General features: G+C 58.1%; 49 protein-coding genes, 1 tRNA gene and 2 pseudogenes (1 of these 52 only partly in view). 36 read left to right on the top strand and 16 right to left on the bottom strand.

The genetic code is table 11. From position 1 onward, the window contains the following. The 4 genes in view from SERAS12_RS16555 to SERAS12_RS16540 are tightly spaced (at most 10 nt apart) and all read left to right on the top strand, a layout consistent with a single transcriptional unit that may run on beyond the window. Window positions 1–827, top strand: the 3' portion of a protein-coding gene (locus tag SERAS12_RS16555; protein ID WP_004946913.1) for a branched-chain amino acid ABC transporter permease. It extends 88 nt beyond the left edge of the window; only the last 827 of its 915 coding nucleotides appear in the window; the start codon falls outside the window, past its left edge; the stop codon is at window positions 825–827. Window positions 828–837: 10 nt separating this feature from the next. Further along, a complete protein-coding gene (gene livM, locus SERAS12_RS16550) occupies window positions 838–2124 on the top strand; it encodes a high-affinity branched-chain amino acid ABC transporter permease LivM (RefSeq protein WP_004946910.1) in 1287 nt (428 codons plus the stop codon). Further along, window positions 2121–2996, top strand: a complete 876-nt coding sequence (locus tag SERAS12_RS16545) for an ABC transporter ATP-binding protein (protein ID WP_006319836.1) — start codon at window positions 2121–2123, stop codon at window positions 2994–2996. The genes livM and SERAS12_RS16545 overlap by 4 nt, the downstream gene beginning before the upstream one ends. Next, the gene (locus SERAS12_RS16540; RefSeq protein ID WP_013813733.1) at window positions 2993–3709 is read left to right on the top strand and encodes an ABC transporter ATP-binding protein; all 717 of its coding nucleotides are present in this window, start codon (window positions 2993–2995) and stop codon (window positions 3707–3709) included. The genes SERAS12_RS16545 and SERAS12_RS16540 overlap by 4 nt, the downstream gene beginning before the upstream one ends. Before the next feature lie 39 nt (window positions 3710–3748). Here SERAS12_RS16540 and SERAS12_RS16535 read toward each other — a convergent pair whose 3' ends face one another. Next, complete coding sequence (locus tag SERAS12_RS16535; RefSeq protein WP_013813732.1) at window positions 3749–4435, bottom strand: aspartyl/asparaginyl beta-hydroxylase domain-containing protein; 687 nt, start codon at window positions 4433–4435, stop codon at window positions 3749–3751. A gap of 315 nt (window positions 4436–4750) precedes the next feature. Between SERAS12_RS16535 and SERAS12_RS16530 the strand changes: the two genes are divergently transcribed. After that, window positions 4751–5938, top strand: coding sequence for a sugar transporter (locus tag SERAS12_RS16530; protein WP_013813731.1), 1188 nt, complete (start codon window positions 4751–4753; stop codon window positions 5936–5938). A 10-nt stretch (window positions 5939–5948) separates the two neighbouring features. Here SERAS12_RS16530 and SERAS12_RS16525 read toward each other — a convergent pair whose 3' ends face one another. Beyond that, complete coding sequence (locus SERAS12_RS16525; protein WP_041416220.1) at window positions 5949–7484, bottom strand: MFS transporter; 1536 nt, start codon at window positions 7482–7484, stop codon at window positions 5949–5951. Between the two features lie 154 nt (window positions 7485–7638). Here SERAS12_RS16525 and SERAS12_RS16520 point away from each other — a divergent pair, with 154 nt between their 5' ends. Further along, the gene (locus SERAS12_RS16520; protein WP_013813729.1) at window positions 7639–8538 is read left to right on the top strand and encodes a LysR family transcriptional regulator; all 900 of its coding nucleotides are present in this window, start codon (window positions 7639–7641) and stop codon (window positions 8536–8538) included. 231 nt (window positions 8539–8769) lie between these two features. Here the strand turns inward: SERAS12_RS16520 and SERAS12_RS16515 are convergent, their stop codons facing one another. Both SERAS12_RS16515 and SERAS12_RS16510 read right to left on the bottom strand, forming a co-directional pair. Next, entirely contained in the window at window positions 8770–9147 is a 378-nt protein-coding gene (locus tag SERAS12_RS16515) for a hypothetical protein (RefSeq protein ID WP_041416217.1), read from the bottom strand. A 578-nt stretch (window positions 9148–9725) separates the two neighbouring features. Then, window positions 9726–10319 carry an NAD(P)H-dependent oxidoreductase gene (locus tag SERAS12_RS16510; RefSeq protein ID WP_013813728.1) on the bottom strand — a complete coding sequence of 198 codons (594 nt, stop codon included), beginning with the start codon at window positions 10317–10319 and terminating at the stop codon, window positions 9726–9728. A 197-nt stretch (window positions 10320–10516) separates the two neighbouring features. Between SERAS12_RS16510 and SERAS12_RS16505 the strand changes: the two genes are divergently transcribed. The 4 genes and pseudogenes from SERAS12_RS16505 (at window position 10517) to SERAS12_RS16490 (ending at window position 13777) form a co-directional block, all read left to right on the top strand. Next, window positions 10517–11416: an AraC family transcriptional regulator gene (locus SERAS12_RS16505; protein WP_013813727.1), complete on the top strand. Its 900-nt coding sequence runs from the start codon at window positions 10517–10519 to the stop codon at window positions 11414–11416. A 147-nt stretch (window positions 11417–11563) separates the two neighbouring features. Then, a pseudogene (locus tag SERAS12_RS16500) lies at window positions 11564–11821 on the top strand (hypothetical protein); the annotation flags it as partial. Between the two features lie 316 nt (window positions 11822–12137). Further along, a complete protein-coding gene (locus tag SERAS12_RS16495) occupies window positions 12138–12464 on the top strand; it encodes a helix-turn-helix transcriptional regulator (RefSeq protein WP_013813726.1) in 327 nt (108 codons plus the stop codon). Further along, on the top strand, window positions 12464–13777 hold the full coding sequence (locus SERAS12_RS16490; protein WP_239440943.1) for a type II toxin-antitoxin system HipA family toxin: 1314 nt from the start codon (window positions 12464–12466) through the stop codon (window positions 13775–13777). Before SERAS12_RS16495 ends, SERAS12_RS16490 begins: the two co-directional genes overlap by 1 nt. A 166-nt stretch (window positions 13778–13943) precedes the next feature. Here SERAS12_RS16490 and katG read toward each other — a convergent pair whose 3' ends face one another. Continuing rightward, a complete protein-coding gene (katG, locus tag SERAS12_RS16485) occupies window positions 13944–16142 on the bottom strand; it encodes a catalase/peroxidase HPI (RefSeq protein WP_013813724.1) in 2199 nt (732 codons plus the stop codon). 404 nt (window positions 16143–16546) lie between these two features. Here katG and SERAS12_RS16480 point away from each other — a divergent pair, with 404 nt between their 5' ends. Beyond that, complete coding sequence (locus tag SERAS12_RS16480) at window positions 16547–17110, top strand: DUF1440 domain-containing protein (RefSeq protein WP_013813723.1); 564 nt, start codon at window positions 16547–16549, stop codon at window positions 17108–17110. A gap of 105 nt (window positions 17111–17215) precedes the next feature. On the opposite strand, the gene SERAS12_RS16475 is transcribed toward SERAS12_RS16480, so the two are convergent. Then, on the bottom strand, window positions 17216–19975 hold the full coding sequence (locus tag SERAS12_RS16475) for a LuxR C-terminal-related transcriptional regulator (protein WP_013813722.1): 2760 nt from the start codon (window positions 19973–19975) through the stop codon (window positions 17216–17218). A 252-nt stretch (window positions 19976–20227) separates the two neighbouring features. Here SERAS12_RS16475 and SERAS12_RS16470 point away from each other — a divergent pair, with 252 nt between their 5' ends. From SERAS12_RS16470 to SERAS12_RS16450, 5 genes are all read left to right on the top strand, one after another. Then, window positions 20228–21190, top strand: coding sequence for a thiamine pyrophosphate-dependent dehydrogenase E1 component subunit alpha (locus tag SERAS12_RS16470; RefSeq protein ID WP_013813721.1), 963 nt, complete (start codon window positions 20228–20230; stop codon window positions 21188–21190). 11 nt (window positions 21191–21201) lie between these two features. Further along, on the top strand, window positions 21202–22221 hold the full coding sequence (locus tag SERAS12_RS16465; RefSeq protein WP_004946867.1) for an alpha-ketoacid dehydrogenase subunit beta: 1020 nt from the start codon (window positions 21202–21204) through the stop codon (window positions 22219–22221). 3 nt (window positions 22222–22224) lie between these two features. Then, window positions 22225–23739 (top strand): 2-oxo acid dehydrogenase subunit E2, encoded by a 1515-nt coding sequence (locus tag SERAS12_RS16460; RefSeq protein ID WP_013813720.1) that lies wholly within the window; start codon window positions 22225–22227, stop codon window positions 23737–23739. 10 nt (window positions 23740–23749) lie between these two features. Continuing rightward, window positions 23750–25147: a dihydrolipoyl dehydrogenase gene (gene lpdA, locus SERAS12_RS16455; RefSeq protein WP_013813719.1), complete on the top strand. Its 1398-nt coding sequence runs from the start codon at window positions 23750–23752 to the stop codon at window positions 25145–25147. A 106-nt stretch (window positions 25148–25253) separates the two neighbouring features. Further along, the gene (locus SERAS12_RS16450; RefSeq protein WP_013813718.1) at window positions 25254–26039 is read left to right on the top strand and encodes an acetoin reductase; all 786 of its coding nucleotides are present in this window, start codon (window positions 25254–25256) and stop codon (window positions 26037–26039) included. Between the two features lie 238 nt (window positions 26040–26277). Here SERAS12_RS16450 and SERAS12_RS16445 read toward each other — a convergent pair whose 3' ends face one another. From SERAS12_RS16445 to dpiA, 4 genes are all read right to left on the bottom strand, one after another. Continuing rightward, window positions 26278–26754 (bottom strand): SRPBCC family protein, encoded by a 477-nt coding sequence (locus SERAS12_RS16445; protein ID WP_013813717.1) that lies wholly within the window; start codon window positions 26752–26754, stop codon window positions 26278–26280. Window positions 26755–26769: 15 nt separating this feature from the next. Next, window positions 26770–27447: a membrane protein gene (locus tag SERAS12_RS16440; RefSeq protein ID WP_013813716.1), complete on the bottom strand. Its 678-nt coding sequence runs from the start codon at window positions 27445–27447 to the stop codon at window positions 26770–26772. A 468-nt stretch (window positions 27448–27915) separates the two neighbouring features. After that, window positions 27916–27991, bottom strand: a tRNA-Asn gene (locus SERAS12_RS16435). A 222-nt stretch (window positions 27992–28213) separates the two neighbouring features. Beyond that, window positions 28214–28900: a two-component response regulator DpiA gene (dpiA, locus tag SERAS12_RS16430; protein WP_013813715.1), complete on the bottom strand. Its 687-nt coding sequence runs from the start codon at window positions 28898–28900 to the stop codon at window positions 28214–28216. 307 nt (window positions 28901–29207) lie between these two features. Here dpiA and citC point away from each other — a divergent pair, with 307 nt between their 5' ends. The 9 genes from citC to SERAS12_RS16385 all read left to right on the top strand — a co-directional run bounded on the left by citC (window position 29208) and on the right by SERAS12_RS16385 (window position 38332). Then, window positions 29208–30305 (top strand): [citrate (pro-3S)-lyase] ligase, encoded by a 1098-nt coding sequence (gene citC / locus SERAS12_RS16425; RefSeq protein WP_013813714.1) that lies wholly within the window; start codon window positions 29208–29210, stop codon window positions 30303–30305. 177 nt (window positions 30306–30482) lie between these two features. Further along, window positions 30483–30791, top strand: a complete 309-nt coding sequence (gene citD, locus SERAS12_RS16420) for a citrate lyase acyl carrier protein (RefSeq protein WP_013813713.1) — start codon at window positions 30483–30485, stop codon at window positions 30789–30791. Beyond that, a complete protein-coding gene (gene citE / locus SERAS12_RS16415; RefSeq protein ID WP_013813712.1) occupies window positions 30775–31695 on the top strand; it encodes a citrate (pro-3S)-lyase subunit beta in 921 nt (306 codons plus the stop codon). The genes citD and citE overlap by 17 nt, the downstream gene beginning before the upstream one ends. Then, window positions 31695–33200 (top strand): citrate lyase subunit alpha, encoded by a 1506-nt coding sequence (gene citF, locus SERAS12_RS16410; protein ID WP_013813711.1) that lies wholly within the window; start codon window positions 31695–31697, stop codon window positions 33198–33200. The genes citE and citF overlap by 1 nt, the downstream gene beginning before the upstream one ends. A gap of 4 nt (window positions 33201–33204) precedes the next feature. Beyond that, window positions 33205–33753 carry a citrate lyase holo-[acyl-carrier protein] synthase gene (gene citX, locus SERAS12_RS16405; protein ID WP_013813710.1) on the top strand — a complete coding sequence of 183 codons (549 nt, stop codon included), beginning with the start codon at window positions 33205–33207 and terminating at the stop codon, window positions 33751–33753. Further along, the gene (gene citG / locus SERAS12_RS16400) at window positions 33734–34648 is read left to right on the top strand and encodes a triphosphoribosyl-dephospho-CoA synthase CitG (protein ID WP_041416616.1); all 915 of its coding nucleotides are present in this window, start codon (window positions 33734–33736) and stop codon (window positions 34646–34648) included. Before citX ends, citG begins: the two co-directional genes overlap by 20 nt. A 48-nt stretch (window positions 34649–34696) precedes the next feature. Continuing rightward, entirely contained in the window at window positions 34697–36160 is a 1464-nt protein-coding gene (locus SERAS12_RS16395; RefSeq protein WP_013813708.1) for an anion permease, read from the top strand. Window positions 36161–36302: 142 nt separating this feature from the next. Further along, complete coding sequence (gene agp, locus SERAS12_RS16390; protein ID WP_013813707.1) at window positions 36303–37532, top strand: bifunctional glucose-1-phosphatase/inositol phosphatase; 1230 nt, start codon at window positions 36303–36305, stop codon at window positions 37530–37532. Between the two features lie 44 nt (window positions 37533–37576). Then, window positions 37577–38332 (top strand): 4'-phosphopantetheinyl transferase, encoded by a 756-nt coding sequence (locus SERAS12_RS16385; protein WP_013813706.1) that lies wholly within the window; start codon window positions 37577–37579, stop codon window positions 38330–38332. A 27-nt stretch (window positions 38333–38359) separates the two neighbouring features. On the opposite strand, the gene rarD is transcribed toward SERAS12_RS16385, so the two are convergent. After that, window positions 38360–39244 carry an EamA family transporter RarD gene (gene rarD, locus SERAS12_RS16380; RefSeq protein WP_013813705.1) on the bottom strand — a complete coding sequence of 295 codons (885 nt, stop codon included), beginning with the start codon at window positions 39242–39244 and terminating at the stop codon, window positions 38360–38362. Between the two features lie 139 nt (window positions 39245–39383). On the opposite strand from rarD, the gene alkB reads away from it, so the two are divergent. After that, window positions 39384–40031, top strand: a complete 648-nt coding sequence (gene alkB, locus SERAS12_RS16375) for a DNA oxidative demethylase AlkB (RefSeq protein WP_013813704.1) — start codon at window positions 39384–39386, stop codon at window positions 40029–40031. On the opposite strand, the gene SERAS12_RS16370 is transcribed toward alkB, so the two are convergent. After that, entirely contained in the window at window positions 40014–40949 is a 936-nt protein-coding gene (locus SERAS12_RS16370; RefSeq protein WP_204248507.1) for a LysR family transcriptional regulator, read from the bottom strand. The genes alkB and SERAS12_RS16370 overlap by 18 nt on opposite strands. Window positions 40950–41037: 88 nt before the next feature. On the opposite strand from SERAS12_RS16370, the gene SERAS12_RS16365 reads away from it, so the two are divergent. Next, complete coding sequence (locus SERAS12_RS16365) at window positions 41038–41667, top strand: hypothetical protein (protein ID WP_013813702.1); 630 nt, start codon at window positions 41038–41040, stop codon at window positions 41665–41667. 17 nt (window positions 41668–41684) lie between these two features. Here SERAS12_RS16365 and SERAS12_RS16360 read toward each other — a convergent pair whose 3' ends face one another. Further along, window positions 41685–41933, bottom strand: a complete 249-nt coding sequence (locus SERAS12_RS16360) for a hypothetical protein (RefSeq protein ID WP_013813701.1) — start codon at window positions 41931–41933, stop codon at window positions 41685–41687. A 236-nt stretch (window positions 41934–42169) separates the two neighbouring features. On the opposite strand from SERAS12_RS16360, the gene SERAS12_RS16355 reads away from it, so the two are divergent. From SERAS12_RS16355 to SERAS12_RS16330, 6 genes are read left to right on the top strand one after another with little or no spacing between them, the layout of a single operon-like run. Beyond that, complete coding sequence (locus SERAS12_RS16355; RefSeq protein ID WP_013813700.1) at window positions 42170–43795, top strand: TIGR04028 family ABC transporter substrate-binding protein; 1626 nt, start codon at window positions 42170–42172, stop codon at window positions 43793–43795. Between the two features lie 10 nt (window positions 43796–43805). Then, window positions 43806–44750 carry an ABC transporter permease gene (locus SERAS12_RS16350; RefSeq protein WP_013813699.1) on the top strand — a complete coding sequence of 315 codons (945 nt, stop codon included), beginning with the start codon at window positions 43806–43808 and terminating at the stop codon, window positions 44748–44750. Further along, window positions 44747–45637, top strand: coding sequence for an ABC transporter permease (locus tag SERAS12_RS16345; protein ID WP_013813698.1), 891 nt, complete (start codon window positions 44747–44749; stop codon window positions 45635–45637). The genes SERAS12_RS16350 and SERAS12_RS16345 overlap by 4 nt, the downstream gene beginning before the upstream one ends. Further along, window positions 45637–47310 (top strand): ABC transporter ATP-binding protein, encoded by a 1674-nt coding sequence (locus tag SERAS12_RS16340; RefSeq protein WP_013813697.1) that lies wholly within the window; start codon window positions 45637–45639, stop codon window positions 47308–47310. The genes SERAS12_RS16345 and SERAS12_RS16340 overlap by 1 nt, the downstream gene beginning before the upstream one ends. Beyond that, window positions 47300–48346: a putative FMN-dependent luciferase-like monooxygenase gene (locus tag SERAS12_RS16335; RefSeq protein ID WP_013813696.1), complete on the top strand. Its 1047-nt coding sequence runs from the start codon at window positions 47300–47302 to the stop codon at window positions 48344–48346. The genes SERAS12_RS16340 and SERAS12_RS16335 overlap by 11 nt, the downstream gene beginning before the upstream one ends. Then, window positions 48343–49455, top strand: a complete 1113-nt coding sequence (locus SERAS12_RS16330) for an alkylhydroperoxidase domain protein (RefSeq protein WP_013813695.1) — start codon at window positions 48343–48345, stop codon at window positions 49453–49455. The genes SERAS12_RS16335 and SERAS12_RS16330 overlap by 4 nt, the downstream gene beginning before the upstream one ends. Before the next feature lie 14 nt (window positions 49456–49469). Here SERAS12_RS16330 and SERAS12_RS16325 read toward each other — a convergent pair whose 3' ends face one another. After that, window positions 49470–51383, bottom strand: coding sequence for a sigma-54-dependent Fis family transcriptional regulator (locus tag SERAS12_RS16325; protein ID WP_013813694.1), 1914 nt, complete (start codon window positions 51381–51383; stop codon window positions 49470–49472). Between the two features lie 283 nt (window positions 51384–51666). Between SERAS12_RS16325 and ssuD the strand changes: the two genes are divergently transcribed. From ssuD to SERAS12_RS16310, 3 genes are all read left to right on the top strand, one after another. Next, a complete protein-coding gene (gene ssuD, locus SERAS12_RS16320) occupies window positions 51667–52821 on the top strand; it encodes an FMNH2-dependent alkanesulfonate monooxygenase (RefSeq protein WP_013813693.1) in 1155 nt (384 codons plus the stop codon). Window positions 52822–53131: 310 nt separating this feature from the next. Next, the gene (locus tag SERAS12_RS16315; protein WP_041416207.1) at window positions 53132–54040 is read left to right on the top strand and encodes a sugar glycosyltransferase; all 909 of its coding nucleotides are present in this window, start codon (window positions 53132–53134) and stop codon (window positions 54038–54040) included. Further along, complete coding sequence (locus SERAS12_RS16310) at window positions 54018–55184, top strand: O-antigen ligase (RefSeq protein WP_013813691.1); 1167 nt, start codon at window positions 54018–54020, stop codon at window positions 55182–55184. The genes SERAS12_RS16315 and SERAS12_RS16310 overlap by 23 nt, the downstream gene beginning before the upstream one ends. On the opposite strand, the gene SERAS12_RS16305 is transcribed toward SERAS12_RS16310, so the two are convergent. Next, a complete protein-coding gene (locus SERAS12_RS16305) occupies window positions 55181–56290 on the bottom strand; it encodes a glycosyltransferase family 9 protein (protein WP_013813690.1) in 1110 nt (369 codons plus the stop codon). The genes SERAS12_RS16310 and SERAS12_RS16305 overlap by 4 nt on opposite strands. Window positions 56291–56434: 144 nt before the next feature. Continuing rightward, window positions 56435–57071: pseudogene (locus SERAS12_RS16300) on the bottom strand (flavodoxin family protein). Window positions 57072–57164: the final 93 nt, after the last annotated feature.

Genomic DNA, 57164 nt, shown 5'->3' with positions numbered 1-57164 from the left:
ACGGCATTATCGGCATGATCAACTTCGCCCACGGCGAGGTGTATATGATCTCCGCCTATCTGTGCGCCATCGGGCTGGCGCTGCTGTCATTCTTCGGTTTGCACTCGTTCCCGCTGCTGATCCTCGGCACGCTGGTGTTTACTATCGTGATCACCGGCGTGTACGGTTGGGTGATCGAGCGCATCGCCTACAAACCGCTGCGCAATTCCACCCGCCTGGCGCCATTGATCTCCGCCATCGGCATGTCACTGATCCTGCAAAACTACGCGCAAATCAGCCAGGGGCCACGGCAACAAGGGATCCCGACGCTGCTGGATGGCGTGTTCCGCATCGGTTTTGACGGCGGGGTAATCCAGATTACCTACACCAAAGTGTTTATTCTGGTCGCGTCCCTGCTGGGTATGGCCATTCTTACCTACGTGATCCAGCACACCCGGCTGGGGCGCATCTGCCGCGCTACTCAGCAAGACCGCAAGATGGCGTCGATTCTCGGCATCAACACCGATCGGGTGATATCCCTGGTGTTCGTGATTGGCGCCGCGATGGCCGGGCTGGCGGGGGTGTTGATCACCATGAACTACGGCACCTTCGATTTCTACGTCGGCTTTATCATCGGCATCAAAGCCTTTACCGCTGCGGTGCTGGGCGGCATCGGCTCGTTGCCCGGCGCAATGTTGGGCGGCCTGCTGTTGGGCGTGGCGGAGGCGCAGTTCGCCGGTATGGTGAACTCGGATTACAAAGACGTTTTCTCCTTCGGGCTGCTGGTGGTGATCCTGATTTTCCGCCCTCAGGGCCTGCTCGGACGGCCAATGGTCGCTAAGGTTTGAGGGGTAAACTATGTCGCAAACAGTGGTTCACCAAGGGCTGAACGTGAAACGCAGCCTGCTGGACGCCGTGCTGGCCGGATTGATCGCCCTGATCGTGTTCGGGCCGATCGTCGGCATCGTACTGAACGGCTACAGTTTTAACTTTGAGCCGCGCCGGCTGGTGTGGATTATTGCCGCGGTGATGGCCGGGCGGCTGCTACTGAGCCTGTTCCTGCAAACGGCACCGGGGCGCAAGGTACTGGCGCGGTTCGACGGCGGCAATGACGGGGTGTATGTCCGGCCGATAGGGGCCAAGACCAGCCTGCGCTGGATAATCCCGCTGATGGCGGTGATTGCGTTGTTGTTCCCGTTCGTCGCCACCAAATATCTGTTGACGGTGGCGATACTGGGGCTGATTTACGTGCTGCTTGGGCTGGGGCTGAACATCGTGGTTGGGCTGGCCGGGCTGCTGGATTTGGGCTACGTGGCGTTTTACGCCATCGGCGCCTACGGGCTGGCGCTGGGCTACCAGTATCTCGGGCTGGGGTTCTGGGCGATGCTGCCGCTGGGGGCGCTGATGGCGGCGCTGGCAGGGGCGTTGCTGGGGTTCCCGGTGTTGCGCATGCACGGCGACTATCTGGCGATCGTCACGCTGGGGTTCGGTGAAATCATCCGGCTGGTGCTGAATAACTGGATGTCGCTGACCGGCGGGCCGAACGGCATTTCGGTTCCGGCCCCGACTCTCTTCGGCCTGGAGTTTGGTCGGCGGGCTAAGGACGGCGGCGTGCCGATCCACGAATTCCTCGGTATTGCCTACAACCCCAACCTGAAGTTTATTTTTATCTATGCGGTGCTGTTCCTGGTGGTGCTGCTGGTGCTGTACATCAAACACCGGCTGACGCGTATGCCGATTGGCCGCGCCTGGGAGGCGTTGCGCGAGGATGAAATCGCCTGCCGTTCGCTTGGCCTGAACCACGTGCTGGTGAAGCTGTCGGCCTTTATGATGGGCGCTTCTACCGCCGGGCTCGCCGGGGTGTTTTTCGCCACCTACCAGGGATTTGTCAATCCCACGTCGTTCACCTTCTTTGAGTCGGCGTTGATCCTGGCGATCGTGGTACTGGGCGGCATGGGGTCGACCATCGGCGTGGTGCTGGCGGCGTTTGTGCTCACGGTGGCGCCGGAGCTGCTGCGCAGCTTTGCCGAATACCGGGTGCTGCTGTTCGGTGTGCTGATGGTGGCGATGATGATCTGGCGGCCGCGCGGGCTGGTCCGTATCAGCCGCACCAGCTTTGCGCCGCGCAAGGGGGTGGCGCCATGAGCGACGCTATCCTGCGGGTTGAGCATCTGATGATGCATTTTGGCGGCATCAAGGCGCTGAACGACGTGAATCTGTCGGTTGAACGCGGTTCCATCACCGCATTGATTGGCCCTAACGGTGCCGGGAAAACCACGGTGTTCAACTGCCTGACCGGCTTCTACCGCGCCACCGGTGGCGCGATCCTGCTCAACACCCATAAGCGGCCGACCGACGTTATCCAGGTGTTGGGGCAGAAATTCCGCGCCGGCGACTGGGTTAACCCAAAGCGGCTCGGTTCGCGCGTCTACTATAAAATGTTCGGCGGCACCCATCTGGTCAATCGTGCCGGGCTGGCGCGCACCTTCCAGAATATCCGGCTGTTCCGCGAAATGTCGGTGGTGGAGAATCTGCTGGTGGCCCAGCACATGCTGAGCAACCGCAATTTGATCGCCGGCGTGCTCAATACACCCGGTTATCGCCGGGCGGAAAACGACGCGCTGAACCGCGCTTTCTACTGGCTGGAGGTGGTGGAGCTGACGGATTGCGCCAACCGGCTGGCGGGGGAGATGTCCTACGGCCAGCAGCGGCGGCTGGAGATCGCCCGCGCCATGTGCACCACGCCGGAGATGATTTGTCTCGACGAACCGGCCGCCGGCCTGAACCCGGTGGAGACGGCGACGCTGAGCCGCATTATCCGTTTTCTGCGCCAGCATCACGGCATTACGGTGCTGTTGATCGAACACGATATGGGCATGGTGATGGAGATCTCCGATCGGGTGATCGTGCTCGATCACGGCGACGTGATCGCCGAAGGCACGCCGAAAGAAATTCAGCATAACGACACGGTGATCGCCGCTTACCTTGGCGCAGACGAAGAGGAGCTGGCGGGATGAGCAATGCGATGTTGGAGTTTCGCGACGTAGACGTGTTTTATGGCCCGATCCAGGCGTTGCAGCAGGTGTCGCTGCAGGTGAACGAAGGGGAAACGGTCGCGCTGATCGGCGCTAACGGCGCGGGGAAATCCACGCTGTTGATGTCAATCTTCGGTCAGCCGCGTATCAGCGGCGGGCAGATTCTGTTTCGCGGCGAGGATATCAGCCGGCGTTCCACCCACTACGTTGCCAGCAGCGGCATCGCCCAGGCCCCCGAGGGACGGCGTATTTTCCCGGATATGAGCGTGGAGGAAAATCTGCTGATGGGCACCATTACCCTGGGTAACCGCTATGTGGATGAAGATTTGCAGCGCATGTTCGATCTGTTCCCGCGTCTGAAGGAGCGGCGCAACCAGCGGGCGATGACCATGTCCGGCGGCGAGCAGCAAATGTTGGCCATCGCCCGTGCGCTGATGAGCCGGCCGAAGCTGCTGTTGCTGGATGAGCCGAGCCTGGGCCTGGCGCCGATTATCGTCAAACAGATCTTCAGTATTCTGCGCGAGCTGACCCGTGGCGGCATGACGCTGTTTCTGGTGGAACAAAATGCCAACCATGCGCTGAAACTGTCCGATCGCGGCTATGTGATGGTCAACGGCCAAATTCGTCTGACCGGCAGCGGTGCGGAGTTGTTGAGCAATCAGGAGGTGAGGAAAGCCTATCTGGGCGGGATTTGAACCGTCACGCCGGGGGCCAGGAGGCTCCCGGCCATCGATTCAGAACTGGCGTTGGATCCAGCGTACGTTCAGCCGCACCAGCGCGATGATGCCGCTGGACAACAAACGCAGGCCGGCGGGCAAATCGCGGCGGCGAATATCCAGCAGCAGCACGGTGCGCACTTCCTCGCTGTCGTTCCACACTTCGTGTTCGAAGGTATCGTCCCACAGCATAAATTCCCCCTCGTTCAACCGGTATTCGCGCCCATCGACTTTCAGCACCGCAGCGGGAACGCCGTCGGCCCGTTTGGGCATCGACAGCACCAGATAACCGCGCAAAATACCGCGAAACGGGCCACGGTGCGCCGGTACCTGTTTGCCGGGCGCCAGGAAAGACAGTGAAGCGGAAAGCACATCCGGCGAGGTGGCGATCAATTCGGCAAGCGTCGGGCAGCGTTCAAGATTGCGGGTTATCGGCTGGCCATAGGCCTGCATGATAAACATCCGCCAGTCGCGCGCGTCGTTGGCGGAGATTGACGCCTGCTCGCTCATGATCTCGTGAAAACGCGGGATATTGCGCAGATCCTGGGCAACGCTCAGTGCCTCGTCACGTATCTGCGGCCAGGCTGCGGTAAAACGTTGTGCGTCAGGGAACAGGCGATCGCTGTCGAGCACCGGCGCGCCGGAGATGCGGCGATCGTAAATACCGCGTAACCGCAGCACTGCCCAATCATAGATAAATGACATGGTGTCCTCGTTAAATAAGGTGCGACTGCCGGGCGATCAAATACTGTGAGAAAAAAGGTATGAGTTCAACAGATTAGCACAGCATTTCGCCATGCGGGAGTGGTAGCGGCCTGTGCTGAGACAGGCAGGGTGAAGTGGGGGAGCGGTCCGGCAGATTTACCGACAATGGGTGTTCCTGTTCGGCAGCAAACCAGGTGCCGGCCTGAGCATGTTGTCGAAAAATACAGCACAATAAAAATGTGACGCATATCGCATTTTAACCGGCGGTTGGTTAAAATATCGCTACTGCTCGCCTCTGTCCGGACCCCGTTAAATATGGAACACACCCACGTCTCGCGCTCGACCGCCTGGTTGCGCGTGGTTGTCCTCGCCATTTCGGCCTTTATCTTCAATACCACCGAGTTTATTCCGGTCGGGTTATTGAGCGATATCGCCCAAAGCTTCTCGATGCAAACCGAGCAGGTTGGCCTGATCATCACGATTTACGCCTGGATCGTCGCTGCCGCCTCACTGGTGTGCATGCTGCTGACCAGCAAGATTGAACGCCGTAAACTGCTGATCGGGGTGTTTGTTCTGTTTATCGCCAGCCATGTGTTGACCGCCGTGGCGTGGAACTTCACCACGCTGGTGATTTCCCGCGCCGGGGTCGCGCTGGCTCACTCGGTATTCTGGTCGATCACCGCCTCGCTGGCGATTCGCGTGGCGCCGGCGGGCAAGAAAGCGCACGCGTTAAGCATGCTGGCGGGCGGCACCGCACTGGCGATGGTGCTTGGCTTGCCGTTGGGGCGCATCGTCGGCCAACTGCTGGGGTGGCGCATGACCTTTATCGGCATCGCGGTCTGCGCCACTTTCGCGCTGGCGCTGCTGTGGCGTCTGCTACCGGTACTGAAAAGCGAGCATTCCGGTTCACTGGCCAGCGTGCCGGTCCTGTTTAAGCGCCCCGCGCTGGTTCGCCTGTATATGCTGACCATTATCGTGGTGACGGCGCATTTTACCGCCTATAGCTATATCGAACCCTTTATCCAGACCGTGGCCGGGCTGTCGGAAAACTTCACCACCTTGATGCTGTTGCTGTTCGGGGCCGCCGGCATTTTCGGCAGCCTGTTGTTCAGCCGTTTCAGCGAACGTTTCCCGTCGGGCTTTTTCATCGGTGCCATCGCATTGTTGATGGTGAGCCTGTTGCTGCTGCTGCCAGCCTCCGGTGACGAAACCCACCTGACGCTGTTGTTTGCGGTATGGGGCGTGGCGATCATGGCGATTGGCCTGTCGATGCAGGCCAAGGTGTTGAACCTGGCGCCAGATGCCACCGACGTCGCGATGTCTATCTACTCCGGGTTGTACAATTTCGGTATCGGCGCGGGTGCGCTGTTGGGCAATCAGGTTAGCCTGCACCTGGGCATGGGCAATATCGGCTTTGTCGGCGCACCGTTGGCGCTGATTGCTCTGGGCTGGTGCTTGTTCAGCTTCTATCGCAGCGAGCGTTTATCGCAGCACCGGGCCTGACGGCTGGCGTTTACCTTTCTTGTGCCGCGCCGTCATGCGCATGTAAACGGCCCAATAGCATAAACACCAGCAATGCGGTGCCAGCCGCGCCGGCTGCCAGCAGATAAAGCAGGGTGCGGAACGCCTGATCATAGATCTGCAGCGTTAGCCGGCGTTGGCCGGGCAGCAATGCGGCGGCGTGGTCGAGATCGCCCAGCGCCGCGCGGTTGGCCGCCTCGGTGATGGAGTGCGTACCGACAGCGCCGGACAGTGCGTCAAGCAGGCCGCCCTGAATCAGCAAGGCGAGCACCGCGCCGGCAATCGCGATGGCGATGCCATCGGCTGAGACACGTACCGCGTTGAAAATACCGGTAGCCATACCCGCCCGCTCTTTTTCCACCACGCTGACCGCCATCGCATCCATCAATCCCCAGGGCAGGCCGATACCGGTACCGATCAACAGCATCGGTACTATCAGGCCGTTACCGCTATTTTCCGTTAACCCATGACCGAGCCAGGCCAATCCTGCGGCGGTCAACAGCAACCCGACGCCGGAGAGCAGGCCAGAGGTAAAGCGCCGCGCCAACAGTGCCGCGATAAAGGGCACTATCAGCAACGGTGCCGCCAGGGCAATCATGGTTTTGCCGGCCTCGAATGCGCTCTGCCCGTCAATGCCGATAAAGCGCCCCGGCAGCATGACGATCAGCACCACAAAAAAGAATGCCGGTGAGGCGGCCAGTACCTGAACCCCAATAAAGCGGGGGCTGCGGAACAAGGTCAAATCGAGCATGGGCCGCGCCACCCGCCGTTCAATCAGCACGAAGCCAATAAACACCGCCAGGGATAACAATAATGAACCGGCTACCGACAGGCTGCGCCAGCCGTTTTCCGGCGCGAGCAGGATCGCGTAGGTGAATAATGTCAGTGCAGCGGTGAAACTGATCGCGCCGGGCCAATCCAACCCCGCCGCATGAGGATTGCGCGACTCGATGGCCGCGAACAGCACCAGTGCAAACCCCACAACGGCAATCAACGCGGTGGCGATAAACACCCATTGCCAGCCTGCCGTAACCACCAGCCAGCCGGATGCCAGCGGCCCGAAAGCCAGGCCAATGCCGAACGTGGTGCCCAGCAGGCTGAATACCCGGGTACGCACCGGCCCGTGGAAGGTCTGCGCCAGCGACGACATGGCTCCGGCGAACGCGGCCGCGCCGGCCAGACCTTGCGCCAGCCGCAGGATATCTATCCCCACTACCGAGGGGGTGTAAGGGATCATCAGGGTCAGGAGGGTGAACGCACCCAGCCCGATCAGCCAGACGCGCTTGCGTCCATAAATGTCGGTCAGGCTGCCGGCGGCCATCATCGCGCTGCCATAGGTGAGGATATAACCGTTAACCACCCAGCTCAGCTGTACGGCGGTGCCGCCCAGCGAGTGGCTGATGGAAGGCAGCACCACCGCCGGGCCGGTGAAGCTCAAAGGAATAAGAATGCCGGTCAGGCAGGCGGCCAGCAATTGCAGCCATACCCGAATCTCAATGCGGTCTGCGGTGGAGGTTATCTGCGTCATAGTTTTCATCTTGCACATAATGGAAAGGCCCATAAACGGGGCTGCGCAGCGTTATCACTGCATAGCCATCAACATAATCCCTCCCGTACTGAAGAAAAATAGGCTAAATTTCCATAGATATCGGACAAAAACGTCCAAAATAACAGAGGGCATCATGGACAGTCTCAGCGGTATTCTGGCGTTTGTTCAGGTCGCGGAAACGCGCAGTTTCTCTGATGCCGGTCGGCAATTGGGCGTATCGTCCTCTGCCGTGGGTAAAAGCGTGGCACGCATGGAGGAACGGTTGGAAGTGCGCTTGTTTCACCGCAGCACCCGCAGCGTGACGTTGACAGCCGAAGGCGCGTTGTTTCTTGAACGCTGCCGCCGCATTTTGGCGGAGATAGCCGCCGCCGAGCTTGAACTGGCGGATACCCGGGCCGCGCCGCGCGGCAAACTGCGCATCAGTCTGCCGCTGGTCAGCGGGCTGATGATGCCGGTGTTGACGGCTTTTATGCATCAGTATCCGGATATCGAGCTGGACGTGGATTTTTCCGACCGTCTGGTCGACATCGTTGAAGAAGGGTTTGACGCGGTGGTGCGCACCGGCGAACCGGTCGATTCACGGCTGGTATCCCGCCGGTTGGGCGTTTTCGAACTGGTGTTGGTGGCGTCGCCGGACTATTTAAAACGGCGCGGCGTGCCGGAGAAACCCGCGGATTTGCTCGGTCACGCCTGCCTGCAGCATAAATTTCCCACCACAGGGCGGTTTGAGCCCTGGCCGTTGCGGCCATTGCCGGGCGAAATCTTGCCGGAGTTGCCTGCCACGATGATCTGCAATACCACCGAGGCGCTGGTGCAGGTAGCACAGGCTGGGCTGGGCATCGCTTGCCTGCCGGATTTTATGGTGCAGGAGGCATTACGGCGCGGCGAGTTGAGAAGGGTACTGGAGAGCTGCACCGAGCATCAGGGGACGTTCCGGGTCATCTGGCCGTCCAGTAAATATCTGGCGCCTAAACTGCGTGTTTTTATCGATTTTCTTGGCGAACGGCTGCTCTCCTCTGTCATTCCTTTTTGATTGTATTTGACTGGAATGGCACTGAGTTTCTAACTCTCCTGGTAGGACATGGCCCAGCTATCCTTGTCTTTTTGAGAACCAATATGTGGGTGATGTATCTATAATATCCTTGTACAGTACAGATATTTTTCGATAGGTATATTATCAGTAGTTAACTGAGACAGTAATACGCTACAAGTTTATCTTGGTTTTACTTTAAAATAACGCCCCTAAAGAGGGGCGATGACTTAATTATTTCCTGTCTTCAAAAGTTTGGAATTGAAGTTTCCAACAGTCGTTAATTTTCATCCAACTTTCAATGAAGTTTATTTTTCGAATATCACCATTTCTTTCCATTATTTCGGCTGACCCAGTTATAGATGCTAACCCATCAAAGGTAATGGTATGAACATCAATTTCCTTTCGTTTGATACCATCCATCGATCTTGGATCTTTTGACTTTAAAAGAGACAGTTTTCTGAGTTGGTGCTTTTTATAAACTAACATTTCGCCGTTAGTCGAAAAAAACCATTCAGCTTCAAGATAGTCGAGCATATCAATATTTAGAGAAAAAAATGCGTTGTACCACTCTTTTCTCATTAACTCTAAATTCGATGCAATCTTGGTCAAATTATCCTCTTCAAATCAATTTGCTCTTGTATAACCTCACTTCCCTGATCCTGATGTTTCCCCTAGGTGTTATGCAAAATAGTTATAATTAAAAATTTTATTTTCTCGATGGAACTTAAAACTATCACTTGTAACTCATTGTTTCAATATTGTTGATTTGTTGTTACTTAATTCAATTTGTTATTTTTATATTTCAGTGTTTTTCGTTGGATAATTCTTTATTTTGGCTTTTTTATGGTAATAAAAAACGAATCATAGCTAATTATTTTATTATTAATTGACGAGAGTGATGGTTATTGGCGTAACATAATAATTTTTTAAATTTATTTTTATAATGATTCTTGTTTTATTATTCAGTAGGTAAAGAGATTGGAAATCGTTTATGACTACATTCTGTAACCTCGTTAAATTGAGAAAACTACACACTTGCTACAAATTCAGTTGAATAATTTCTTCGAAAAGTTTTATTGCAGTGAATGGTGCCGAGCAACAAAAAGCCCGCTTAAGTTGCCTTAAGCGGGGATTGCGGCAGAGATCGCCGGCGGTCGAAAATGATGAAGCGGGAAATGCGGCGCAGCTTAGCCGAACACGTTCGTCAGGTGCTGTTTCAGCCGTTCTATGTCATTGCTGATATCCGGTGATTTAATCACGTCGAAACACGAGAAGGCGGGAACGATATCGGCGCCGCAGAATTTATAATTGGCGGTATTGCTGACGAAGATGTCATCGACGGACTTGCCGGCGAAGAGCTGCTGGTTGTTATCGTCAAATGCCTGTTGCGGTGCGTTCCAGGTTAACGACAGCATGTATTTTTTGCCCTGCATTTTTCCGCCGCTGCCGTATTGCCGGTCCGGGTCCTGGCGGGTTCTGCCGTCATCAACCAGCATGCTTTGTTGCATCAACCCGGCGGTAAAGACCTCGTCGACATATTTTTTGTAGATCCAGGGCGTGCCGAACCAGTAGACCGGCGATTGCAGAATAATGATGTCGGCCCAGAGGTGCTTTCTCACCTCTTCAGCAATATCGTAACCTCGCGCGATGGCGGTCTGCTGCACTTTATGGCCGCGCGTTTCCATCTCGTCGCGGATCACGCCGAGCAGGGTCGTATTTAAGCCGCCTGACGAGATGCCTTCGTATAACTGGTGTGTATTGATTATCAGAACGTTTTTCATAATGGAACCTGTGTGATGGGGAAGGGCCAAGACGATGTCTCAATGGCGAACAGTATCGCCGTAGCAAGGTGCGGATCGCTTGTCGGATTCGATTCAATTTTTGCCTGATTCAACGGATTGGCATTGATATCTGCAATAAGAGGGTGACGAGGTGATAGACTTTTTGCTGACCCTTTTTAGTTGCGAGAGCGAACCCAATGCTGACCGACACCAGAGCGAACAACGTGACGCTGGCCAGTCTGGTGGCAGATATTGCCGCTGCTGATGGCGATTACCCTACCGCCATACCTGCACTGATGATTTACCGCAGAAATGCCGTCACGGCGCCGATGCCCTGTATCTACGGGCTGGGGTTGGGGCTAACCGTACAGGGGGGAAAGCGAGTCACGCTTGGCAATGAGATCTTCGACTATGGGCCTGGACAGTCGCTGATAACCTCGGTTGATCTGCCGGTGGTGTCTTATGTTACCCAGGCCAGCGTCGCCGAGCCCTACCTGGGGGTGCGCCTGGCGCTGGATGCCCGGCTTATCTCACAACTGGCGGCCGATCTGGATTTCGCCGCTGGGGCGAAAGTGTCCGGCGGCAGGGCCGTATCGGTGGTTGAACTGGACGATGGCCTTCTGGAAGCGGTAAGTCGCTTGGTTAGCCTGTTGGGTGAGCCGACGTTGATGGCATCGATTTACCCGCTGATCTTGCAGGAAATCACGATCCGGTTACTGAGCGGGCAACATGGTCCGACATTACGGAACTTGGTCGCGCAGGGATCGCCAAGCCAGCAAATCGCTCGGGTGTTGTCGTGGCTCAAACTCAACTTTACGCAGGATTTGTCGATGGAAGCCTTGGCCGCCAAAGCCTGCATGAGCCCATCGACATTCAGGCAGCACTTCCGCGCGCTGACCGGCATGAGCCCTCTGCAATATTTGAAGAGCCTGCGTTTGCAGGAGGCACGGCAGGTGATGATGAATGAAGGATTGGATGCCGGCAGCGCGGCGGTGCGGGTAGGCTATGAGAGCGCCTCGCAGTTCAGCCGTGAATATACCCGTCTGTTTGGCGCGCCTCCTCTACGCGATATCAAGCGAATACGCGAGGCCGGCTGAGCGTAATATAAATGCAAAAAGCCCGCCTGAGGGATCCCAGGCGGGCCGTTTTAACGATCTTTAAACGAAGTTTAAGCGATATCGAAGCGATCGAGGTTCATGACCTTGTTCCAGGCGGCGACAAAGTCCCGAACAAAACTCTCCTGGGCATCCGCACTGTCGATGCAGGCCAAGGTGTTGAACTTGGCGCCAGATGCCACCGATGTCGCGATATCTATCTACTCCGGGTTGTACAATTTCGGCATAGGTGCGGATGCGCTGCTGGGCAATCATGTCAGCCTGCACCTAGGCATGGGCAACATCGGCTTTGTCGGCGCACCGCTGGCGCTGATTGCTCTGGGCTGGCGCCTGTTTAACTTCTATTGCAGCGATATTGCAGCACCGGGCCTGACGGCTGGCGAATGATGGGGGGAGGTGCTCCCCCATAATCTCTTCGGGTTAGCCAAAAACGTCTTCCAAAATAATTCCGTTATCTCCCCCCTTTGCGCTATCAGGACAATTTCCAGCATAGGTTGTTGCAATCCGGCCTGAAACCGTTGCTGATGTGTAAAATTAACCACGCAACAGGTAGTGACCCTTTATGGGGTCTGTGATCTGTGTTTATATATTAATGACCCATTTTTGGGTTTTTGTTTTAGTATCTATTTTAATGTATACTGACCCAATTATGGTGTATTAATGTCCAATTAAAGAACTAGCAACCCCAAAAGGTATCATTACTATGATGGGTCAATCATCATCTTTGGCCATGGCTGAGGAACTCGGAAGACGGTTGAAGCAAGCAAGACTAAATGCCAACCTGACACAAGAGGCTGTAGCACAGATTGCGGGTGTAAATCGTAAAGCTATTGTTAATGCCGAAAAAGGTCGAGGATTGCTTGTTTCCTTTGTTTCTATTATGTCAGCGCTAAATTTAACCGGACATTTGGATTTATTCCTTCCCGAACAAGTTATCTCCCCATTGCAATTGGTTAAATTACAGGGCGAAAAACGTCAACGCGCTTCGGGGCAACGGACTGATAAAAAAGGAGAAACCACGGAATGGTAATGGAAGCTATCGCTATAAATTATGACAAGTATCGGGTGGGTGCAGTCAGTTTCGATACTGAAAAGGGAGTGGGTGCTTTTGAGTATGACCCTGCCTTTATTAAAAGCGGCATTGAACTATCACCAATAAAAATGCCATTAAATTCACGTATTTATTCTTTCCCTGAATTGGAACAACATACTTTCAAAGGGCTGCCAGGTATGGTCGCCGATTCTTTACCCGATGATTTTGGCAATGCGGTGCTTAACGCTTGGGTGGCTCGCCAGGGGAAGTCTCCCGATCAAATTACGCCTTTACAACGTTTACAGTATACCGGGACACGTGGCATGGGGGCTCTTGAGTACCACCCGGCAACGCAGATGCGTCATTTAAATGCTTTTCAACATGTTCAAATCAGCAGTTTGGTGGACATCGCACAAGAGATTTTGGATGAGCGTTCACATTTCTCTGTGTCATTAAATGCGAACGGTGAAGACGAACGCGAAGCAATGATGTCTCTATTGTCTGTTGGAATGAGTGCAGGTGGGGCTAGACCTAAAGCGGTATTAGCGTTTAATCGGGATTTCACTGAGGTACGTTCTGGTCAAAGTACGATTCCTGAAGGGTTCACCCATTATCTGATGAAGTTTGACGGTGTCAGTGAACACAATAAAAACAAGGAAACATTTGGTGATCCTCTTGGTTATGGTGCAATGGAGTACGTCTATTACTTGTTAGCAAAAAAGTGTGGTATCAAAATGATGTCGAGTCATTTACTGAACGAAGGGAATCGGCGCCACTTTATCACGCAACGGTTCGATCGTATTGGAACACAAAAAATTCATACCCAAACGCTAAATGGGCTTGCACATGTGAGCTACAAACAACCGGGCAGTTATTCCTACGAAGAATTGTTCGGTATTGCCCGACAGTTAAAATTGCCATTTGAGGATGCTGAACAATTGTTACGACGTATGATTTTTAACGTTGTGGCTAGAAATCATGATGATCACTCGAAGAACTTTGCTTTTATAATGAATCAACACCATCAGTGGCAATTGGCACCTGCCTATGATCTTGCTTACAGCTATAAACCAGGAAGTCGTTGGGTGAATAGCCATTGGATGACGATAAACGGAAAAAGAGATCATTTTATTCGTGATGATTTTTATGCTTTTGAGCAGGTAAGCCGTAGGTTTAATAAGGTGAGTATTGACGCTATTATTGATGAGACTCTTGAGCATGTTGCCACGTGGTCCGTAGTGGCAAATGATTATGACGTTCCCAAAATGCTGGCTAAAGAGATTGGAAACCATCTACGACTCATGCTGTAGTGTCGTTAGATTGAGTAAAACTACATGCTTGCTAATAAAGTCAGTTGAATAATCGCTACTGAAATCATTTCTTTGAAAAGTTCTATTGCAATGAATGGTGTTGATCAACAAAACGGCCCGCCTGAGTGATCCCAGGCGGGCCGTTTTAACGATCTTTAAACGATGCTTAAGCGATATCGAAGCGATCGAGGTTCATGACCTTGTTCCAGGCGGCGACAAAGTCCCGAACAAAGCTCTCCTGGGCATCCGCACTGCCATAAACTTCCGCCAACGCCCGCAGTTGCGCATGTGAACCGAAGATCAGATCGGCGCGGGTTGCCGTCCATTTCAGCGCACCGGTCTGGCGATCCTGGCCTTCAAACACGCCGTCCTCATCCGCCTTTTTCCAGGTTGTGCCCATATCCAGCAGGTTAACGAAGAAATCGTTGGTGAGCGTTTCAGGCCGCTGAGTCAACACGCCGTGCCGGCTTTGGCCGACGTTGGCGTTCAACACCCGCAACCCGCCCAACAGCACCGACATTTCCGGCGCGCTCAGGGTAAGCAACTGCGCCTTGTCCACCAGTAATGCCTCGGGGGAAATGCGGTAGCGGGTATCCAGGTAGTTGCGGAAACCGTCGCCCACCGGCTCCATGGCCGCGAACGATTCGACATCGGTTTGCTCTTGCGAAGCGTCCATGCGCCCCGGCGTGAAAGGAACGGTAACCGGGTGGCCGGCATTGCTCGCTGCCTGCTCAACGCCCGCACAGCCTGCCAACACGATCAGATCCGCCAGCGAGACCTTTTTGCCGTCGGTTTGCGCATCGTTGAAGGTGCGCTGAATGCCTTCCAGCGTGGCCAGCGTTTGCGCCAGTTGAGCGGGCTGATTCACTGCCCAGTCTTTCTGCGGCGCCAGGCGGATGCGGGCACCGTTGGCGCCGCCGCGTTTGTCGGAACCGCGGAAGGTGGAGGCCGAGGCCCAGGCGGTGGAGACCAGCTGTGAAATCGGCAGGCCGGCGGCCAGGATTTTGCCTTTGAGATCGGCGATATCCTGTTGGTCAATCAGCTTATGATTCACTGCCGGGATCGGATCTTGCCAAATCAGCTCTTCAGCCGGGACTTCCGGGCCGAGATAACGTGCGCGTGGGCCCATATCGCGGTGGGTCAGTTTGAACCAGGCGCGGGCGAAAGCGTCGGCGAACTCATCCGGGTTCTGGAAGAAACGGCGCGAAATTTGTTCGTACGCCGGATCGAAGCGCAGCGACAGGTCGGTGGTCAGCATGGTAGGGCGATGTTTCTTCGCCGGATCGAACGCGTCAGGAATGGTCTCACCGACGTCCTTGGCTACCCACTGGTGCGCACCGGCCGGGCTCTGCGACAGCTCCCACTCGTATTCGAACAGGTGTCGGAAGAAGTCATGGTTCCATTGGGTCGGGGTGGTGGTCCAGGTGACCTCAAGGCCACTGGTGATTGCATCTTTACCTTTGCCGGTACCGAAGGTGCTTTGCCAGCCGAGGCCCTGCTGTTCCAAACCTGCACTTTCCGGATCGGCGCCGACGTGCGAAGCGGGGCCTGCGCCGTGGGTTTTGCCGAAGGTATGGCCGCCGGCGATCAGCGCGACGGTTTCTTCGTCATTCATCGCCATTCTGGCGAAGGTCTCGCGGATGTCGCGTGCTGCGGCGATCGGATCGGGGTTGCCGTCCGGGCCTTCCGGATTCACGTAGATCAAACCCATTTGCACCGCCGCTAAAGGGTTCTCGAGATTGCGGTCGCCTGAATACCGGCTGTTCTCGCCGCCGCTCGGTTCCAGCCAAATCTTTTCCGCGCCCCAGTACACGTCGTCCGGCTCCCAAACGTCGGCGCGGCCGCCCGCATAACCAAAGGTTTTGAAGCCCATCGATTCCAGCGCCACATTGCCGGTCAGGATCAACAGGTCGGCCCAGGAAATTTTACGGCCGTACTTCTGTTTGATAGGCCACAGCAACCGGCGCGCCTTGTCGAGGCTCACGTTGTCGGGCCAGCTGTTGAGCGGGGCAAAACGCTGCTGGCCGGAGCCTGCGCCGCCGCGGCCGTCGCCGATGCGGTAGGTGCCGGCGCTGTGCCAGGCCATGCGGATGAACAGGCCGCCGTAGTGACCGAAGTCCGCCGGCCACCATTCCTGAGAGTCGGTCATCAGGGCATGCAAATCTTGTTTGACCGCCGCCAGATCCAGGCTGTTGAACGCGTCGGCGTAGTTGAAATCTTTGTCCATCGGGTCGGACAGGGAGGAGTGTTGGTGCAGGTGTTCCAGACTAAGTTGGTTTGGCCACCAGTCCTGGTTCGAATTACCACGCTGGGGAAGGGTCTTGTTGCTGCCACCCGAAAATGGGCATTTGCTTTCAGTTGTCATGATGCGCTCTCTGCTTGTGTCGGATGTTGCGCTAATGGGGGGAACCCCTGAGTCAATCTGATCGTTATTGGGTTTCGTCACCTGAGCCAACGGCGGGTAGAACGAAACTCAGTAGTAAGCTTAGACAGTGGTTGGCGAGAGATAAAATAGGAATGGTTGAATTCTGCAATAGTTTCGGACGATTGATTTTTTCTGTATTGATAGGCATGGCCAGAAAGGCGTATGGCGGCCAAAAAGCGTAAAAACGCTCAGGCTCCCGGTACCGATTTTTCTAAACCCGTTTCCCTTCCTTTGAAAATTTACGACCAAAGGTAACAAAAAGTGATCGTGATCAATATCACACTTTGGTGAAGATATAACCTGATTGGTGAACGATAAACACTAATGATTTTTAGGGGATGGATATGAAAATTAGGGATTTTTTTGTGCAAACGCCGCTGGAAAGACGCCGTTATGGCGTCGCGCTTTTTGTCGGCGTCATCGCCGGGCTGCTGTCTGCATTCGTTAAGTGGGGCGCAGAAGTTCCGCTTCCGCCAAGGACCATTCTGGATGGACGCGCGGAGTTTAATCCACCGTATCTTTTCCTGAGAGATTATTTGGGCATAGATCCCACGGCAACGGTTTACACCTTTTCGGAGCATGTGATCAATCCGGTTATGGTGACGCACATTATTTTCTCGTTGGTGTTTGCCATCGGTTACTGCGTGGTTGCCGAAGTCTTCCCGAAAGTAAAACTCTGGCAGGGCGTGCTCGCCGGCTTAATTGCCACGGTGTTCGTTCACGGCATCAGTTTCCCGCTGCTTGGCTTAACGCCGCCTTTATCCATGCTGCCTGTCGAAGAGTATGTTTCCGAAATACTGGGGCATGCATTCTGGTTCTGGGCGATCGAACTTGTTCGGCGTGACCTGCGCAACAGAATAACGCATCAGCCGGATGCGGAAGTTCCTCTCAACTCACCGTTCCGTTAAGTCAACGCGATAGGCATAAAAGCCCTGAATGCACAGGGCTTTTCCTTCTCGTTGATTATCGTCGTCATGAAGGGGTATTGCTCAGGGGTATTCGTTAATACCTTGTTAATCCAGAAGTTTCATTTCAAGTGCACGGCTCATGGCTTGGGTGCGGCTGTTGACGTTGAGCTTGGCGTAGGTGTTCTTGAGGTGCCATTTCACGGTCTGTGCAGAAATAGCCAGGGAGCGAGCGATGTCTTTGTTCGTCTGGCCCTCGGCGATCAGGCGTAATACCTGAAGTTCGCGTTCACTGAGCCCCCAATAAACGTCATGACTGCTCTGAAGCTGCCTTTCCCCGGTCTGTGAGCCCTTATCTACCAGGCGAAGCTGCGCACCTTGCTCGTTGCAGGCAGCAGGACCTTCGTGCATATGGAGAAGCAAAGGTTGCAAGGTGTCGCCGGCATCAAGAAAGCTGCGCATGAGATGCGGGTGTTCAGCCAATTGCAGAACCGGTTGCAGCGTAGTGCAGGCAGCCGCGTTTTTACCGGCTTTCCACAAGGCTAATGACCAGAGCGCACGCAGGCGCGCGGCGGTGAGCCAGTCGCGACGGTTTTCCTGTTCGGTAACCAGTTCGGCCAGCAGTTTGCAGGCTTGCGGCATCTGGCCGGAGGCCAGCAACAGGCGACTGCGGCTGAGTGCCGCATGCTGAGCGATCGCACGTTGACAAGGATGTTCAGCATCAATCCTGGCATGGTGCGCCAGCTGTTCCAGTTGTTGCTGCAACTGCTCTGCACCAGGGCGATCCGCACGCTGCAAGCGCACTCTTACTTGCTCGGCCAACAGCAGAGCCTGCAACCGGCGCCACCCGCGAGACACCGCCAGTTGCTGCGCATGTTCCAGCAGCCGTTCTGCCTCCTGCGGCATGCCGTCATGCAAGGCCTGCCGCGCAAGGTAGGTATAGCAACGGCTCAGCGCGTCGGGTGGGCTGAAACGGTCGATGAGCTCAAGCCTATCCGCCAGCAGATGATCGAGCGAGTCAAGGCTCTTGCGCTCGTAGGCGATTTCCGCCAGTAGCGGCGCGAGCGTCGCTCCGCTGGTCGACTGGGGGCCGGTATAACGCTCGGCCTGACGCAACGCATTGCCGGCGTACAGCCCGGCGTTCTCCAAATCGCCTTGGCAAAGATGGCATTGGGCGATGATAAAAGCGCGATAAACCGAGACGAACAGATTGTCCAGCGGGCTGTCCGGGCTGGGCATATGGCGTTGGACCGCCAGGGCCTCGGTATAGCGCTGGTTAACCACATGGCAGTAGCTGAGAATATTGCATATCAGGCCATCGACCCAGGTATCGCCGCAAGGCACTTCGGCCAGCAACGGCTCGACAATCGCCAGGCTTTCAGGGATGTTTTCGGCAAAGGCTTCGCAGATGGCGCGCACCACCCGCAGCTTGATCCAGGCGCTGCGGGCCATCCCGTCACGGTGGTCCGCCACCATTTGGTCGAGGTTGTCGAGCAACTGTCGCGATTCATCGAAGCGGAAATAGTGCGCCAGCGCCCAGGCCAGATTGATTTGAAGGTCAATGCGCGACGGATCAACGCTCGCCGGCAAGTGACGCATCCAGGAAACCAGAGTATCGATATCTCCCTCTTCAGCCAGGGATTGCGCGCTCGCACCATCCTGGCCGGGGCTATGAACCGGCTTGCCGGCGGCCAGCGCATGGCGTACCGCCTCAGCCCACAACAGCTGTTCGGCGAACCAATGACTGGCGCGGTCGTGCAACTGTTTAAGGTTGATATCGGCGCGATGGCGCAATGCCACGCCCAGGGTTTCCTGCAAGAGAGGATGATAGCGGAACCAATAGCCTTGTTCGTCAAGGGCCGACAGGAACAGGTTGTGCCGCTCAATCCATTCCAGCATCGCCTCGCTGTCGTCACGCCCGGTGACGGCGTTGCACAGTCCGGTATTGAAACGATTGAGAAACGCCGTTTGCATCAGGAAGTCGAGCACCTCCGCCGGCAGCGGGTCAAGCACCACTTCTTTCAGATAACGGGCGATGGATCGCGTCCCCCCGCGCAGATTGTGGATCAGGTGCCCAGGGTCTACACGCAATTCGGGGGACAATGAGGCGATCTTCATGCCCGCGATCCAGCCCTCCGTCGCGGACAGCAGCCGAAGGGCATCCTGATTGCTGAGCGGCACGGCGACCGTCTGGCTGAAATAGTTCCGGGTTTCTTCGAGCGTGAACTGCAGGTCCTGATCATAGATTTCCACCAACTGGTCCTGGGCCTGCAATCGGCTCAACGACAGACTCGGGTGGAACCGGCTGCCGACGATCAGATGCAGCGCCGCAGGCGCATGCCTGAGCAGGTAGCCCAGGGCTTCATGTACGCCGGCGTCATTGATCATATGGAAGTCGTCGACGATCAGATACAGGTCGTGCGGACAATAGTGCAATTGGTTAATCAGCCCAGCCAGCAACTGCAGAGAGCTTGAGGGCGCTTGCTCTTCCATGTTCTGCCAAAAATCGGCGTCCCAGTCGGCATAGAGCGGTCGCAAAGCATGCAGCAGATAAGGAATGAACTGCCAGACGTCATCGTCATCCTCATCAAGGCTGAGCCAGGCAACGCGTTCACCCTGGCCGATCAACTGCTGGTGCCATTGCGCCAACAGCGTAGTTTTGCCGAATCCTGCGCCCGCACAAACGACGGCCAGACGCCGCAGGCGCACTTGATCGAGGCGTTTGAGCAGGCGCGGGCGCGGTAGCAACAGGATAGAGGAGCGGGGCGGGACAAATTTGGTCAGGATCAGCGGCAAGCCTCTCGTCAGCCGCAAAGGCCCCGAGACCAACGATGTAGATTGGGAACCTGCAAAATCCGATTGCTTCATCCGTGGTTGCCTGCCCGTATTTTGTTTTTTCAATTGTACGTCAGAGCCCAGGATGAAACGGGGCCGTCGTTCTGGATAGATAAACAAAATTCATAAAGTTTGACCTCAAGCATGAAAACCCCCACTTACCCCCCCATTAGGGTGGCTTCGCAGCTTCCCGAAACACCCGTACATTTTTTGTATTGGTGTGGCTAGGGTGTTCTCACCCTGTCAAATAGCCCCGCCTGTCCGACCCTTATTGAGGAGAATCAGATGACGCTGAGCAAACAGGCTTTGCTGCAGGCTTACCGAAAGATGCGCGAGATCAGGACATTCGAGGAGCGCCTGCATCAGGAAAATACCAGCGGTGACATTCCGGGCTTCATTCACCTTTATACCGGTGAGGAGGCCATTGCGGTGGGGGTCTGCGAAAATTTGACCGACGCCGATTTCATTGGTTCTACGCACCGTGGGCATGGCCACTGTATTGCCAAAGGTTGTGATATTCACGGCATGATGGCCGAGATTTTCGGTAAGGACAGCGGTTTGTGTCGCGGCAAAGGCGGCTCTATGCACATCGCCGACCTGTCAAAAGGCATGCTGGGCGCGAACGCCATCGTTGGCGGAGCCCCTCCGTTGGCCATTGGCGCTGCGCTGACGGCCAAGACCCTGAAGACCGGCAACGTCGGCGTGTCTTTCACCGGCGATGGCGGTTCCAATCAGGGCCTGGTATTTGAAGCCATGAACATGGCCGTGGTGCTGCAATTGCCGGCCGTCTTCATTTTCGAGAACAACGGCTATGGCGAAGGGACCGGCCATGACTACGCCGTCGGCGGCCGTGATATCGCCAAACGTGCGGCCGGTTTCGGCCTCCCGGCGGTGACGGTCGACGGCACCGATTTCTTTGCCGTTTACGAAGCCGCTGCAGAGGCGGTCAAGCGTGCTCGCGCAGGGGGCGGCCCCAGCGTGATTGAGGCCAAGGCCTTCCGCTGGCACGGCCACTTCGAGGGCGATCCGGCGTTGTACCGCGCTGAGGGTGAGGTTCAACGCCTGCGTGAACAGCACGATCCGCTGAAGATCTTTACGGACAAGATCAAAAAACAGGTCACTCAGGAGGAACTGGCGGCGATCGACGCGGAAGTGGAAGCGCTGGTCGGGGATGCCGTAACGAAAGCCCGCGCAGCCGCCTATCCGGCTCCGGAAGACCTGCTGACCGACGTCTACGTTTCCTATTGAGGGTGATAACAATGGCTATAAAAACCTATCGTGAAGCGGTCAAGGAAGCGCTGGCCCAGGAAATGGAGCGTGACGAACGCGTGGTGCTGATCGGCGAAGACTTGCGTGGCGGCCACGGCGGCAATGCGCCGGAGGAGGCGAGGATAGAGGCCTTTGGCGGCGTGCTCGGGGTGACCAAAGGGTTGTGGACGCAGTTCGGCTCTGACCGCGTGATCGACACGCCCATTACCGAGTCGGCGATCATCGGCATGGCTGCCGGCGCTGCGGCGACCGGTCTGCGGCCGGTGGCCGAGCTGATGTTCATGGACTTTTTCGGCGTCTGCCACGATGCGCTGTACAACCAGGCCGCCAAGTTCCGCTACATGTTTGGCGGCAAGGCCAAGGCGCCGCTAGTGATGCGTGGCATGATCGGCGCCGGCTTCTCTGCGGCGGCCCAGCATTCGCAGTCGCCTTATAATATCTTCGCCACCACGCCGGGCCTCAAGGTGGTGGTGCCGTCTACCCCTTATGACGTCAAGGGCCTGCTGATCCAGTCGATCCGCGACGACGATCCGGTGGTGTTCTGCGAACATAAAATGCTTTACGACCTTAAGGGCGAGGTGCCGGAAGGCATTTATACCATCCCGCTGGGCGTGGCCAACTACACCCGCGAAGGGGAGGACGTCACCATCATCGCGTTGTCGGCGATGGTGCATAAAGCCAATGAAGTGGCCGACAAACTGGCCAAAGAGGGCATCTCGGTGGAGGTGGTCGATCCGCGTACGATTTCACCGCTGGACGAGGAAGGCATTCTGGAATCGGTGGCGTCCACGGGCCGTGTGGTGATCGTCGACGAGTCGGCGGCGCGTTTCGGTTTTGCCCATGATGTCGCGGCACTGATCGCTTCCCAGGCATTCCATTTCCTCAAAGCGCCGATTGTGCTGGTCACACCGCCGCACACCCCGGTGCCGTTCTCTCCCGCCCTCGAAAAGCTTTGGATCCCCAGCGTCGAGCGGATCGAGGCCGCTGTCCGCCAAGTGCTGGAGGATTGAGCCATGAGTGATATCAAAACGCTTGAAATGCCCAAGTGGGGTCTTTCGATGGAGGAAGGGGTGCTCGCGCAGTGGTCTATCCGGGAGGGCGACAGCTTCACCAAGGGACAGGAAATCTGCGAGATCGAGACCAGCAAAATCGTCAACGTGCTTGAGGCTCCCTTCGCCGGAACCCTGCGCCGGGTGTTGGCCCGGCAGGGCGATACCCTAAAGGTGGGGGCGGCGCTGGCGCTGGTGGCTGAGGCTTCGATCAGCGATGCCGAACTGGACGCCTTCACGGCCAGTCTGGCAACGGCGGAACCGGCCGCGTCTGTTGCGTCGCCTCCCGCGCGCCCTGTGGCAGCCCCGACACTCGACAACGAACTCCCCAGGGTATCGCCCCTATCCACCAAACCGGTGGCCGCCAGTGGGCAGACCGAGGTGCCGATCGGCCTGCAAGGAAGCACCGATGCCGCACAGGTCAATGCCACGCCCCACGCGTTGCGTCTGGCCGCCAGGCTGGGTGCCGACTTGAGCAAGGTGCGCGGCAGCGGACGTGAAGCACGTATCTCCGTGGCTGACCTGGAGAACGCTATCCTTGCCGCAGGGGGCCGCATCGTATCGCCGACGTTGCCATCGCGTTCAGGCAAAGCGCCCCGTTCGCACGCCGACGACAGTCAGGTATCGGCAACCCCACTGGCGCGCCGTCTGGCCGGCAAACTGGGGATCAACCTGCACGACTGCCGCAGCAGCGGTTCACGCGGGCGGGTCAGCCGCGAGGATGTGCAGGCGGCGGCTCTGCTGCTCGACGGGCAGCCGCAGACAGCGACTGCACAGAATGCGGCGCCGGCAGCCTTCGAGAACTTGCCCATGTCGGGCATGCGCAGGGCGATCGCCACCCGTTTGCAGGCTTCCAAGCAACATTCGCCGCACTTCCGCCTGATCGCCGATCTCGATCTGGAGCGCCTGTTGGCGTTGCGCAAGGAAATCAACCTCGGCGCGCCCGGCGTCAAGATTTCGGTTAACGACCTGCTGGTTAAGGCCTGCGCTCAAGCACTGGTGGCGGTGCCGGATGTCAACGTACAGTTCGACGAAGCCAGCCAGAGCATCCGCCGCTTTACCGATGCCGACATCTCGGTGGCCGTTGCGCTGCCGGCCGGGTTGATTACCCCCATAGTGCGCGCCGCCAACCGTAAATCGGTCAGCGAGATCTCGCGTGAAATTCATTCCCTGGTGACCCGGGCGAAAGCCGGCACGCTCAAGCCCGAAGAGTTCCAGGGCGGCACCTTTAGCCTGTCAAACCTGGGCATGCTCGGTGTACGCCAGTTTGACGCCATCATTAACCCGCCCCAGGGCGCGATCCTCGCGATCGGTGCCGGTGAGGTGCGGGCGGTGGTCCGCGACGGGCAGATCGTAGCGCGCCATCAACTGACGGTGTCGCTGTCCTGCGACCACCGGGTCATCGACGGGGCGCTGGGCGCGGCTTTTCTCCAGGAACTCAAGCGACTGGTTGAAACACCGACCCTGATGTTTGTCTAGGAGACGAGCTATGCACGACAAATACGATGTACTGGTGATCGGCGGCGGGCCGGGAGGTTATGTTGCCGCCATCCGCGCCGGCCAGCTCGGGCTGCGTACGGCGCTGGTGGAAAAACAGCATCTGGGGGGCATCTGTCTGAACTGGGGGTGTATCCCAACCAAGGCGCTGCTGCACGGCGCTGAGGTGGCGCACAGCATCGCCCATGCCGACCAACTGGGCTTCAGTGTCGGCGAGGTGAGTTTCGATCTCCAGAAACTGGTGCAGTTTAGCCGCGCGGTGTCACAACAGTTGACCGGTGGGGTCGAGTACCTGTTGAAGAAGAATGGCGTAACGGTGTTCGACGGCACTGCCCGCCTGCGTGGCAAGGGGCAGGTGACGGTGGTCGATGCCAAGGGGGGCGAGCGCGACTACCGGGCCGACCACGTGATCCTTGCGACCGGCGCCCGCCCGCGTGCGTTGCCGGGGATCGCGCCGGATGGCGAGCGGATCTGGACCTACTTCGAGGCGCTGCAACCCAAAAAATTGCCGAAATCCTTGTTGATCATCGGCTCCGGCGCCATCGGCGTCGAGTTCGCCAGCCTCTACAACGATCTTGGCAGCGAAGTGACGCTGGTGGAGGTGGCCGCACAGATACTGCCGATTGAGGATGCCGAAGTCTCGGCGGCGGTGCGCAAGTCGTTCGAGCGGCGCGGCATTCAGGTGCATACCCAGACGCAGGTGACGCAGGTGCAGATCACGGAGGCGGGAGGGCGTTGCACGTTGAAAAACGCCAGTGCCGAGCAGGTGCTGGAGGTCGAACATGTGCTGTTGGCGGCCGGCGTCCAACCCAATGTCGAAGGCCTCGGGCTGGAGGCGCTGGGCGTCGAACTGGATCGCGGTTTTATCAAGACGGATGACGCCTGCCGCACTAACGTCTTCGGCCTTTACGCTATCGGCGACGTCGCCGGCCCGCCGTGCCTGGCGCACAAGGCCAGCCACGAAGGAACGATCTGCGTCGAGACGCTGGCCGGCGTCGAAGGCGTGCACAAGCTTGACCGTAGTTATGTGCCCGGCTGCACCTATGCCCGTCCGCAGGTTGCCAGTCTGGGCCTGACCGAGGCGGCGGCGCGTGCCGGTGGACGGCCACTCAAGATCGGTAAGTTCGCCTATCAGGGCAATGGCAAGGCGCTGGCCAGCGGTGAGGCGGAGGGCTTCGTCAAGACGATTTTCGATGCCGAAACCGGCGAGCTGTTGGGGGCGCACATGGTTGGCGCACAGGTCACCGAACAGATCCAGGGTTTCGGTATCGCCCATCATCTGGAGGCCACGGACGAGAGCCTGCTGTCGGTCATCTTTGCGCATCCGACGCTTTCTGAAGCCATGCATGAATCTATCCTCGCGGCCGCTGGCCGACCGCTGCATCAGTAGGACAATACGGGAAAACGATAACAGCCTGATCCGATTGCGTTTTCGGTAGCGGAAACCAACAAAAAACTCTCCATTAGACGTAGTACAAAACGAAACAGGAATAATCATGTCGACAGGTTTGAACGGAAAGGTAGCCATTATTACTGGCGCTGCGCGTGGCATTGGCCGGGGGATCGCATTGCGTCTGGCACAAGAGGGGGTAAACCTTGCGCTCTTGGATTTATCCGCAGATCAGCTTGGTACAGTCAGGAAAGAGGTGGAGTCTTTCGGGGTAAAAGCGACAACCTACGTTGCCGATATCAGCAAGCGCGAGGAGGTATATGCGGCCATCGAGCATGTTGTGAGTACGCTGGGTACGTTGGATGTGATGATTAATAACGCCGGCATTTCGCAGGTAAAACCCATCGCAGACGTGGTGCCGGAAGATCTTGAGAAGATCCTGAACATCAATATCGGGGGGGTGACCTGGGGGATCCAGGCCGCCGCGGCGAAATTTAAACAGCTCAACAAAAAGGGCAAGATCATCAATGCTTGTTCCATCGCCGGCCACGAGGGTTTTGCATTGCTGGGTGTGTACTCCGCCACCAAATTCGCCGTACGCGCATTGACCCAGGTTGCGGCAAAGGAATACGCCAGCGACAACATTACCGTCAACGCCTATTGCCCTGGGGTGGTCGGTACCGATATGTGGGTGGAAATAGATCAGCGCTTCTCGGAGATTACCGGTGCCCCGAAAGGCGAAACCTATAAGAAGTACGTCGATGGCATTGCCTTGGGGCGCGCACAGACTCCGGCTGACGTTGCGGCACTTGTCGCTTTTCTTTCCAGCGACGACGCCGCCTATATCACCGGTCAGTCGATTTTGACCGACGGCGGGCTGGTTTATCGCTAACCGACGCCGCTCTTTAAAGCCCTATTGAAGGGCTTTTTAGGTGCTTACTCAACCGTGGCGATTTATTTCGTGCAGTTTTGGCGGAGGAGGGTAGGCAATCTAATGACGCCAAAGCAAAAATCCTGCCCGGTTTTCCTGAGCGGGATTTTCTGAATTGGGTTCCTGACAGGGGCATAAGAACATAGACGCCCCTCTTTAAGACTTTGCCGGCCAGAAAGAACGCAGGTCTGCTTTCTCTTTACCTAAAATACACGTCGACATGTGTACCTAATTTGCGGGCTAAACCTTTTGCTCCATCGCGCATCACCCTATGGTGGTTCCAACGGAAAACGGGTGTTGCCAGCGGAGCGAGGTAGTTCATCCATCGGGTGTTAGTCCGGATATTCCAATCATACCTAACGATAGTATCCCCCTCTTTGTCAGAAAACGCCCACACTCCTCGGCCTTCAACATCGCCACTGGCTTCCCCTTCTAAAAGGCAAAAAGGCTTAATGTTTAATACATGGATATCAAAGGTTAATCGATAAGGGAGTACGCCTTTCCAGGTATAACGATGCAAGGCGCCAATTCCCTGAATATCACCTTTCTTTAACTCAATAATCTGCTCCAGACTTCCCCACCATTCGGGCCACAGATCCGGATGGCATAGAACATCCCATACCTCCTGTATAGAAGCCTCAACCCGCCAGATGGTGGAGAACTTATAGTCAGCCATATAGTCAGGCTCCCATTAAGGTGCGAAAAAATCAGCGGGGAAATGGATGTTGATAACCATTGCATCCATAAATACGGTTTCCAACATTTTTCCATCCAGTGCGTAACTGACCACCTTTGCAGGAAATCCATATTTATTATCTAACCAAATGTCATAACGATGAACAGCATCGACTGTCTTTCCTTCGGGGCCGACCACGGATAAGTGTAATGTCGACTTCCCCGCGATGATATCTTCACCGAGGGGGGTTGTTGTCCCCTCATTTTGTAGGCTGCGAACATTATTCAGCAAAACGCCAAAGTCTGATTGATCCACCCGATGACCGTTAGCATCTTGTATCAATGAATCTGTTGGCGACAGGCTCAAAACAGGAAAATTTCCTACTCCAAACGGCCACAGCTTAACTTTGCCATTGACTGGGTTATAGATTAGGACTGCACCTGAATGTGGTTCGGTAAAGTCCATCCGTACATAACCAGGTTTACGGTAGCTATAGCGGATGATTTTAGTGTCATCAGACGGTGACAAGGAACGCACCATAACTTGATAAGATTGAATTTGTTCAAAATGTTGCAGCGAGAGAATGATGGGATCAGTCGGTGTTGAATTCTGCAAAAAAGCCGATGCCACAGCGCTCTTGTCCGCTGCGTACGCAGTATCGTTAAAGCTAAAGATCAGTAATGTTACAAGCATTACGGCAAAAGAGACTAAGTCGCTAATGATCGTCTCCTGTTTTGAACTGGTAAACAGGTTATCCCAGCGTTTTGATTTTGTGATTCACTACCGTCTTCAGAGCGCTGATCTTCGGGGGCTGACTAAATCGGTTTTTGCTCCTACGGATCTACCGGGAACATAATCAGTATGTCAGATAAAATCTAAGGCAGTGTTTTTCAATTATTTTAAATAGAAATAAAAAACCTTCTTTTCAGCATGCTTGGCCGTTATCAGGTTAAACATCAGGGGTGTATAAAAAACTGACGTTGCTGCTTCATGACCGAACTCGGCGTGACGCCAAAGGCTATACGGAATGCAAGGTACAGACCCTGCGAATCGGAAACGTTGAAAGGTTTTTCAGAAGGTTTGAGATTGCATGCCAAGGGGCGAGAAGATCACGGAAAGCAAAAAGCCCGCCCAGGTTTCCCTGAGCGGGCTTCTCTAATATGGCTCCTCTGACTGGACTCGAACCAGTGACATACGGATTAACAGTCCGCCGTTCTACCGACTGAACTACAGAGGAATTGTGTGAACGGCCGCAATCTTAACGGGGTGTCGGCGGCATGTCAAAGGCGGATTACACATTCTGTGACTGTTTGCTTACAGAATGCGCAACCCGTTGAGCTTTTGGCAGATTTATCCCGTCATGCCTCAGGCTGTCTCTGTGCTCATGCCCCGAATCGCTGGCGGGCGCAGAGAAATAATTCGGCTGCCTTCAATCTGGCGCGACGAGCCGAATAACCGCTTAATCCTCGATTTTGGCGCGGTAAACCCGCTGCGGACGGCCAACCTTGCCGTAAATGATCTCGGCGCGGAGCTGCTGGGCAGCGGTGGAAAATTCCAGATAACGGCGCGCGGTGGTGCGGCTTAGCCCCATGTTTTTCGCCACGCTTTCGGCGGTGTGGCTGGCCGAAGGTTGCTCGAACAGGGCGCGTACTTTTCCCAGCGTGAGTTCATCAATACCCGCCGGTAAGGCCGCCTGTTGTTCACCGCGCGAATAGGTATTGAACATCTCGTCAACACGGCGCTGGTTAAGGCGCGCGTTATCTTTCAGCGCCTGGCGCCGCTGGCTGAACCGCAGCAGGGTAGCGGCCAACCGGTCATAGGCCAGGGGTTTGATCAGGTAATCGAACACCCCGCATCGTAACGCTTCGGCTACCGTATCCCTATCGCTGGCGGCGGTGATAAACACGATACCGCCCGTGTAGCCGCTCAGGGTCAACTCGCGCAACAGTTCAATGCCCTGGCCGTCGGGCAGGAAGTTGTCCAGCAGGATCAGATCCGGTCTGAATCGTTCCACCATCATGCGCGCCTGCCCCAGCGTGCCGGCCAACCAGATTTGTCGGCCGCCGCCATGCTGCTTGATGAACTCCGCATGCATCTCCGCCAGCGGCGTTTCATCTTCGACGATAAGAATATTTAGCCATTCCATAATTAAATCCATACTTGCAATAAACATGCAAAATTAATGTAAGTTAATCGTGTCTAAAAAATAAACGTCACTTTATGAATAAACACCATAAAAATAATTAAGTAAATAAAAAACATTAAACAACTTATTACCGGATGAGTGTTTGTGAAACAGGTCAATAATTCGCGTTTTTTTTCTGTTTACCATAGCTTCATTAAATAAACCTATCACTATTTTTAATTTCAACTTTATGGTTTTAAAGGTTTTATCTCTGCGTGTTAATTAAAATGGTTTTTTGTTATTTATTGGTTATTTTAGAGAGATAATTATGTTGGGCGGCGCCGTATTTAATCGGGTGAAAAGATCAGATCATAAAGACATTGCGCAGATTAATGCGTTTCTGCGCAGTAACGATTTGAATATTGATACTACGGTAGAGATTTTTATTACCGTGGCCCAGGACGATAAGTTGGTCGCCTGCGGCGGCATCGCAGAGAATATTATCAAATGCGTCGCCATCAGCCCGCAAATGCGTGGCGAAGGGCTGGCGCTTACGCTGGCGACCGAACTGGTGAACCTGGCCTATGAACGCCACTACACCCAACTGTTTATCTACACCAAACTGCAAAATGAGCCGTTGTTCCGCCAGTGCGGCTTCTACCCGATAGCCCGCGTGCCGGGCATCGTGGTGCTGATGGAAAACAGCCCATGCCGCCTGAAACGCTACGCGGCCCAGTTGGCGGGCCAGCGGCGGCCAGGCAAGCGCATCGGCAGCATCGTGATGAATGCCAATCCTTTTACCCGCGGCCATCAATATCTGGTGCGCCAGGCGGCGGCAAAATGCGACTGGTTGCACCTGTTTCTGGTGAAAGAAGACACCTCGCGTTTCAGCTATGAGGATCGGCGGCGGCTGGTGCTGGCGGGCACTGCCGATATCGCCAACCTGAGGGTGCACGAAGGATCGCAATACGTCATATCCCGCGCCACTTTCCCTTGTTATTTCATTAAAGATCAGGGTATTGCCGATGACTGTTACACCGAGATCGATCTGAAGATCTTTCGGCAGTACCTGGCACCCGCGTTGGGCATTACCCACCGTTTTGTCGGCAACGAGCCGTTCTGCGCGGTAACGGCGAAGTACAATCGCGATATGCGCTATTGGCTGGAAACGCCGGCACTGCCCAGCCCGCCGATCGCCCTGGTGGAAATTGAGCGTTTGCAATATCAGGGCACGGCGATCTCCGCCTCCTGGGTGCGCAAGCTGCTGGCGGCGGGGGATTTCCACGCCGCCGCGCCGTTGGTACCGCCAGACACCCTTTATTACCTGCAAGATTTGCAAACGCAGCGCCGGGCCAAACCGGCGGCCAAACCCTTTGGTTTACTGCCCAAGCCCGTTATTAGGGAGAGCGTGCCGAAGGGGTCGTAACGGCCTTGGCCGTCGACCAATTTGCCGGGAGCAAATTGGAACGACTTCATGTCGGCCCAGAGGGTGGGACACAGGGATGTGTCCCATAATGGCCCCTCGGTGCGCTAGGCCCGGGTATCTCGGGCGTGAAGACCATTTTGTGATTAAACCCTTTGTATCCGCACAATCAGGTGAACGATGAAAATTATCCGAGAAGCAATGGCCGGCACGCTGGAATCCAGCGATGTCATGGTGCGCATCGCACCCGCTGAGGGGCCGGAGCACGATCTGCTGATCGCCAGCAGCGTGGAAAAACAGTTCGGCCACGCCATCCGCCACACGTTGCTCGAGGTGCTGCAGCGTTATCAGGTGGAGCCGGTGCAGGTGATGGTGGACGACAAAGGCGCGCTCGACTGCGTGCTGCGTGCCCGGCTGGAAACCGCGCTGATGCGCGCCAGCGACAATGGCCAACTGCCGTGGGGGACGCGTAATGAAAACGCTGAATAAACACCGCCTGCGCCGCAGCATGCTGTTCGTTCCTGGCGCCAATGCGGCCATGGTGAGCAACGCCTTTATCTATCAGGCCGATGCACTGATGTTCGATCTGGAAGACTCGGTGATCCTGCGTGAAAAAGACGCGGCGCGGCGGTTGGTGTACCACGCTCTGCAACATCCGCTGTACCGGGAAGTGGAAACCATAGTGCGGGTCAACGCGCTGGATTCCGCCTACGGGCTGGCGGATCTTCAAGCGGTGGTGCGCGGCGGGGCGGATATCGTGCGCCTGCCGAAAACCGACAGCGCGCAGGACGTCGTGGAGATGGAACGCGAGATAGCCGCCATCGAAGCCGACTGCGGCCGCCCGGTCGGCAGCACCGGCCTGCTGGCGGCGATTGAATCGGCGGCGGGCATCACCCATGCGGTGGCGATTGCCCATGCCTCGCCGCGCCTGATCGGCATTGCTCTGGGTGCGGAGGACTACGTGCGCAATCTGCGCACCGAGCGCTCGCCGGAGGGCATCGAACTGCTGTTTGCACGCTGCTCGCTGTTGCAGGCGGCGCGGGCCGCCGGCATTCAGGCGTTCGATACCGTGTATTCCGACGCCAACAACGAAGCCGGGTTCCTCCAGGAAGCGGCGTTGATCAAACAGCTCGGTTTCGACGGCAAATCCCTGATCAATCCCCGGCAGATCGAACTGCTGCACAACCTGTATGCGCCGACAGCCAAAGAGGTGGCTCATGCCCAGCGCGTGGTGGACGCCGCCGCAGCGGCAGAGCAGGAAGGGCGCGGGGTGGTGTCGCTCAACGGCAAAATGGTCGACAGCCCGGTGATTGAACGCGCGCGGCTGGTATTGCAACGCGCGGCGCTTTCCGGCATCCGCGAAGAGTCGGTTCAGCAGGGAGAGGAAGCATAATGAAACGTCAACAACGACTGATGCCCCTGAACACCCTGGCGGACCTGCGCTGCTATCAGGACGCCACCAAGGCCAATCAACAGGCCCGCAAACCGCGCGATGCTAAACGCTGCGACACGCTGGAACAGGCGGTGCGCCGCAGCGGGTTACAGGACGGCATGACCATCTCCTTCCACCATGCGTTTCGCGGCGGTGACCTGGCGCTGAATCAGGTGATGGAGACGCTGGCGGCGATGGGGTTCCGCAACCTGACGCTGGCCTCAAGCTCGCTAAGCGAATGCCACGCGCCGTTGGTCGGCCACATTCGTCACGGGGTCGTGAGCCGCCTCTACACTTCTGGCCTGCGCGGCCCATTGGCGGAAGCTATCTCACGCGGCCTGCTGGCCGAACCGGTACAAATCCATTCCCACGGTGGCCGGGTCAATCTGATCGAGTCCGGCGAGCTGAATATTGACGTCGCCTTCCTCGGCGTACCGGCCTGCGATGATTTCGGCAATGCCAACGGTTACAGCGGCGAAGCCTGCTGCGGCTCGCTCGGCTATGCCAAAGTGGATGCCGACACGGCGCGCACCGTGGTGTTGTTAACCGAATCGATAGTGCCTTATCCGCACCATCCGGCCAGCCTGGCGCAGGATCGAGTGGATCTGATCGTACAACTGCTGCGGGTGGGGGACGCCGACAAGATCGGTGCCGATGCCACGCGCATGACCTCCAATCCGCGTGAACTGCTGATTGCTCGCCGCGCCGCCGAGGTGATTGCCGGGTCCGGCTACTTTACCGAAGGTTTCTCGCTGCAAACCGGCACCGGCGGCGCTTCGTTGGCGGTGACGCGTTTTCTGGAAGACAAAATGCGTGCACGCGGCATTCGCGCCGGTTTCGCCCTCGGCGGTATCACCTCGACCATGGTGGATCTGCATGAAAAAGGGCTGATCGGCCGGCTGATGGACGTGCAGAGCTTTGACCGCGTGGCGGCGATGTCTTTGGCGCGCAATCCCAACCACATTGAGATCAGCGCCAACCAATACGCCAACTTCAGCTCGAAGGGGGCCACGGTCGACAGGCTCGACGTGGTGGTGCTGAGCGCGCTGGAAATCGACACCGATTTTAACGTCAACGTGCTGACCGGCTCCGATGGCGTGTTGCGCGGCGCTTCCGGCGGCCACTGCGACACCGCAGCGGCGGCGCGGCTGGCGATCATCGTGGCGCCGCTGGTGCGCGGGCGCATTCCGACGCTGGTGGAACAGGTGACCACCTGCGTGACCCCGGGTTTCAGCATCGACATTTTGGTTACCGATCATGGTATTGCCGTCAACCCGACACGCCCGGAGCTGGTGCAGCGGTTGCAGGAGGCCGGTTTGCCGGTGGTCGATATCGACTGGCTGCGCCGCCGCGCGTTGCTGTTGACCGGCGAGCCCGAGCCCATCGCCTTTACCGATAAGGTAGTGGCGGTGGTGCGTTACCGCGACGGTTCAGTGATCGACGTGGTGCATCAGGTGGCGGAGTAATCCTATGGCTTACGTTGCCCCCGAACTGGCCGCCAACCGCGCCGTAAGCCTGCCGGAGCTGCTCACCAGCCGCGATTGCCGCCAGGCGCGCCAACAGGCATGGCTGGCGCGCCATCAATCCACGCTGCTGGTACTGACGCTGGTGGTGCCCGGTGCGCGAAAAGACAGCGCGCTGACGCGCAACATCTTCAACCTCGGCTGGCAGGCGCTGCAACAGCTAGGGCGCGAGCAAGGTTGGCGCTGTCTGCAGGCCGAAACGCTGGCGCTCGCCACCGGCTGCGAAGGTTTTCTGGCGTTGCAGGCCGATGCCCGGCGGGTGAAAGACTGCGCCATGCAGTTAGAGGTGCAACAGCCGATTGGCCGGCTGTGGGATATCGACGTGCTGGACACCCAGGGGCGTATTTTGTCGCGGCGCGATCTGGGGTTGGCGGAACGTCGCTGCCTGTTGTGCGGCCAGCCGGCCAAACTGTGCGCCCGCCAACGGCGGCACGGCAGCGAACAGCTGCTGCAGCAAATGGAAAGGATGCTCAATGATGCGCTCTCAGCCCGTTAAGCCTGTCGGGCGTGCGCCGCAAGCGGCGGTACAGGATTTCGCCCGCACCGCCTACCGCGCACTGCTGGTGGAAGTGAACCTCACGCCCAAACCGGGGCTGGTGGATCGCCATAACAACGGCGCTCACCGGGATATGAACCTCGGCCACTTTTATCGCAGCGCCCGCGCCATTGGCATCTGGTTGCCGCGTTTTATCCAACAGGGTTGCGACGATGCGGCGCGCCCGGCCGACGAACAGCTGTTGCGGCTGCGCCCGCTGGGCCTGGCCTGCGAAAACCATATGTTCCAGGCCACCGGCGGCGTCAACACCCATAAAGGCAGCGTGTTTTCCCTCGGCCTGTTGTGCGCCGCTTTTGGCCGCCGTTATCAGCAGCAAAAGAAGATCGATGCCGCAACGCTGTGCGCCGAGGTGGCGGCCATGTGTCGTGGGCTGGTGGCCCGCGAGCTGCAAACCCGCAACGCATTGCAGACTGCCGGCCAGCGGTTGTTTGCCGAACATGGCCTGAGCGGCGCACGCGGCGAGGCGGAGTCCGGCTTTGAGCGGGTGATCAACGGCGCGCTGCCGTTCTACCGACAACGGCTGAAGGCGGGCTGCGATGAGCAGACGGCGCTGATGGACAGCCTGCTGTGGCTGATGGCCCACAACCAGGACACCAACGTCGCCTCGCGCGGCGGCCTGGCCGGGCTGCGCTGGTTGCAGCGGCGTGCCGACGGGCTGTTGGCGCAGGGCGGGGCGCAGGGCGAACGGGGCAGGCAACGCCTGCGGCAGTTCGACGCCGACTGCATCCTGCGCCACCTCAGCCCTGGCGGCAGCGCCGATCTGTTGATCGTCACCTGGCTGCTGGCGCAATTACCGCATTCCGATATCCCCGCGGCCATTCAAGCGGCAACGTGAAATCCACAGGGTATAGCCAAAAAAATAACCCGTCTTCAGGAGAGTCTTATGTCTCAAACCCAGGAAAAAATCTGGAAAGCGATAGCGCCGCTGCTGGTACTCGCGATCCTGCTGTTGATACCCACGCCCGACGGCATGCCGCCGCAGGCCTGGCGCTATTTCGCCCTCTTTGTGGCGATGATTGTCGGCATGATCCTGGAGCCGATCCCGGCTACCGCCATCAGCTTTATCGCCGTGACTCTCAGCGTGCTCAGCGCCAACTGGGTGCTGTTTGGCGCGCAGGAACTGGCGGAACCGGGTTTCAAGGCCGGTAACGAGGCGTTGAAATGGGGGCTGGCGGGCTTCTCCAGCACCACCGTCTGGCTGGTATTCGGCGCGTTCATCTTTGCGCTGGGCTACGAGGCCACCGGACTGGGGCGGCGTATCGCGCTGTTCCTGGTGAAGTTTATGGGCAAGCGTACCCTGACGCTCGGCTACGCGGTGGTGATCATCGATATCCTGCTGGCGCCGTTTACCCCGTCCAACACCGCACGGACCGGCGGCACGGTGTTCCCGGTGGTGAAAAACCTGCCGCCGCTGTTTGATTCGTTCCCCAACGACCCTTCGTCGCGGCGTATTGGCGGCTACCTGATGTGGATGATGGTGGTCGGCACCAGCATCAGTTCGTCGATGTTCGTCACCGGTGCGGCACCCAACGTGTTGGGGATTGAGTTTGTCGGCAAAATCGCCGGGGTGCACATCAGCTGGATGCAGTGGTTCCTGGCCTTCCTGCCGGTCGGGCTGTTGCTGCTGATTGTCGCGCCGTTGATTTCCTATTACCTCTACAAACCGGGCGTGACCCACAGCAGCGAAGTGGCTGCCTGGGCCAACACCGCGCTGGGTGAAATGGGCAAGCTGACGCGCAAGGAGTGGACCCTGATTGGCCTGGTGTTGTTCAGCCTGAGCCTGTGGGTGTTCGGCGGCAAGTGGCTGGACGCCACCACGGTCTGCCTGCTGGCGGTCTCGCTGATGCTGGCGCTGCACGTGGTGTCGTGGAAGGACATCACCAAATACTCCAGCGCCTGGAACACGCTGGTTAACCTGGCGACATTGGTGGTGATGGCCAACGGCCTGACGCGCTCCGGCTTTATCGACTGGTTTGCCCAGACCATGAGCACCCACCTGGACGGCTTTTCGCCGAACATGACGGTGGTGGCGCTGGTACTGGTGTTCTACTTCGCCCACTACCTGTTCGCCAGCCTGTCGGCGCATACCGCCACCTTGCTGCCGGTGATCCTGGCGGTCGGCAAAGGGCTGCCTGGCGTGCCGATGGAGCAACTTTCGATGCTGCTGGTGTTGTCGATCGGCATCATGGGCGTGCTGACGCCGTACGCCACCGGGCCGGGGGTGATTATCTACGGCTGCGGCTACGTGAAATCGAAAGATTACTGGCGGATGGGTGGCATTCTCGGCGTGGTGTATATCGCCGCGTTGCTGTTGATCGGCTGGCCTATCCTGCGTTTGTGGTACTGAGTTGCCTGCGGCCATCGCTCGTGGCCGCTTGTCGGATCCTCTCCCCGTGATACCCATCACACACTTCAGCGGATAACCTCTCCATCATAGCGAGGCGAAAGCTAACATATTCAAAATAATCACTTTCCTGGAGCCTCTGCGGATGAGAAGAAAAACGTTATTGCTGTGCTTGCCCTTATTGTTGACCGGGAATGCCCTGGCGGAAACCAACGACTATCAGTTGGAGCAGGTGCTGCTGATGAGCCGCCATAACCTGCGTGCGCCGCTGGCCAATAACGGCAGCGTGCTGGCGCAGTCTACCCCCAAAGCCTGGCCGGCCTGGGATACGCCGGGTGGCCTGTTGACCACCAAGGGCGGGGTGCTGGAAGTGTATATGGGCCACTATTTCAACGAGTGGCTCAAGCAGACCGGCGTATTGCCGCAGGAAGGCTGCCCGACCGCCGGCAGCGTTTACGTTTACGCCAACAGCCTGCAACGCACGGTCGCGACCGCGCAGTTCTTTACCAACGGCGCGTTCCCCGGCTGCGACATCAGCGTGCACCACCAGGAAAAAATGGGGGAGATGGATCCCACCTTCAACCCGATCATCACCGACAACAGCGAAGCCTTCAATCAACAGGCGCTGGGGGCGATGAACACCGAGCTGGCCTCGCTGAAGCTGGATGCCGCCTACAAACAACTGGCGAAAATCATCGATTACAAAGCGTCCAGCGCCTGTAAAACCGACAAGCACTGCGATCTGACCAAAGAAGCCAGCAAGATGAGCGCGGTGCCGGGCAAAGAGCCGGGCGTCGCCGGCCCGCTGCGGGTGGGGAACTCGCTGGTGGACGCCTTCATGCTGCAATATTACGAAGGCTTCCCGATGAAGGACGTGGCCTGGGGCAAAATCACCACACCGCAGCAGTGGAAACAGCTGGCACAGTTGAAAGACGGTTACCAGGATTCGCTGTTCACCTCACCGGTGGTGGCGCAGAACGTCGCCAAACCGCTGCTGACCTACATCAACGGCGCCTTGATTGGCGAACGCAAACCGGATGCGCCTAAGGTGACGGTGCTGGTGGGCCATGACTCCAACATCGCTTCGCTGCTGTCGGCGATGCGCTTCAAGCCTTATCAGCTGCCGCATCAGTATGAGAAAACGCCGATTGGCGGGAAACTGGTGTTCCAGCGCTGGCACGATAAGAAAAACGATCGCGACCTGCTGAAGATTGAGTATGTCTACCAGTCTGCGGACCAACTGCGCAATGCCAACCCGCTGACGCTGAAAACGCCGCCGCAGCGCGTGACGCTGGCGCTGGAAGGCTGCCCGGTGGATAAACAGGGCTTCTGTGCCTGGAGCGATTTCGAAAAAACCATGAAAGATATTCTGTAACCCTACCGTACCTCTCCCTCCGGTTGGGGGGAGAGGAATAATCGTTGTTGCCGGTCCATCCGGCGTCTAAAATTAGCGGCCTGCACACTCACCCTGGACGACACGTGTTCTCTTCTTTTATCCCCACCATCGAATGGCTGAACCTGGACGGTTATCCGGGGCAGGTCGCCCGTTGCCGTTTTTCCCTGGCGGACTATCAGGACCGCTGTTTCGGCGACGCCGGTATGGCGATCCCCGATCATCTGGCGCGTGCGGTGCCAAAGCGGCGGGCGGAGTATCTGGCCGGGCGTTATCTGGCGCGGGCATTGCTGACGCCGTTGGGGTTTGCGGATTTTACCCTGCCGCGGGGAGAAGACCGGGCGCCGCAGTGGCCGCAGGGAATTGCCGGTGCGCTCAGCCATAATGCGGATACCGCGCTGTGCGCGGTGCATCGGGAGAGCGGGCTGGGTGGCGTGGGGCTGGACGTTGAAACGCTGATCCCGACTGAACGGGCCGAAGAACTGTGGACCGCCATCGTCGGCGAGGAAGAGTGCGCAACGCTGCGCCAGCGGCCGCAGGCGTTTAACCAGCTGCTGACGATAGCGTTCTCCGCCAAAGAGAGCTTGTTCAAAACGCTGTACCCGCAGGTGGGTTGCTACTTTGATTTTCTCGATGCGCGCCTGGTAACGATAGATACGCAACAACAGACCTTCGAACTGGAACTGCTTAAGTCACTCACGGCGCATTGCCACGCCGGCCGTCGTTTTAGCGGGCGTTATTGGCATAAAAGTGACGATGTCACTACATTTATCTATTTATAAATCAATTAAATAATTGACGTGACGTCGTCACTTTATCTGTCGGCGGCGCAACAGATGACGCGTACCTTCCGACACCAATAACAGCACCGCCAGCCAGATCGGAATATAGGTCAGCCATTCGTCGCGGCCGATACTCTCGCCCAGCAACAGCGCCACCACCACCAACAGCACCGGCTCCACATAGCTCAGCAGGCCAAACAGGCTGAACGGCAGCAGGCGGCTGGCCAGGATATAACACACCAGCGCGGAGGCACTGAGCATCCCCAACAGCGGGATCTGCACATACAGCAGCGGATGAGTGGCCAATGCGGCCTGCGGCCCGTTTCCGCCAAAGGCGAACCAGCCGGCGACCGGCAGCATCAGCGCCAGTTCGCACCACAGCCCGCCAAGGTTATCGGTGCCGAAATGCCGACGAAGAATAAAGTAAACCGGATAACCCAGCGCCACCACCAGTGTCGCCCAGGAGACGCCACCGACCTGATACAGCTCGTTGCCGACGCCGATAATGGCGCAACCCACCGCCAGCGTTTGCAGCAGCGACAGGCGATCGCGGAAAATCACTCGCCCTGCCAGCACCATGGTCAGCGGCAGCAGGAAATAACCGAGCGACACCTCCAGCGCCTTGCCATGCAGCGGCGCCCACAGGAACAACCACAGCTGAACCCCCAGCAGCGCGGAACTCAGCGGCAGAAACAGCAGGCGGCGCGGCCGCTGTTTGATCCAGCGCAGCGTCTCGCTGACCCGGCGCCAGTCGGCGGAAAAAATCATAAACAGCGTCAGGAACGGCACCGTCAGCAGGGTGCGCCAGCCGAAGACCTGTTCACCGTCAAGCGGGGCCAGCGTGGAGGTGTAGTAATACATCACGGCGAACAATACCGAGGCGACAACCGAAAGAACGATCCCTTTAATCACGCGTGATCCCGAAAGGTTATTGATTTTATTGCAGGTACTCTAGAGAAGTTTGGCGCGTACAACAATGGCGCGTATCACACTGGACAATCCTTGGCGGCGAGTTAAAATAAATACTGGATATTCATACAGGCGTTAAGCAATGACTCTCGATCTTTTCGAAGACGCCGTGCCGCCGCCGTGGCGCGAGCAGATCGCTCCGGGCGCGGTGGTGATGCACGGTTTTGTGCGCGACCACGGGCCGGAACTGTTGGCGGCGGTAAAGGGGGTGATCGCACAGGTACCGTGGCGGCACATGACCACGCCGGGCGGCCATGTGATGTCGGTGGCGATGAGCTGGTGTGGTAACGGCTGGAGCAGCGACAGCCGCGGCTACCGTTACTCCGAGCGTGATTCGCGCAGCGGCAAACGTTGGCCGCCTATCCCGGCTATTTTTATGGCGCTGGCAGACGAAGCGGCGCAGCAGGCGGGCTTTGCGCCGTTCGTGCCGGATTCGTGCCTGATGAACCGCTACGATCCCGGCAGCAAGCTGTCGCTGCACCAGGATAAAGACGAACACGATTTTGGCTCACCGATCGTGTCGGTGTCACTGGGATTACCGGCGGTGTTCCAGTTCGGCGGCATGCAGCGCAGTGACCGGGCCCAGCGCATTCCCCTGGCGCACGGCGACGTCGTCGTGTGGGGCGGCCCGTCGCGGCTGTGCTTTCACGGCATTATGCCGATCAAAGAGGGCTACCATTCGTTGGTGGGGCCGCACAGGATCAACATCACCTTACGCAAGGCGCTTTAGCTGCGGCTCTTTGGCCAGGCAGGCGACCAGATAATCGATAAACACCCGCAGTTTGGGCGGCAGATGCTGGTTGGGTGCATACAGCAGCCACAGGCCACCGTGGTAGCTGCTGAGGAAATCCCACTCCGGCAGCACCTGCACCACTTCACCGCTGTCCAGCGCCTGCCGGGCGGTAAAATAGGGCAGGCTGCCGATGCCGAAGTGCTGTTTCACCGCATCCAGCCGCACGCCGGTATGGTTGGCGGCATAGCGGCCGCGCACGTTCACCGTGATCGTTTTGCCGGCGCGACGGAATTTCCAGCGGGCGTCGTTGGGCGTTTCCCCCAGATAAATGCAGCTGTGCTGTGCCAAATCCTGCGGCTGTTGTGGCGTGCCGTGCTGCGCCAGATACTCCGGCGTGGCGCACAACAGGTGTTCTATCGTCATCAACTGGCGGCCGATCAGCCCGGGCGATGGGCGATCGGTAATGCGTAACGCCAGATCGACCCGATCGTCAATCAGGTCCATATAGCGGTCTTCCAGCCGCAGACGCACGTCCACCTTGGGGTAGCGGCGCAAAAATGCCGGGATATGCGGGTGCAGCACGAAGCTGCCTACCGCTTTGGGGACGCTGACGCTGATCAAGCCTTCCGGTTCTACAGCGCCCTGGCCGCTGATTTCCATCACCGAATGCGCGGCCTCCAGCATGTTGCGGCAGCGCAGGAAGGCTTCTTCGCCCTGTTCGCTCAGGCGCAGCTTGCGGGTAGTGCGATGCAGCAGTTGCAGCGCCAGTGCCTGTTCGAGTTTCGCCACGCTGCGGCTGGTGGCCGAGGGCGAGGTGCCCAGCAGGCGGGCGGCGGCGGAGAAGCTGCCGCTTTCCACCACCTGAACGAAAACGGCCATTTCGGCCAGCAGAGAATGGGATAGATTTGTGCTCACAGCGCAAAGGTCCATTGTAAAGAAGACGGATTATCCTTTGATTATGGCATGAATATACTAGGCAGAGTTCCGTAACCAGGAGAAAGCCATGACCGAACGACTTTATTATTACAGCGACGAGCTACAGGGCGAAGCGCAGGTGTTGGCCTGCACCCCGGTCGAAGACGGCGGATATGCCGTGGAGCTGAGCGCGACGCTGTTCCACCCGCAGGGCGGCGGGCAACAGGCCGATACCGGCTCTCTCGGCGCCATCCCGGTACTGCGCGTGGCGCAGCAGGGCGATAAGGTGCTGCATTTCACCACCGAACCCGTGAGCGCCGGGCCGGTGAACCAACAGGTGGATGGCGAGCGGCGCCGGTTGCACGCCCGCTGGCATTCCGCCGGCCACCTGATTGGCTGGGTAGGGGAAAACCACGGCTGGCAACCGGTGAAGGCGCATCATTGGCCAGGTGAAGGGCGCATCACCTTTGCGCCGGGCGCAGACCCGCAAACGCTGGAGCAAGGTGCCCTGCAGGCGGAACTGCAACGGCTGATTGCGGCCAATTTGCCACGCAGGCAGTTGGACGTCGATGGCGTGCGTCAGGTAGGTTTCGGCGATCTGCCCGTTTACGGCTGCGGCGGCACCCACGTGGCCTCGCTGAGCGAGCTGGGCGCGGTGACCATCACGGCAGTGAAGATGAAAAAAGGGCAGTTGATTGTGCAGTATGAAATGGGCTGAAATTTGAGCCGGACCGGCTATCTCGCCGGCCCGGCCTGTCGCAGCTGGGTGCAGAAAGCGCATTGGCATCCGGCCTGCAGCAATGCTGCGCAGGTGCCGATGTTGACCGCCTGCGCATCCATCGCGTGAAAACCATAGAACATAGTCTCGAGGGTATTTTCCGCCGCACGCGCCTGTTCTGGCTGCGGTCCCGGCACCTTCGACTGAAACGCGGCCGCCCGCCCGGCCAGCAGGCCAAGGAACAGCAGCGAGAGTTGAATTTTCATCCTGGCTCTCCTGATTTTGGTTTTTGATACACTATAACATTACCTCGATTCTGCCAAGCCAGAGCGCCTTGTGCGTTTTCCACCCTTGGTTAGCGAAATTAGTTCGTTCAACTCCCCGCCGATTTGGTTTGTTATCTATACCCGTCGCCTTTCAAGCCGCAGCGTTGTTGGCTGCGGCTTGAAATTCATAGGGTAAAACCCATAACGTTCCGAAATAAAGAAGGCGTGGCAAATCTATGTTTAAGTTCTCTTTCAACACATTAACCGGCGGGATAACAGTGGCATTGGGGCTGGCGGCGAGTGTTCATCCGGCGCTGGCGGCGGTGCAGGGCGGCACGCTGGTCTACCTGGAGCAGCAGGCGCACACCAACCTTTACCCGCCCTCCGGCGGTTTCTACCCCAACGGCGGCATCCTCAACCAGATCACCGACAAACTGACCTATCAGAACCCGAAAACGCTGGAGATTGAGCCGTGGATCGCCGAATCCTGGAGCAGCAACGCCGACAAAACCGAATACACCTTCAAGCTGCGCCCGGGCGTCACCTTCTCCGATGGCACGCCGCTGGACGCCAACGCGGTGGCGAAGAATTTTGATACCTACGGCCTGGGCAACAAAGACAAACGCCTGCCGGTGTCGGAGGTGATCAACAACTATGACCGCAGCGAAGTGATCGACCCGCTGACCGTCAAATTTTACTTCAAGCATTCATCGCCGGGCTTCCTGCAGGGCACCGCCACCATAGGTTCGGGGCTGGTGTCCCTCAGCACCCTGAACCGCAGTTACGACGAACTCGGCGACGCGCGCCATATCATCGGCTCCGGCCCGTTCGTGGTCAGCGGCGAAACGCTGGGGCGCGAAGTGGACCTCAGCGTACGCAAGGACTACCACTGGGGGCCGGCCAAACTGGCGCAGCAGGGGCGCGCCAATCTGGACGGCATCAAGGTGATCGTCATCGGCGAAGACAGCGTGCGTATTGGGGCGTTGCAGGCCGGTCAGGCGGACTTTATTCGCCAAATTCAGGCTTATGACGAGAAGCAGACTCAGGATCAGGGGTTCACGATTTACGCCGCCCCGACGCGTGGCGTTAACGACAGCGTCTCCTTCCGGCCGGACAACCCGCTGGTGAGCGACCTGCGGGTGCGTCAGGCGCTGCTGCATGCCACCGACAGCAAGCAAATCGTCGAGACGCTGTTCTCGGCCAATTACCCGCAGGCCAAATCGGTCATCGCCTCGTCCGCCGCCGGTTTTGTCGATCTGTCCGACAAACTGAAGTTCGATCCGCAGTTAGCCAACCGTCTGCTGGATGAAGCCGGCTGGAAAAAGGGCAGCGACGGCCTGCGCGAGAAAGAGGGTAAAAAACTGCTGCTGAATGTGTATGAATCCCTGCCGCAGCCCCAGAACAAGGCGGTGCTGCAGTTGGTTTCGCAGCAGTGGGGCAAGGTGGGTGCACGCCTGAATATCCTGGCCGGTGACGCCGGCAGCCGGGTGGCGGATAACCTCGATCCGCAGAAAACCCCGGCGACGGTGGTGGAAGTGGGCCGCGCCGATCCTGATGTGATTAAAAGCCAGTTCTACCCGACCAACCGCGATGCGTTGTTGCAAAAGGGCGGCAGCGGCAAGAACAGCCAATTCAGCGATGACAAGCTGAACGCGCTGCTGCTGGGCATCGCCTCCGAGGTCGATGCGCAAAAACGCCTGCAAATCGCCGGCGAGGCGCAAAACTACCTGCTCGATCAGGCCTATGTGATCCCGTTCTTTGAGGAGCCGCAGGTGTTTGCCGGCGCGCCTTATCTGAAGGGCGTCAGTTTTGAAGCGGTCGGCCGCCCGAGTTTCTATGGCGCCTGGTTAGAGAAACATTAAGGAGGCCACGATGACCCGATATCTGGCAGGGCGCATTGGGCAGGCGGTGCTGGTGCTGTGGGCGACTTTCACCCTGTCGTTTATCCTGCTGCAGGTGCTGCCCGGCGATGCGATTCTGATTAAGTTCCAGAACCCGGACATGGGGCTAAGCCCGGCGCAAATCGCCGACATGCGCGCCGCTTATGGGGCCAACGTCTCGCTGTGGCAGCAGTATTTGCACGCACTGGGCAACGTGCTGCGTGGCGACCTGGGTTACTCGATTCAGGCCGGCGTGCCGGTTACCGATCTGCTGGCCACCAACCTGCCCGCCACACTGCAACTGGCGGTACTGGGCTTCTCGCTGGCGTTGATCCTGGCGCTGGCGATTGCCTTTCTTTCCAATTTGAGCGGTTTCGGCGGGCTGAGATCGGCGTTGCAATCGCTGCCCTCGTTGTTTGTCTCGGTGCCTACCTTCTGGTTGGGCATCGTGTTGATCCAGGTGTTTTCATTCCAGCTCAAGTTGATCCCGGTGATCAACCCGGGCGAGTGGGAAGGGTTGATTTTGCCGATCGTGACGCTGGCGGTACCGATCTCTGCCCCGCTGGCGCAGATCCTGATCCGCAGCATCGATCAGGTCCAGACCCAGCCGTTTGTCGCCGTGGCGCGCGCCAAAGGCGCCAGCCGCAGCGGGGTGTTGTGGCGGCATGTGACACGCAACGCCATGCTGCCTGCGCTGACCATCGCCGGCATTTTGTTCGGCGAACTGATCGCCGGGGCGTTGATCACCGAAACCGTATTTGGCCGCAGCGGGCTGGGGCAACTGACCCTGCAGGCGGTGCTTAATCAAGACGTGGCGGTGTTGCAGGCGATCGTGGTGATTTCCGCCGCCGCCTTCGTCACCATCAACCTGCTGGTGGATCTGCTGTTCCCGCTGCTGGATCCCCGGTTGAAAACGCAGACAGGAGCCGCCGTATGAGCAGTATCTCCTTTGAAAAAGCGACCGTGCCGGAACGCGATCTGGCCGGGCTGGAAAGCGAAGGCACTTTACCGGCCAGCCGCCCGCGCCGCCGCAGGCGCGTACCGGTGACGCTGTTGCTGGCCTGGGCGGTGATCGCCATCGCGGTGTTGTGGGCGCTGGCGCCGCAGCTATTTACCGCCTACAGCGGCACCGAGGGCATTGCCGGCGCGCAGCGGCTGGCGCCGGGCGGGACACACTGGCTGGGCACCGATCAATTGGGGCGCGATCTTTACGCACGCATTGTTTATGGCGCTTCGCAAACGCTGTCCGCTGCGCTGGTGGCGGTGGCGTTGGGCTTGTTGCTGGGTACTGCGCTAGGGCTGATTGCCGGTGCGGTGGGCGGCGTGGCGGACGATGCGGTCATGCGCCTGGTCGATGTGCTGCTGTCGATTCCCGGCCTGCTGTTGTCGCTAAGCATCATTATCCTGCTGGGGTTTGGCACGGTAAACGCCGCCATCGCCGTCGGGATCACCTCGGTCGCCAACTTCGCCCGCCTGGCGCGCGCGGAAGTGGTGCGGGTGCGGCACAGCGACTACGTCGAAGCGGCCTATGGCAGCGGCGGCACCTTTTGGGCGGTGCTGTGGCGGCACATTCTGCCGAACTCGCTGACCTCGGTGATTGCTTTCTCGGCGCTGCAATTCGGCAGCGCCATTCTGGCGATCGCCACCCTGAGCTTCCTCGGTTACGGCACGCCGCCACCAACGCCGGAATGGGGGCTGTTGATCGCTGAAGGGCGCAACTACATTTCCACCGCCTGGTGGCTGACCACTTTCCCCGGTTTGGCGGTGGTGGCGGTGGTGCTGGCGGCTAACCGCATCAGCCGCGCGCTGGCGAGGACGCATTGATGAGCATTCAAACCGCATTGCAACGGGCCGCCGCTACGCCGGTGCTGGAGCTGGACAAGGTTTCCATCGCCTATCAGGAGGCGGCTGGCAGCCGCCGGGTGGTACACGACGTCTCTTTCTCGATCCAACCGGGTGAGGTGGTAGCTCTGGTCGGTGAGTCCGGTTCGGGCAAAACCACCACCGCGCAGGCGATCATTGGCTTGCTGACGGAAAACGGCCGCCTGGAGCAGGGGGCAATCCGCCTCAACGGCACCGACATTGCCCACTGGTCGTCACGCCGATTGGATGCGGTGCGCGGCGCGCAAATCAGCCTGATCCCGCAAGACCCTTCCAGTTCGCTTAACCCGGTAAAAACCATCGGTGAGCAGGTGGCGGAGATCGTCAACATTCACCGCCGTCTGCCGCGCAAGCAGGTGCAGCAGCGGGTGGTGGAGCTGCTGACACGGGTTGGCCTGACGCACCCGGAGCTGCGGGTGCGTCAATACCCGCACGAGCTTTCCGGCGGCATGAAACAGCGGGTGCTGATCGCTATCGCCATTGCGTTGCAGCCGGCGCTGATTATCGCCGATGAGCCCACCAGCGCGCTGGACGTCACGGTGCAGAAACGCATTCTTGATCTGATCGACGAACTGCGGCAGGAATTCGGTACGGCGGTATTACTGGTGACCCACGATCTGGCGGTGGCGGCGGAGCGCGCCGATAGGTTGCTGGTGTTCCGTCACGGCCGGGTGCAGGAGCAGGGCGTGACCGCCGAGGTGCTGCGTGCCCCCGCCAGCGACTATACCCGCCGGCTGTTTGCCGATGTGCCTTCGTTGGCCGGTGCCGCTGCGCCGCAGCTAAACCTTGGCACGCAAGCGCCGGCGATCCAGGTTAACGGGTTGGTGAAAGATTTTCGTCTGGCCGGCTCCGGCGGCAAAAGCTACCGCGCGCTGGATCAGGTTTCCTTCGGCGTGCAGAGCGGCACTACCCATGCGCTGGTGGGGGAATCCGGCTCCGGCAAGACCACGCTGGCGCGCTGCCTGCTCGGTTTTCAGCGGCCGGACGCCGGGCAAATCATTATCGACGGCACCGATTTCACCCGGCTGAAGGGGGAAGCGCTGCGCCAGTTCCGCCGCCGTATTCAGTTGGTGTACCAAAACCCCTTCGGTTCACTTGATCCTTCGCAGACGCTGTATCAGGTCATTGAAGAGCCGCTGCTGAACTTCGAACCCTTGGGCAAAGCCGAGCGCTATCGTCGGGTGCGCGAGCTGTTTGAACGGGTGGCGCTGCCGGACGATCTGCTTGGCCGCAAGCCACGCGAGCTGTCCGGCGGCCAACGCCAGCGGGTGGCTATCGCCCGGGCACTGGTGTTGCAGCCAAGGGTACTGGTGCTGGACGAAGCCACTTCGGCGCTGGACGTGACGGTGCAGGCGCAGATCCTGCGCTTGCTGCAGGATTTACAGCAAGCGTTGGGGCTGACCTATTTGTTTATCTCGCATGACCTGGCGACGGTGCGGCAGATTTCGCACAGCGTATCGGTGTTGCACCGTGGGCAGCAGGTGGACGGTGGCGCGACCCGTGACCTGTTCGCCATGCCGGGCAGCGATTACACCCGTCAGCTGATTGAGGCCATTCCCGGCCGCCAAAGGTATGCCGCACAGCCAAAGAGTGAGGACGCGTTCCATGAGCAGTAAGAGACTTGGTTTTTTCACCCGGTTGTTGGATCAGGGCAGCGCGCAACAGCGTTACCGGCTGGCGACCGAACAGATCGTGCATGCCGAACGGGCCGGGTTTGATACCGCCTGGGTGGCGCAACACCACTTCCATGAGGATGAGGGCGGCCTGCCTTCGCCGCTGGTGTTTCTGGCGCAGGTGGCGGCGCGTACCCGCCATATTCGATTGGGTACCGGGGTTATCACGCTGCCGATGGAATCGGCAATTCGCGTGGCGGAAGACACCGCGGTGCTGGATCTGTTGTCCGATGGCCGGCTGGAGGTTGGCATTGCCGCCGGCGGCACGCCGTCCTCGTTCAGCGCCTTCGGGTTCGATGCCCAACAGCGCAATGCGGTGTTTGCCGACAACGTCAACACCCTGCTGCGGGCCTGGCGCGGTGAGGCGTTGGGCGGCGAGGATAACCGTTTGTATCCGGCAGCGCCGCAGTTGGCGCAGCGCGTCTGGCAAGCCACCTTCTCGGTGGAGGGCGGCGAGCGCGCCGGCCGGGCCGGTGACGGCCTGATGCTGTCGCGCACTCAACCGCGCCCGATGGATGCGCCGGATTTGCCGCTGGACGCGTTGCAAAACCCGATTATCGACGCCTATCTGGCGGCGTTGCCGCCCGGCATAGCGCCGCGCATCATGGGTTCGCGCACGGCGTTTGTCACCGACCACAGCCAGCAGGCGCGGGACTTCGCCGCGCAGGGGCTTGCCCGGGGGCTGGAACGCCTGCGCGCCAGCGGCCACCGGCCGTCCGATGAATCACTCGACGGATTGATCCGCGCCTTTGACGTGCACCTGGGCACGCCGGATCAGGTTATTGCCTCGCTGCAAAAAGACAGCGCGCTGGCGCGGGTGACCGATCTGGCGTTTCAGGTGCATTCGATCGACCCGCCGCACGCCCATGTCCTGCGTTCGATCGAACTGATCGCCCGCCATGTTGCTCCGGAGCTGGGCTGGCAACGCCGCAATCCCGCTTCCATCTCCCACGAACATCACGCTGAGGAAAAGGTATGACAGCCACATTGAACACTGAAGATCTGCTGGCGGCGCTGGCAGAGATTGCGCCCGGTTCGGCTTTGGCGCAGGCCAGAGCGACGCGTCAGGCGGCAACAGACGCCATTCAGGCCAGCTATCAGGCGCTGTTTGCTCCCGCCGACGCCGGGGATTTCCCGCCGGCGCAGCGGCTGCTGATCGCGCAGCGCATCAGCGAATGGCAGGCAGACCGGCCATTGGTCGCACACTATGCGGCGTTGCTGCAACAGCAGGGCGGCGCACCGGCCGGCCCGCGTTGGCAGGCGGCGTTGGATCATGCCGAACGGTTGGCGTTCAAACCCGCCAGCGCCGATGCACGGCATTTGCAGGGGTTGCAACAGGCCGGTTGGTCGCTGGACGATATCGTCACGCTGTCGCAACTGATCGCTTTTGTCAGCTTCCAAAGCCGCCTGCTGACCGGTTACCGGCTGCTGGGCGATAAACCGGTTGAGGTGACCGGCTCCCCGGTCAGGGCCGGCGCTTGGCGTACCGACCCCGTCACGTTGAGCGGCCGCCATGCGCCGCCGGTGTTTACCCGCGAGGAACTGGGGTGGGAACCTTGGATCGCCGCCAAGCCGCTGGCGGAGTTTGATGAGCCGGGCCAGGCGTTGTTGACGCGCTTCGGGCATAGCGATTCGGATTATTTCCGCCTGCTGGCGCGCAATCACCCGGTGCTGGAACAGCGCACGTTGGCGGACAGGGCGATTTTCTATACCCCCGGCGGGCTGGAGCGTAAAGATCGCGAACTGGCGGCGACGGTGGCCAGCAAGGTCAACGGCTGCATCTATTGCGCCTCGGTACATGCGCGCAAGGCGGCGCAGCTGTCGAAACAAACGGAAGAGGTGCAGCGTCTGCTGGACGTAGCGCCGGGTGGCGTACTGAGTGAGGGGCAAGGGGCTCGTTGGCGGGCGCAGATTGATTTTGCCGCCGCGCTGTCCGCCACGCCGCCGCAGGCTAACGCTCAGCATCTGGCAGCGCTGCGCGAGCAGGGGCTGGACGAACTGGCGCTGTTGGATCTGGTGCAATCAACGGCGTTCTTTGCCTGGGCCAACCGGCTGATGCTGACGCTGGGCGAACCTTTCGACGACTAAAGCGGACGCCCGTCTTACATCGGCCACACCGCATCGCGCACGGCGATCGCTCTGGGCAGCAGGCCCAGGGCGTAAAACCGGTCGGCAATGCTTTGTTGTTCGCGGATCACCTGGACATTCATGGCGCGGGTTTCATGGCTGCGGCGCGACAACGCCAGCTCAAGCGAGGCCGGTGGCAACCCCAGTTCGCTGGAGAGATAACGCGCCGCTTCAACCGGCTGCTCGGCAATGTAGCGGCCGGTATTTTGCAGCGCCAGCATCACCTGCTGGAGCAGATCGCCCGACTGCTCGGCAAAGCGACGTCTCGCCAGATAGAACTGCTGATTCAGCACCCGCTGCGTGCCGTCGGCTATCACCCGCAATTCCCCCGAACGCTGCGCGTCGCTGAGCAACGGATCCCACATCATCCAGGCGTCTACCGCCTGATAGTCGCTCGCCGACAGCGGATACTTCGGCGGCGCGTAGACTATGCGCACGTCGCTTAGCGCCAGCCCTTGCTCGTCGAGCATCTGCACCAGTAAATAGTGGACGTTGGAGCCTTTGTTGACCGCGATGCGCTTGCCGCGCAGATCGGCGGCGCTGCGGATCGGGCTGTTGTTCGGTACCACCATCGCCACGCTTTGCGGCGCCGGCGGTTCATAGGCCACATAGACCATGCCATGCCCTTGAGCCTGGGCGAAAATCGGCGGTACCTCGCCGGTGGTGCCGAAATCGATCTCGTCGTTATTCAGTGCATGCAACAGCTGCGGCCCGGCGGGGAACTCGCTCCACAGGATGCTGATGTGCCGGTCGGCGAAGCGCTGCTCCAGACTTTGCCGCGCTTTGAGCACCCCGAGATTGCCGAATTTCTGATAGCCGATACGCAACTGTTGCTCCTGTTCCTGCTGCGGCCAGGCGGCGGGAGGCGAAACGGCGGTAGAGGTGGCGCGGCGGCGCGGTTTGATCAACCCGAGATGCGCCAGGTGGGTGCGCAGCGTGTTGCGGCTGATGCCAAGCAGCATGGCGGTTTGCAACTGGTTGCCGTCGCAGGCCTCGAAGGCGCTGCGCACCAGCGAGTTCAGTACCCGCTGATAGAGCTGCGTGGTGTCCCCTTGCAACTGGCGGCGCATAAAGTGCCCGATGGCGTCATCACCGGCGATGCCGGCATCTTGCAGGTTTTGATTCAGCCGCAGCTGGTGGGGGGCGATCAGCGCATCTTTGCTCAGCAGCACGGCGTTGTGCAGGGTATTTTCCAGTTCACGCACGTTGCCCGGCCAGTGGTAATCCAGCAGCGCCTGCAGGGTTTCCGGTGCCAGCCGCAGCCGGGGCCGCCCCAATCGGTGGCCGTACAGCGTAAGAAAATGCTGGGCCAGCACCGGAATATCGTCCGGCCGTTGGCGCAGCGGCGGCAGCGTAACCGCCGCCACGTTGAGCCGATAATAGAGGTCTTCGCGAAACAAGCGTTCGCGGATAGCGTTGGCCAAATCCACATGGGTGGCGGCAATCACCCGGACATTCACCTTCAGCGCCTTGCGCGAACCGACGCGGGTGATCTCCCGTTCCTGCAATACCCGCAACAGTTTTACCTGTAATGGCAGGCTCAGCTCGCCTATTTCATCCAGCAGCAGGGTGCCGCCTTCCGCCGCCTCGAACCACCCCTGATGGGTGCTGGTGGCGCCGGTAAAGGCGCCTTTCTCATGGCCGAACAGCTCGGCCTCGGCGAGGCTTTCGGTCAGCGCGCCGCAGTTCACCGCCAAAAACGGCTGATGACGGCGCAGGCTGTTGTGGTGCAGATAGCGCGCCACTACCTCCTTGCCGGTGCCGGTTTCACCGACGATCAGCACCGTGGCGTCGGTCGGCGCCAGCCGGTCCAGCACGCTTTGAAAGGCGATCGACGCCGGGTCGATCAGCACCGGTTTGTCTGGCGCATAGGGTTGCGGGTTATGCATTGGGTGGCTCCAGGCTTGGCCGAGGCTAACAGAGAAAAAATCTTATCCCAGCAGGGCGCTAACGGCGAGGGGAGCCAAAGCGCGGGTTGCTGCAAAAGCAGCAGTTCATCAGCAACGGCTGTTGCCAATGCAGCAGTTTTGCCCGCGCTGTAAATCTACAACCGGATGATTTTAAACAACTAAAAATTCCCACGACGCTGGCATGCATCCTGCTAACAGATTTATAACCAAAGGGTAATTTTCTATCGATGAATACCAGAAATGGTTATATGGGAAAGGCATAATGACTGAGTCCGTGAAAGAGAAGATTAACGTTTTCTGGTTCCTGCCGACCCACGGCGACGGCCGTTACCTTGGCACCGCCGAGGGCGGGCGGCCGGTGGATTTACCCTACCTGCAACAAGTGGCGCTGGCCGCCGACAATCTGGGGTACTACGGCGTGCTGATCCCCACCGGCAAGAGCTGCGAAGATTCCTGGCTGGTGGCGGCGGCATTGGCGCCGATCACCCGTCGTCTGCGCTATCTGGTGGCGGTAAGACCAGGTTTGCAGCCGCCGAGCCTGGCTGCACGCATGGCGGCAACGCTGGACCGGCTGTCCGAGGGGCGGCTGTTGATCAACGTGGTCACCGGCGGCGATCCGGTGGAGAACAAGGGCGACGGCATTTTTCTTAGTCATGCAGAGCGCTATGAGGTGACGCAGGAGTTTCTCGAGGTCTACCAGCGCTTAATGAAGGGCGAAAAGGTTGATTTTGCAGGCAAGCACATTCATGTCGAAGGCGCGGAACTGCTGTTCCCCCCGGTGCAGGAAAACGGCCCGCCGCTCTATTTCGGCGGTTCCTCCGAAGAGGCTATCGGTATCGCCGCCAACCAGATAGACACCTATCTCACCTGGGGCGAGCCACTGGAGCAGGTGGCGGAGAAACTGGCGGTGGTACGCCAACGCGCCGAACAACAGGGGCGCAAGCTCAACTACGGCATTCGCCTGCATGTCATTGTGCGCGAGACGGAAGAGGAGGCCTGGGCCGCCGCCGATCGGTTGATAAGCCATCTGGATGAAGGCACCATTGCGGCCGCGCAGAAAATTTTTGCGCGCATGGATTCCACCGGGCAAAAACGCATGAGCGCACTGCACGGCGGCTCGCGGGAAGATCTGCGCATTGGCCCTAACCTGTGGGCCGGCGTCGGCCTGGTGCGCGGCGGCGCCGGCACCGCGCTGGTGGGTAATCCGCAGCAGGTGGCGGAACGCATTCGCGAGTATCGGCAGCTTGGCATCGACAACTTTATCCTTTCCGGCTATCCGCACCTCGAAGAGGCCCATCGCTTCGCCGAACTGGTGATGCCGCTGCTGCCGCTGGCGCAGCCGGTGAACTCGACGGGGCGCACGGTGAATACCGGCCCGTTCGGTGAAACCATCGGCGGCGACAAACGGCCCGCCTGATAATAAAGGCGGTGTGATGGCCGCGTGCGCAATACCCCAATTCCCTCAGGGTTAAGCCCCCAATCTCATTCTGCGGCAGCGCCTTCTGCCGTAGTTTTATCCTTCAAAAAGAGAATAATTACGTTTCCCTGCATTTTTTTAACATGGGTTACAAATGCACATATCTCTTATCGCTATCGTGACGAATAATTCAAATTGAGAAAATTGCCCACTGTAATAAATGCTCAGATACTCGGGTTCTGAGTTGGCGTAATTAAAATAAGAGCAATCAGCTCAGATGCCAATACATTTACCAGGGGAAGTGGGCGAGATGGGCAGTTTTTTTAAGCAGGTATATCGGTATTCTCATTCTCGCCCGTATCGGCACAATGAAAATCTCTGGCCCTATGTGAGGGTTGAGCGGGCCCAAAGCGGTGAGATTGCCGTATTGCATTATAAAAAACAGCCTGTTCCGCTGGTCGCGTTGTCCGCGTTGAAAGACAGTTGCCAGGGGCCGCTGTTGCTTACCGCAACCGGGCCTTCGGTCAAGGATATGTGTTTTAACCATATTCCCGCCATGCCGACAATGGGGGTTAATGGCGCCTATTCTTTGCACCCGCAGGTTGATTTTCGCTTTTACGTTATCGTCGATATGGGGTTTATTGATCAACGACCGGATATTATAGAAAACATTATCCTGAAGCCGGATTTAATTCTTTTTACCACGGTGCACGGCATTGCCAAAATAATCGACCGGTTTACGCTGGCGGACGTGAAGTGCCGGTTTGCGGTAGTAGAAGATGCGGCCTTTAAAATTTATAGCCCCAAAATAACCCCCCCAGAGCTGTGGGAGCATTACCGAAACGACCGCAGCGTCTCTTTTTCATCGTCCAATAAAACCATCGCCTTCACTCACGATATCCGGCGCGGTATTTTCGATGCCGGCACGGTGGTTTATTGGGCTTTCCAGATCATTTCATTTCTGGGGTTCAAACAGCTGTTTATTGCCGGATTGGATATGAATAATTTTCATTTGCCGCGATTTTATGAAACGAAGGAAAATAAACTGCCCACTTTTTTACCTGAAAAGATTGACGATATCATCATGCCTGCCTTTAGCCACGCCGGTGAAAGAATGAAAAACAACAGTATTGCCATCAAGAATTTTTCGTTGAGCAGCGCCATTGACAGTAATATTTTTGAAAAGGTTGATTATAATGTTTTTTTCAAAAAAGGCTGATTTTACTACGGCGCTCTATGTTTACTCATTCCTGGCCTTTTCATTTTTCAGCGCCGTTTTTTGCGGGCATACCCGGGTCAATAATTTATTCCATATTGCCGCTTTTTTTTACCTTGTCGCGTTTGTCACCCACCCGAAGCTCCGTTCGGCATGGCTAAAGCAGCGCAAGGCGGTTACGGGGCTGGCGTTGGCGGCGGGCTTTTTGGCCTATTACTCCGCCAGCAACCTTTGGGGGGGAACGCCGGACGATACGGGGTCGGCCTTTACCCACAGCGCTTATATTCTGATTTACCTTGCCCTGCTGGTCACCTTGCTGGCTGGGCCCAGGCGTAATTTCTTACTTTGCGCGGTGATTGTCGGCATTGTGCTGCTGTGCGTGTATCTGGCTATAAGCGATTATCACGCTATTTATACCCTCAGGGAGACCTCGGCCCTCAATCCGGGCCCGCGTAATGTGATCGATCTTGCCGGCTATGCCGCCGTGGGCATTATTTTAAGCCTGATGGTATTGCGCGATACCCGGCAAAAGAAAGTGCTGTTGGCGATCCCGCCGCTGTTTGCCTTTATGGTGCTGACGCAAAGCCGTGGCCCGTTGATTGCGTTATTGGCAGCACTGGCGTTGACGACCTCATTCGTTACGCTCAATAAAAAAACGGCTGTGGGCATTGCCACCACGATGATAGTTGCCGTCATCGTCGTTTTGTTTTCTGACATTGGCGAGATGCTGATTACGCGCTTTGACGAGCTGTATCAACAGAGTTTTGTGCGCATGAGCATTTGGCGACACAGCCTGTCGCTGATCGCTCAGGCGCCGTTTTTTGGCTATGGCTTTGATAAAGAACTGGCCTTTACCAACTATACCGGTGAGTTTATTCACACGACCCACAGCCTGTATCTGGGCGCGTTGCTCAAGGGGGGGCTGGTCGGATTCTGTTTATTCGCCGCGTTGCTGGCGTATGGCGCACGGCTTGCGCTGAGCCATCTCAGGGCCGGCCGTCGCCTGGAGGCCGCCTTATACCTGTTTATGCTGATCTTCTATTGTTCGCAGGGCATGTTTGTCATCGCTAACCCGGCCGAGTTTTGGTATCTGTTCTGGTTCCCGGTGGCGATGGTGTTGACATCGCCACCGCCTGCCGAAAATTAATCAGCCGTGAGGGGGGCGAGTGCCAAGGCATTCGCCACTTTTTCAAACACCTGGTTCTCGGTGATGATGCTGAGTGGTTGACGGCGTTGCGCTACGCTAAGTTTTTCGGCATCGACCGGCACGTACATCACCTGATGCAGTTCGCTATTTTGATAGGGGCCGGTGTGTTGCGGATTTGCCGTAACAAACAGGCTGACGGTCGGCGTTTTCAGGGCGATGGCCAAGTGCAACGGGCCGGTGTCGCCGGTCACCAGAACCTGCATGTTCTCCATAACCGCCAGCAACTGCGGCAGCGTGGTTTTGCCGATATGGCTGACAACGCGTTGCTGTTCGGCTGCCGTCAATCCCGCCATAAACACCTGTTCGATAGCTTGCTCTTTAGGGGCACCGATTAATTCAATTTGGTTATGCGCCGACTGCGCCAGCAAGAGCTTTGCCAGACGGATAAACTGGCCGACGGGCCAGCAGCGCAGCGGTTCAGAAGCGCCCATCTGGAAGCCGATAACGGTTTTCCCCACGGCCTTGTTTATGGGCGGGAAGGCGATGGGAATAAACATCTCGGTGTTTTGAGTCTGGCAACCCAATTGGGCCACCAGATCCAGCTTGCGCTGAATTAAATGCCCCCCGGTGCTGCGGCTTACGCCACTCAGCCAGCGTTCCATGCCGGTGGCTTTATTGCCGTAGGCGTCTTTGAACACATAATGGCAGCCGGCGGTAATCGCGGTGATCACGTCATAAGGGGATTTTGAGTGCAGGATGATGGCCAACTGGGGCCGACGTTTTCGCAGTTGGCAAATCACGCCAAGCATGTCTTTCGCTTTATGATCCCAATAGATGACATGATCAAAATAACGGCTGGTCGCGACCAGTTGCTTGTTTTTGTGGCTGGAAATGAGAGTGATGCTGGCCGCCGGATAACGTTCGCGCAGCGCGCGAATGGCCGGCGTATTGAACATCAGATCACCCAGGGCGGTGGTGGAAAAAATAACGATGCTGTCGAAAGTCAGGTCCGGCTTAAACGTAGCCTTGTCTTTGAAATGCCCCCCCAGCCGGGTGTAAAGCTTTAGGCCAGCGTTGGCCGCCGTTATTTTCCACTGTTTCGACATCTTGATTCACTTTGAGTTGATGGGCGCGCCGGTCGGACAGGTGCATCATATGATGTTTACCTTAACGGGCCAATGGGCGGCAATATATTGCTACATATGCTTGCGCAACCTTAATAAAGGGCAGCGGGCTGCCCCTTTACGGCATCAATTTTGCCAAACCTGCGAGCTGCGCGGCGTGTCCATCCGGTAATCCGAATAGGGACGCGTGAAGATCTCGCGGCCCAGATCGCGGGCGGCCAACAGCGGGTTACGCGGATCGCGGCTGATTTCGCCCCGGCTGTTGCCCGCGCCGTGCACCACCCCGACAAACTCGGAATGCGAGTAGCGGCTGAATTCCTGGATCTGATGCGCGATGCCCATTGCCGCGCCGGGGTAGGTTTCTTCCGAGGCGACCGCCAGCCCGATGCGTTTGCCGCTCATGCGCTGATGCACCTGCTTCGCATCCGGGTAGGCGTCGGCGTAATAGCTGAAAGCGCGGTCGAAGAAGGCTTTGGTCTGCGCCGACATGCCGTACCAGTATATAGGGGTGCAAAACACCGCCGCATCGGCCGGCAGAAAGTGCTCCAGGAACAGTTCGCCATAGCGGTCGGCCGGCGGCGGGCTGTGGCGCTCATCCGTCAGAAATCCGCTGATATAGTCATCCAGAAAATGCAGGCTGGCCCCGGTGCCCGCCTCGGCGGCGCCCCGCCATGACGGCTTGCGCCAACGCGGCGCTGTTACCGTCACGGCGCGGGCTGCCGACCAGCACGATAAGGCGTTTGGGTTGATGAGTTGAATTCATGTCATTCTCCGTTTTCCGAGCGTGAAATTGTCATCGCCACTCTATGAGGAACAAGGTACAGGCGACAAATGACGCTTTCTCTGTCAGGATGAA

Origin of the sequence: Serratia sp. AS12 (genome assembly GCF_000214195.1) — a bacterium.
In the GTDB taxonomy this organism is placed as follows: Bacteria; Pseudomonadota; Gammaproteobacteria; order Enterobacterales; family Enterobacteriaceae; genus Serratia; species Serratia plymuthica.
Note: the sequence above shows the minus strand (reverse complement) of the source record. Positions and strands in the feature narration are given on the sequence as shown.

What these genes read in the sequence shown, in the direction of transcription:
- livM (WP_004946910.1), top strand. Translation starts at nt 838, where the DNA reads ATGTCGCAAACAGTGGTTCACCAAGGGCTGAACGTGAAACGCAGCCTG.
- SERAS12_RS16545 (WP_006319836.1), top strand. Translation starts at nt 2,121, where the DNA reads ATGAGCGACGCTATCCTGCGGGTTGAGCATCTGATGATGCATTTTGGC.
- SERAS12_RS16540 (WP_013813733.1), top strand. Translation starts at nt 2,993, where the DNA reads ATGAGCAATGCGATGTTGGAGTTTCGCGACGTAGACGTGTTTTATGGC.
- SERAS12_RS16535 (WP_013813732.1), bottom strand. Translation starts at nt 4,435, where the DNA reads ATGTCATTTATCTATGATTGGGCAGTGCTGCGGTTACGCGGTATTTAC.
- SERAS12_RS16530 (WP_013813731.1), top strand. Translation starts at nt 4,751, where the DNA reads ATGGAACACACCCACGTCTCGCGCTCGACCGCCTGGTTGCGCGTGGTT.
- SERAS12_RS16525 (WP_041416220.1), bottom strand. Translation starts at nt 7,484, where the DNA reads ATGACGCAGATAACCTCCACCGCAGACCGCATTGAGATTCGGGTATGG.
- SERAS12_RS16520 (WP_013813729.1), top strand. Translation starts at nt 7,639, where the DNA reads ATGGACAGTCTCAGCGGTATTCTGGCGTTTGTTCAGGTCGCGGAAACG.
- SERAS12_RS16510 (WP_013813728.1), bottom strand. Translation starts at nt 10,319, where the DNA reads ATGAAAAACGTTCTGATAATCAATACACACCAGTTATACGAAGGCATC.
- SERAS12_RS16505 (WP_013813727.1), top strand. Translation starts at nt 10,517, where the DNA reads ATGCTGACCGACACCAGAGCGAACAACGTGACGCTGGCCAGTCTGGTG.
- SERAS12_RS16495 (WP_013813726.1), top strand. Translation starts at nt 12,138, where the DNA reads ATGATGGGTCAATCATCATCTTTGGCCATGGCTGAGGAACTCGGAAGA.
- SERAS12_RS16490 (WP_239440943.1), top strand. Translation starts at nt 12,464, where the DNA reads ATGGAAGCTATCGCTATAAATTATGACAAGTATCGGGTGGGTGCAGTC.
- katG (WP_013813724.1), bottom strand. Translation starts at nt 16,142, where the DNA reads ATGACAACTGAAAGCAAATGCCCATTTTCGGGTGGCAGCAACAAGACC.
- SERAS12_RS16480 (WP_013813723.1), top strand. Translation starts at nt 16,547, where the DNA reads ATGAAAATTAGGGATTTTTTTGTGCAAACGCCGCTGGAAAGACGCCGT.
- SERAS12_RS16475 (WP_013813722.1), bottom strand. Translation starts at nt 19,975, where the DNA reads ATGAAGCAATCGGATTTTGCAGGTTCCCAATCTACATCGTTGGTCTCG.
- SERAS12_RS16470 (WP_013813721.1), top strand. Translation starts at nt 20,228, where the DNA reads ATGACGCTGAGCAAACAGGCTTTGCTGCAGGCTTACCGAAAGATGCGC.
- SERAS12_RS16465 (WP_004946867.1), top strand. Translation starts at nt 21,202, where the DNA reads ATGGCTATAAAAACCTATCGTGAAGCGGTCAAGGAAGCGCTGGCCCAG.
- SERAS12_RS16460 (WP_013813720.1), top strand. Translation starts at nt 22,225, where the DNA reads ATGAGTGATATCAAAACGCTTGAAATGCCCAAGTGGGGTCTTTCGATG.
- lpdA (WP_013813719.1), top strand. Translation starts at nt 23,750, where the DNA reads ATGCACGACAAATACGATGTACTGGTGATCGGCGGCGGGCCGGGAGGT.
- SERAS12_RS16450 (WP_013813718.1), top strand. Translation starts at nt 25,254, where the DNA reads ATGTCGACAGGTTTGAACGGAAAGGTAGCCATTATTACTGGCGCTGCG.
- SERAS12_RS16445 (WP_013813717.1), bottom strand. Translation starts at nt 26,754, where the DNA reads ATGGCTGACTATAAGTTCTCCACCATCTGGCGGGTTGAGGCTTCTATA.
- SERAS12_RS16440 (WP_013813716.1), bottom strand. Translation starts at nt 27,447, where the DNA reads ATGCTTGTAACATTACTGATCTTTAGCTTTAACGATACTGCGTACGCA.
- dpiA (WP_013813715.1), bottom strand. Translation starts at nt 28,900, where the DNA reads ATGGAATGGCTAAATATTCTTATCGTCGAAGATGAAACGCCGCTGGCG.
- citC (WP_013813714.1), top strand. Translation starts at nt 29,208, where the DNA reads ATGTTGGGCGGCGCCGTATTTAATCGGGTGAAAAGATCAGATCATAAA.
- citD (WP_013813713.1), top strand. Translation starts at nt 30,483, where the DNA reads ATGAAAATTATCCGAGAAGCAATGGCCGGCACGCTGGAATCCAGCGAT.
- citE (WP_013813712.1), top strand. Translation starts at nt 30,775, where the DNA reads ATGAAAACGCTGAATAAACACCGCCTGCGCCGCAGCATGCTGTTCGTT.
- citF (WP_013813711.1), top strand. Translation starts at nt 31,695, where the DNA reads ATGAAACGTCAACAACGACTGATGCCCCTGAACACCCTGGCGGACCTG.
- citX (WP_013813710.1), top strand. Translation starts at nt 33,205, where the DNA reads ATGGCTTACGTTGCCCCCGAACTGGCCGCCAACCGCGCCGTAAGCCTG.
- citG (WP_041416616.1), top strand. Translation starts at nt 33,734, where the DNA reads ATGCGCTCTCAGCCCGTTAAGCCTGTCGGGCGTGCGCCGCAAGCGGCG.
- SERAS12_RS16395 (WP_013813708.1), top strand. Translation starts at nt 34,697, where the DNA reads ATGTCTCAAACCCAGGAAAAAATCTGGAAAGCGATAGCGCCGCTGCTG.
- agp (WP_013813707.1), top strand. Translation starts at nt 36,303, where the DNA reads ATGAGAAGAAAAACGTTATTGCTGTGCTTGCCCTTATTGTTGACCGGG.
- alkB (WP_013813704.1), top strand. Translation starts at nt 39,384, where the DNA reads ATGACTCTCGATCTTTTCGAAGACGCCGTGCCGCCGCCGTGGCGCGAG.
- SERAS12_RS16365 (WP_013813702.1), top strand. Translation starts at nt 41,038, where the DNA reads ATGACCGAACGACTTTATTATTACAGCGACGAGCTACAGGGCGAAGCG.
- SERAS12_RS16360 (WP_013813701.1), bottom strand. Translation starts at nt 41,933, where the DNA reads ATGAAAATTCAACTCTCGCTGCTGTTCCTTGGCCTGCTGGCCGGGCGG.
- SERAS12_RS16355 (WP_013813700.1), top strand. Translation starts at nt 42,170, where the DNA reads ATGTTTAAGTTCTCTTTCAACACATTAACCGGCGGGATAACAGTGGCA.
- SERAS12_RS16350 (WP_013813699.1), top strand. Translation starts at nt 43,806, where the DNA reads ATGACCCGATATCTGGCAGGGCGCATTGGGCAGGCGGTGCTGGTGCTG.
- SERAS12_RS16345 (WP_013813698.1), top strand. Translation starts at nt 44,747, where the DNA reads ATGAGCAGTATCTCCTTTGAAAAAGCGACCGTGCCGGAACGCGATCTG.
- SERAS12_RS16340 (WP_013813697.1), top strand. Translation starts at nt 45,637, where the DNA reads ATGAGCATTCAAACCGCATTGCAACGGGCCGCCGCTACGCCGGTGCTG.
- SERAS12_RS16335 (WP_013813696.1), top strand. Translation starts at nt 47,300, where the DNA reads ATGAGCAGTAAGAGACTTGGTTTTTTCACCCGGTTGTTGGATCAGGGC.
- SERAS12_RS16330 (WP_013813695.1), top strand. Translation starts at nt 48,343, where the DNA reads ATGACAGCCACATTGAACACTGAAGATCTGCTGGCGGCGCTGGCAGAG.
- SERAS12_RS16325 (WP_013813694.1), bottom strand. Translation starts at nt 51,383, where the DNA reads ATGCATAACCCGCAACCCTATGCGCCAGACAAACCGGTGCTGATCGAC.
- ssuD (WP_013813693.1), top strand. Translation starts at nt 51,667, where the DNA reads ATGACTGAGTCCGTGAAAGAGAAGATTAACGTTTTCTGGTTCCTGCCG.
- SERAS12_RS16315 (WP_041416207.1), top strand. Translation starts at nt 53,132, where the DNA reads ATGGGCAGTTTTTTTAAGCAGGTATATCGGTATTCTCATTCTCGCCCG.
- SERAS12_RS16310 (WP_013813691.1), top strand. Translation starts at nt 54,018, where the DNA reads ATGTTTTTTTCAAAAAAGGCTGATTTTACTACGGCGCTCTATGTTTAC.
- SERAS12_RS16305 (WP_013813690.1), bottom strand. Translation starts at nt 56,290, where the DNA reads ATGTCGAAACAGTGGAAAATAACGGCGGCCAACGCTGGCCTAAAGCTT.